A 56,627-nucleotide genomic window follows, 5' to 3' on the forward strand; every position below is an offset into this window, starting at 1 on the left:
TGCTCAAATTGTGGCGCTAAAGTGCAAAAGTCTTTGAGTACCCGTACCCATTCTTGTCCACATTGCGGTCACGTCGAGCAACGCGATGTCAATGCAGCCAAGGTAATTTTAAGTCGTGCAAACGCTAGGGGAGGGCATCCCCAAAGTAACGCTAGCGGAGTTGTAGCCTCTACCTCTGTTGGTCGTAAGACCTGCAAAGGCAAGCAACGACTGTGAAACTAGAATCCCCGCACCTTCAGGTCGGGGAGTGTCAATAAAGTTGTTGCTCATTACAACGGGTAGAGCGAGGTTGTGCAAATGGCGGTAATATGGATGGCACAACCGAGCGATGCTGAGGCTTTACTTACTCTAGCTAGCGAGTCAAACGCAGTCCACTCGCCTGTGGTGTAAAGAAAATAACGCAATTTTAACCGCCCCCTTAAAAACCCACCTCCGTGGGTTTTGTTTGTATAGACGCGGTTTCAACCGCTCGGTATTCCGATATGAACTGTATTGAATTATCTGGGGACAAAATCAGTTAGCATGAATCATCAATCTTGGTTGACACTACTAAAAAAACACCGGGCGATCGCAGTCATCCGTTCATCAGAAAAGGAACTTGCTTGGCAGATGGCATCATCGGTAGCAGCAGGCGGAATCCAGTTTATTGAAATTACTTGGAACACCCACAAAGCCGCTGAATTAATTGCCCAACTCCGCTCGGAATTTCCTACTTTTAGTATTGGCACCGGCACTTTATTAAACTTAGAACAGTTGCAGCAAGCAATAGACTGCGGCGCTCAATTTCTGTTTGCTCCGCACACCGATGTAGCTATGATTAAAACAGCAGTTGACGCCGGAGTGCCGATCGTCCCCGGTGCTTTTTCTCCCACGGAAATTGTGACCGCCTGGCAAGCAGGCGCTACCTGCGTTAAAGTCTTTCCGATATCGGCTTTGGGAGGCGCCGCCTACCTGAAAAGCCTGCAAGGCCCCCTGGGACACATTCCTTTAATTCCCACTGGCGGGGTGACGCTGGAAAATGCCAAAGTATTTATTGACGCCGGGGCGATCGCCGTTGGTTTAGCCGGAGACTTATTTCCTAAACACTTAGTCGAACATCGAGATTGGCGGGCGATCGTCCAAATTGCCCGGAATCTCGCCCAAAACTTAACAACTTGTTAAGCCCTGTTTCCAATCTCGAATCTAAAATCTAAAATTTAAAATAGTACCAGGTGTCAGGAATGAACAGCATTATGGAATCAACTTACTTTCGCCGCGCTGGAACTTTCTGTGTCGGCTGCGCCCTCACTTTTGCTGCATTCTGCGGCGGTTCAATTCCTGCAATCGCCAGCCAACAGCACAACATAATTGCCAATAAAATTATGCAGTTGCAGCAATCTAGCCAGCGCTGGATTGAAATTGATTTATCAAGACAAAGGTTAATAGCTTGGGAAGGAAATACAGCAGTTTACGCGGTGGTTATTTCCAGCGGCAAATCATCGACTCCCACCCGCACGGGAACCTTTGCCGTTCAAACCAAACACCGCGTTACTAGAATGACTGGGGATGACTACGACGTGCCCGACGTTCCCTATACAATGTATTACGACGGCGGCAATGCAATTCACGGCGCTTACTGGCACAATTTGTTTGGCAATGCAGTTACTCACGGCTGCACAAATGTAGCTGTCAATCACGCTAAATGGCTATTTGAATGGGCTTCGGTGGGCACACCCGTGGTGGTGCACAAATCTCAGGTTTAGGGCATGGGGCATGGGGAATTGGGCGGAGCGAAGCGGAGGGATGGGGCTTGGGCATAGTCGAACGCTATTCAATCTGTTAGAACCCCGACTTCTTAAAGAAGTTGGGGTTCTGGGTATTATGTTTTTTTACGTGATCTTACTTAACTGCTGCTTTCAAGCGCAAGCCCAATTGTACCAAACATCAGTAAAGTCTAAGTTGATAAGTTTTGATTGAGAAATAAAAAAGTTACATATGCCGTCGTCTCTCCACAGAATATGTACGGCATCCTCAACAGAGGAATCCATTTGAAATAAAAGAATATTTTGCTCTGTGTCACTATCAGGGTTATTACCCCATCTTGCGTCGCCTTGTATAAAATCGGGATAACCGCCTATTTTATGACCGAAGAAACGCGATATCTGTAAATACTGTTTCATGATGCGATCGTTATTGCTCAAAAATTCATACAAATCTTCTCCTAAACGTTGACTAAATTGGTAGTCATCAGTAGCAATCGGTGCATATTTTTTAGTAAATTGCAAGCTGTAATATCAAATCCGCTTACATCGGAATCATACAGTAGCGAAAGCGATAGTCTCGCTCGCTTTCGCTACTTATAGCGAGCGAGACGCTTGCACCGCAACTCGAACAATTATGTATGATTCCGATTCCAGCGGAAACGATATGACCTCTTCCTTTGATTAATGACTCACGGGACATCCTCCTCTCGTTAAGTTTGTTAAGAAATTATTGGTGTCAAAGAAATGTTCTACAGACTCAATCTTTAAATCCTCTGTGACTTTAGCAATGCTAAGACCAATAACTTCAATAGTTTCTCCTGTCCCTTGATGATCTTTGTAAGCTCCCCTAAAAACACCCCAGTGTCTCCACTTAAACACAACGCTAGGAGGCCCTGCAACGACTTCGACTAATTCCCAGTGAAAACCATCGGGAAAAGCTGTGTGAAAGAGGTTGTAGGAGGATTGAAAGCTTTCATCAGAGGCGCGGTAGTAGTCTGAGTTTTCTAGAAAGAGATTATAGGTTCCCTGATCTACAACTTCTTGGGCTGTGTATTCTTTTCCTCCATTAGTGCTCATACGGAATTTATCCGTAACTACAGAGATCCATTGTTGGGGATTGGTTTTGAAGGATGCTTCCATTTCAAATGTTCTCACCAGGTTATAGGCGATCGCATTCAAAGACCCTTCGGCATGGTTGTGTTTCCTTTCCTTTGCCATGAAAGCATTAGTGCGAGAATAGTCTGGACGATTCCCGTCCCGCCATTCTACTCCATCATCCTGCTTCAGAACTTCTTCTCTATCTTGCACCCATAGGGGTAAACCGGGAGCTGTACTCATACGTGTTAATCTCCTAGGATTTGGGTTAATGAAAATCTTGATACTACAATGAAAGACTGACGGTTCTGATTCAAGAGTATTTTAAATAAAAGTCTATGCCAAAAGTGGTAGCCGTGTCAATCCCCTACGCAGCCATAAACCTAAATATCTGCATAGGTTGTCGTCTCCAATATACATCTCCAAAAACTAACTAATTCCTAGGAAGAGCCGGGGAACAGATGTCCAGAGGAAGAGCCTGGCTTTCTGAGCCGGAAAATTCGAGGCTCTTCCTCCGGATCTGCGTTCCCCGGCTCTTCCTGGAAGTAAACCAGTAATTTCTTAGTCCCCCTCTGGTCGGACGAAAGTTTGACTCTATGCAGCGATTTCAAGCTCCGAATTATCAACCAAATTATCTAAAGTCTATCCTTAACTTAGCTGCACCACTGGTTTATCCTCTAACAAAGTTTCATTAGTCAACAAATCTTCAACAGTAATGCGCAAAAAGCGCTGTTCGTCAACGCGGAACAAAACTTTTATGCGATCGCTCCCCGGATACCCAGGCGGCCTCAATTGAGCGATGCTGCGTGCTCCGTCTTTGTCATTTAGTGGCTGTACCGATCTTTGACCCGCGAGTTGGCGAGTAATTAGCCTGTCGCCGTCAAAATATATCTCCGTGCCGCCAGTTTCCGCTCCCAATTCGCCGACAATTAATTCTATACTCGGCTGATTTTCTAAAGAAGCCCCCAAGACTAATTCTACCGGTTCGCTCATCGGATAAGACTGCCCGGATTTAATTAAACTGTGCCAACTGTGGCAATTTTCGCGGCGGTTCCAGTAGCGAATGCCGTAACTGTGATAGAGAAAATCTTTGATTTCTAGCCCTTGACTCAGTTGCAGAGCACCTTGGGCGATCGCCTCAAAGGGTTTGTCGCAGCGAATTTTTGCCTGCTCGAAATATTGCTGCACCCAACGCCCGACGGCGGGAATTTGGACAGTACCGCCAACTAGCAAAACTGCATCGATGTCGCCAATTTCTAAGCCTTGGCGCCGCCCTTGCTGCAATACTTGATTCATGCACTCGTCGAGGTTGTCAAAAAACTGATGTTCGGCGAGAATAGATTCAAAGCGAGAGCGATCTAATTCTAATTCGTAACTCTCAAAATTTTCGTCATCAAAATAAACCTCAACCGCCTGATTCACCAAAGACAACTGAATCTTTAACCGTTCTGCTAATCTCGTTGTTATCGGAGATTTTGCCAGCCCTTTTGTTTTGAAAAAATAGTCAACCAGCCAATTATCAATATCAGAACCGCCCAAATTTTGACCGGCTTTAGCCAAAACCCGCGCAACTTTTGTTTTTTGCCCTGAAGATTCAGCTAATAACTTTTCGCCCCACTTGAGAATAAAACCGAGGGGCTTTTTGTCGGAGGAAGCGTCCAAACGCACTACAGAAAGATCGAGAGTGCCGCCGCCGAAATCAATGACTAACAGAATTTCGCGATCGGCCAAACCGTAACCCAAAGCAGCCGCCGTAGGTTCGTCCAACATCCGCACCTGTTCTACTTGCAGAGATTGAGACACTTTCCCCAACCAATGGCGGTAAGCTTCAAAACTATCTACCGGCACAGTAAAAATCAAAGAATCGATCGGCAAAGGCAGTTCGCGAATTGAGTTCACAATTTGGCTCAAATACCACTCACCTACTCGTTCAAAAGTAATAAGTTGCCCGTCAAGTTCCGGCACAAAACCCTGAACTGAAGTGCCAATTCCCCGCTTAAAATTACGGAAAAACCGAGAATCTCCACTCAAATCCAGACCTCTGTCGCGGACTTGCTGACCGAGTAAGACTTTACTTTGAGCAGCGTCCTCAACGTAGAGTAAACTGGGAATTAGGGGCGGATTTTGAGCCGAGATTGCCGACACTCCCGGTAATTTCAAAGTTTCGGGCTGCTGGAGGACTTGATTCCAGCGAGCGACGACGGTGTTGCTAGTTCCAAAATCAATTGCGATCGTCATGTTTTCCGTTTTCAGGAGTTACTGTTTAATTAATTATCAAAGTTTGTGATTGATTCTCTAAGTTTCTGCCATTCTGGCATCCATGTCCAGACATCCTCTGATAATTCTATCCGTTGGAACACTCTTTCTAGGAACTCATTGATAGGGTCTTTCGGGTTAAATCCAAATTCCTGTAAATCATTCTTCATCACATACAGCAAATCTTTGCCTGCAAAGAAAGTCAAACAATTCTGAAACCGAGAGCCGCCGGGACAGTACAAAGGAAGTAAATTTTCAAACTTATCCACAACATTTTGTTCTTCAACAATCCTATCTCCTTTATCTTTTCTGACTATTTCTCTTATTTTATCTCGACATTGGTCTTTTCCCAGCTTCGATCGTTGAGGGAAGCGGTGCGTCTTGTCAACAGAGTCTCCCCAAGAGTTTTGAAAGCGGTAGCATGACAGAGCTGTTCTAGCTGCTGTATAGGCTGAAATAGTTTGTGCTGATTTTTGGAGTGCTAATTTGTAATCATCCATTGGCGGTGCTTTGCGACCTAGAGCGCGGCCGACAACTACGGGATCTATCAGGTAATTTTCTATTTCCTTCCTTTCCCAAAACCAGCCTATCTGCACGTTGTTTTGATCAAACCATTTTATCGGCTCGTTAGCAATACTAAAATCGCGACTATCAAAATCGCGATCGCGCAATCCAGCCAACTTAGGATTAATGGCGCGATCGCTAATAATTTTATCCTCCAAACCGTATTTGCTACCAATAGGTTTAATTAGACAAATACCTGGAACTAGCTGTTGGAGCAGTCGTATATCAAAACTCTTAGAATTCCCCTCACAGTACAGAACATTTAAAGACACAGCACTCCCCCAGGCAAACGGTAAGTTTCTGCTTCACCAATGATATCATTGACTGCTTCTGAATGAGTAGTCAATATCAACTGGCACGTAGGAGCAATTTTCGGAAGCTGACTTACTAAAAATTGCGCTATCGGTGGATGAAGATTCAGGTCAACCTCGTCAATCAGCACAATTGAGTACGCAACTTGTTGCCGGACAAACTCATACAAAATTGGGAAAACAGCTTGTTCTCCTGCTGACATTTCCACTATATCGTAAGTACGATTTCTGTATTTTAGCAAGAAGTAGACATCATCTTCCGTAGGTGAATCAATCCGGGGAATTTTTTCTAAACCCCAAAAAGAGCGATCGGGAAAAATTCTTGTATAAAGATTTTCCAATTGCGTTAAGTAATCTGTTTGATAAGTTTTGCCCGACTCCTGTCTTTGTCTCCATTCAATTAGATATTGACGCAGGCGACCTACACCCATTTCAAAGGAAACTCGACCTCCACCAAATGCTCCATCTCCAAATGGACGCGACCCAAATCCACTTCCTTCTAGATAGAGATTTGAGCCAAGATTTCGGAACTGATCGAACCAGAAGATGCCGGGAAGTTTGGAAAATAGAGAGCGAACAGATGGATCGGTTCTGAGCAATTTTTGGGCATAGTAGCGACCTTGAAATTGTGCTCTTTCTTCGGGTTTGGTTCCTGCCTTCCAGTATTCACCATTTAATATGAGTTGAACAGAAGTGCTATCACCAGCTTCAACAAATGGACGTTCGGAGCGAAATTCTGCTGGTTGTGCTGCGTACCACCTTTCTGCTACCTCGCGTGTTGCTTCAATTTCTTCGCGCTCAAACGAAACGTCTAATTGAATATGTGGAGTTCCCCATTTCGAGTAGCGAGCTGGTAGAAATCCCAGCCAATCAAATTCGGATACGTTCGGAATTTGTCTGGTTGCTAATGCTAGCGGCAGAGCGATTGCTTGTAGCAGCGTTGTTTTCCCCGTGCCGTTATCACCAAGTATCAGAAAGCGGTTTGTAACTTCATCGAGGGTTTGGTTCTTGAAAGAAACTTCAAGATTGTCAAATAGCTTAAAATTTTGAATAGAAATAGACTCTACTTTCATAGGATGCCGTCCGCAATTAAGTGGGTTGAAATTTAACTAACTATCGACAGATATCGCTTGCGGTAGAAGTTCCGTACAGTTGTAGCGGGACTGGGAATTAGTTGTGGATTTTACCCGAAGATGAGCAGCAATCCCGGTAATTTCAAAGTTTCTGGCTGCGGTCGGACTTGATTCCAGCGAGCGACGACGGTGTTGCTAGTTCCAAAATCAATTGCGATCGTCATTCAGCCAAAATACACAGCTACTAGGGATTAAATTATAATATGGTATTTGGAGCCGCAAATACCAACATAATATCATGACTCAATCCACTTTCTTTGAAACCGAGAACAAAGAGCCTGTACAGGGAATTACGGAAATTGCAGTATGCGGCTACAAGTCTATTTACGAAGAGTGCCAGATTGAAGTGCTCGCTGACAATTCTAGCCGGTGCCAACAGTCCAAATAGCAGAAAAACCCCTTGATTGGCTGCAAAATGGTGCTGAACCTGAAATAGAACGATCGCTCGGATTTCAGAAAGCACACAACAGAGTAGATTTAGAGTAATTCCGGGTTAGTACGATCGTCCGTGCGATCGCCATTTTACCAATTTTTCGTTGCCACAAAGGCGCGCCACTTTAATAAGCGGCACAAAACTCATACCCTTTTAGATTTTAGATTAAAGAATTGGGAATGACTGACTGCATAAGGGTTTGGATCGCGGGCCTACAGTTGCATTGTTTCTTGAAAGTAGTATATAACCTGTCCGCCGCCGCCAAACTTTTACCTTTGAGATCAATCCAATTTTCAAATGAAGCGTGAAAAATGCTGGACATGGGCGATCGCAAAACAGCACTATTGGCTCTAACACTGCTTGTCCCTGCAGCTAGTATTGGAATAATAGCAGGCTTGTATATTGCCCCGGGAAGCTGGGGACAAACACTGTCAGTATTGTGTCAAGTTTGGTTGCTGGTTTTTCCGATCGCCTGGTCTGTTTTTGTCGATCGCAAAAAGCTGCGTTTATCCCTGCCCAAGCGCCAAGAATTGCTGGCTGGAGCGATTTGGGGAATATTCATGTTTGGGATGATTCTAGGTATCTATCAGCTTTTCGGCCAGCACTGGATCGATCCTGTAGTTGCTCAACAAAAATCGCACCAATTAGGTATTAGCAGCCCTAATATTTACTTAATTGTTGAAGCATATTTTGTGCTAGTCAACTCATTAATCGAAGAATTTACTTGGCGGTGGTTTGTCTGCAACAAGTGCCAGATTCTCATACCCGGAACCAAAGCAATATTTCTGAGTTCGCTATTTTTCACCCTCCACCACATTCTTGTAATAGCAGCTTACAGCGACTGGCAGGCTGTGCTCTTAGGCTCCTTAGCTGTCTTCGCTGCCGGGATAATTTGGTCGCAGTCTTATCTGACTTACCGTTCGCTTTGGTCGAGTTATATCAGCCACGCGATCGCAGATTTAGCCCTAGCAACTATTGGTTGGCAAATCCTCTTTAACTAGCTGCTTTTTCAGCGGCTATCGCCGGGAATTCTCCCGTAAAAATTGACCCTTTTCCCAACTCGCTCTCCCGACTAATATCTCCCCCCATCATCCGACAAAATTTCTGGGCGATTGCCCGTCCCAAACCCGTACCGCCGTACCTGCGAGTAGTAGACACGTCCGCTTTTGCCGGCTAATAAGGTTTTGACTGGCGGATATTTGCTGAGGTTTATTAGTTGCTTTCCAGCCAGTAACTTTGGGTCGCGATGAGCGATTAATTGAGCTTTTTTGTCTACCCAAAAAGCGAAGCAGATTTTCCAGATGCGGACTTTTTCGAGCGAGCGATGTCGCTTAATAATATACTTCTAATAGCTATTCCTTGAATTTTTCCCATTGGCTCCGCAGATTTATCAGTTGAATTTAATTGATGTGTTTGAGGAAATTGTTGTTTAAAATTAGTTCCTAGTCCGAGAAGCTGCTTGGTTGTCAAATCGACGCTGCCACGCGCCGACAAGCGTGAATATTTTTTTTGAAATTGAGCAACGGCGTCGGCGTTTCCGTAAATTCCCGTAATTTCGTTTTTGTAATAGCCGAGTTGTTTTAGTTGCTGCTGTAATTCGCTGACTGAATTTCCTCGCTCGCCCAAACTTAAACTAGCAAATTCCCGAATGGGTTTTGAGAAAATAACTGGGGGTTTTCCAGTTAAGCGAGATATCAAAGCTTCGCGGGTAATTTCAGTGCCAGCAACTGCATTTTTAAACCAATAGCGATCGCTGCGGTTGATGCGATCGGGCGGCGTGCCGCGGCAGCGGGCGACAACGTACCCTTCTAAATTGTAAGCTTCTGCAAGGTATATGTGGCTGTAGCTGCGGTTGATGCTTTCCTAGCAGCGACAACTGTCAGGACAGTTACCAAAAAATCACAACCGCCGATCGGTGTTTAGATTTGTTGGAGCGATCGGGAAATAAACATTCTCAAAGTAAGAATTTCCTCTTTAATGCAATATAAAATTTTGCCAAAGGCGATGTCAATCTACTGAATATTGTTACCAATTATACTTTTGTCCACAGTAAAGGTTGGTTGCTTTTCGGTTGGCTGTACATCCCTGTCTGTATGATAGGCAACTGCTTTTAGGTAAAAGAGGAAGTGTTGTCTAGCTTGGTTTTGACCTCGAAAAAAGCTGCTTTTTGATGATGTATCTGTCTTCGGGATGAAGTTTCGCTCCTGAAAACTATTTCTATAGGAAGAGCTTGGCGATCGCATCAATCGTTATTATCCATTCAATGACAGCGAATTTGCTGCAGATCGATACTCGGGTGTGGCGAACAGTCGCTAGGTTGGATTCTATGTACACACCAGGAAAGCGGTAATTAATATTACCCACCCCTCTTTCCTTTCGGGATCTAACCTCAGCGCTGGTAGCAGCGCCGTAAGCGAGTCGGAATATTCAGCGGGACTTAAAAATGAAAATCACCTTTGTTCTTCCTACTCTGTCTCTGACTGGTGGAATACGAGTATTATGTATTTTCGCAGAACGTTTGAGAAAGCTAGGACACTCCGTGTTCGTCATCTCTCTACCCCACCCCCAACCGAGTATGCGCCAGCAAGTCAAGTCGCTGCTGCGGGGACGGGGTTGGATTTCCCCACCTGAAAACGAACCCTCATTTTTCGATAACTTAGGTGTAGAACACAAAATTACCGATCGCTACCGCCCGGTAGAGGACAAAGATGTACCTGACGCTGACGTAGTAGTTGCCACCTGGTGGGAAACCCCCGAGTGGGTAGCCAAACTCTCTCCTAGCAAAGGAGCAAAAGCTTATTTTTTCCAGGGCCACGAAGTTTTTGACTATCTACCTCAAGGTAGAGTAGAAGCAACCTGGATGCTGCCCATGCACAAAATTACGCTCTCTGAGTGGTTAGTTAACCTAGCTCGGGAAAAATACGGCGATAGCAAAGTTTCCTTAGCTCCTCCTACCGCGGACACCAAGCAATTTTACGCCTGTCCTCGCAACAAACAATCGGTTCCTACAGTTGGAATAATGTACTCGAAAATCTACTCGAAAGGAACCGACATCGCCCTCAAAGCTTTTTCCCTAGCTGCTGCAAAGATCCCCAACCTGCGTCTGGTTGCCTTCGGTACAGAGGTCCCATCCTCGGAATTGCCCCTACCGGCTAATACCGAGTATGTAATTCAACCCCACCAAGACAAAATCAAAGACTGTTACAGCAAATGCGATGCCTGGCTGCTGGCGAGCCGCTCAGAAGGCGATTGCTTGCCAATTATTGAAGCGATGGCGTGCCGCACTCCCGTCCTCAGTACCCCAGCAGGCGCTGCTCCTGAAATTTTGAGCGGCGGTAGTGGCATACTTGTAAGACCAGAAGATCCCGAAGAAATGGCAAAAGCCATAGAGTCTATCTGTCAGTTGCCAAATTCCAAGTGGCAAGCCCTGTCCGAAGCCGCCTATGCCAAAGTGAACAATTATACTTGGGAAGATGCCACGGCTTATTTTGAAGCTGCATTGAAAGTTGCTGTAGACAAATCTAAACAGCGCGACGTTAATATAGTTTCCTTTTCTCGCTACTATGACCCAGCAGCGGCAAACCAACAAATTGGGGTTGGATGCTAACGGCCGCCATTTCAAATTCTGCGCTAGCCGCTCGCTCAGGCGCGGGATTCTCAGGAGAAAGTCAATATCGTTTGGTGCGGTGATTCTGCCAAAACTAAAATCGCCCCTCTCCTGTTTTCTACCCAGGAGTCTCGAAGAGAATTCTGACCCCACCGACTAGCCAATAGTGGTTATAAAGCGATCGATCGAGCGATCGTCGGCCAAAATCTGAAAGCCAGTGCCACGGAGGTTTTCAGGATCGCACCCTTAGAGGTTAAACTTGTCTAGCCCTCAAACATCTCCCGATTGGTAATTGGGAAAAGTCCATGACGACAAAGTACGATCGGCTCGACTATCGAGTTACGAGCCTCCAGCATTCGCCCGTACCCTGCACGCAAGCAAAAAAAAGGCTCCTAAGTGCAAACTTGCTGTTATGGAGAAGTTTTATAAACCAGTCTCTATCTTCCGCATCTATTCATGAAAATTACTTTTGTCCTTCCTACCCTTAGTCTTACAGGTGGCATGAGGGTGTTATCTATCTACACAGAACTTCTCCAAAAGCGAGGACACAAAATATTTATCGTCTCTACGCCCCCGCGGCAACCGACTTTGATCCAACAATTGCGATCGCTCCTCAGAGGTAGGGGTTGGCAGTCCGCTCCAAAGAAAGAACAGTCTCACTTTGACAAGGTGGATGTCGAAAGCCGAGTTCTCGAAACCTATCGTCCCATTACCGACAAAGACATACCTGATGCCGATATTATCATGGCTACTTGGTGGGAAACTGCCGAGTGGGTGGCAAAACTCTCTCCGGGCAAAGGAACGAAAGTATATTTTCTCCAACACTACGAGGCTTTTGACTGCGTACCAAAAGGTCGAGTAGAGTCAACTTGGTGGCTGCCGATGCACAAAATCCCTGTCGCCTTGTTGCCCGCCGACATAGCTCGGAATCAATACGGCGATTTGTCTGTATCTCTCGTCCCTCCCACCGCGGACACCAAACAGTTTTACGACCCCCAGTCGCGAGCTCCGCAGCCGCGAGGCAAGCAATTAGTTCCCACAGTCGGGAGCTACTATACTACAACTCCTGGGAAAGGCTGCGATATTGCCCTGAAAGCTTTCTCTCTAGCTGCTGACAAAATTCCCAACCTTCGTTTAGTTGCCTTTGGTTCCGGCAATACTCCTCATCCCAATTTGCTGCCGGATGGCACTGAGTATAATAAGGCACCTACTCAATACCAACTAAAAGAATTTTACAGCAAATGCGATGCTTGGCTGTTTTTCAGCAGAGCCGAAGGCTTTGGCTTGCCAATTATCGAAGCGATGGCTTGGGCTTGCCAATTATCGGCACTCCTGCTGGTGGGAATCCCGAACTACTTGCTGGCGTGGGTGGCCGAATGGTCAAGCCAAAAGACCCAGAGGATATGGCAAAACCGATCGAGCAGATTTGTCAGTTGTCTGATGCCGAATGGCGGGCAATGTCCAAGACTGCTTTAAAGAAGGTGATAAATTATACTTGGGAGGAGGCACTAATCTCTTCGAGGCCCAACTGTACGCTGCTGTGGAACGTCAGGCACAATTAACGAACAAGGCGTAAAATTGAGGTTGATTTAAAAGATTGGGGTGGGGCGATCTTTTAAGCGAGAATTTTTCTCGGGCAAATTGAGTTGTCTTTCTACAATTTTACTGGAAAAAAAACTATGGTTGCATTAATCCCCGTTGCTCTGTTCGGCTTTATTCCAATCGTTTTTTACCTGTTTGTGAGGTTTCCGCCTCAGCGGGCGGTAATTATAAGTTTTCTTTTAGCGTGGCTGTTTTTGCCGCAAGCTACTTATCCCATCCCCATATTGCCACCGTTTAGCAAAATCTCGTCAGTTTGCTACTCCATTTTGCTGGCTACTCTTGTCTACGATATGGCGCGCTTCACCTATTTTAAGCCCGGTTGGCTGGACGTGCCAATGCTAATTTGGTGTTTGTGTCCAATTGTTACACAAGTTAGTAATGGCGGCAGCCCAATTTCTCCGACTTTCAACCAAATCATTAGTTGGGGTCTGCCTTATTTGGTAGGACGCTTGTATGTAGGTAGTTTAGACGGGCTGCGACAATTGGCGATCGGGATTTTGGCAGGTGGGTTGGCCTACATTCCTTTTATTTTAATTGAATCGGCTAAGGGCCCAATTCTGCACCAAATGGTTTACGGCGTCAGTGCCTTTGAGAACTGGAGTCAAGCATTGCGTGCGGGGGGGTGGAGACCGGTAGTATTTATGCAGCACGGTTTGATGGTGGGCGTGTGGATGATGACAGCCACCTTAATCGCAGTTTGGTTCTGGCAAACTGGGACGCTCAAAAAGTTTCAGGGTCGCAACATCAAGACTTTAGCAATTATATTAATAATCATTTTTGTCCTGTGCCGTTCTACTGGCGCCTACAGTTTATTTGTATTCGCGTTGATCGTATTATTCTCTGCCAAGTGGTTTCGCACTTCTTTGCCGCTGCTATTCATAATTGGATATATAGTGTTTTATCTGTACATAGCTGCAGCGGGTCAATTCTCGAGTAAAGAGGTGATGGGGGTCATCACTCCAATATTTGGCGAAGAGCGAGCCAGCTCTCTGAAGTATAGATTTGACATGGAAGAGATACTGGGGGAAAAAGCGCGGCAAAAATTTCTTTTAGGCTGGGGGGATTCCGGCGGAAACCGCGTATACAACCAGGAAGGTCGAGATATCTCGGTCACCGACAGCTTATGGATTATTGCATTTGGCACCTACGGTACAGTCGGTTTAGTTAGTTTATTTTCTTCTTTGTTACTTCCTGTTATCGCCTTTTCCGTGTTCAAGTATCCCGCCAGAACCTGGTCTAATCCCAAAGTAGCGCCCGCGGCCGCCCTGGGAGTAGCCTTAACTATGTACGTGTTTGACTGTGTTTTGAACGCTATGACTAACCCGATTTTTGCGCTGATTGCTGGAGGAATATCCAGTCTGGTCTTAAAAGCTCCAGAAAGTCTTAAAACCAAGAAAACCAGTTCGCCACCAAGAAGACAGTCGCTGGTTCACCAAAAATCATCCTGATTTTCAGTCAGCCGATCGCGGCTTCGCTCAAAGCTTGAAAATATATTGGCTTCGCTGGATAAAACAACTAAAAAATCTACCATTTTTGCATTAAATCAAGTTCGGAAGTTGGCATATATCTGTCAATCGACTCAAATTAATGTGAAAAATAATTTTTGACAACATTAATTGGTAATGCTTCAACTATTACCAGGGAGGGATTTTTTATTAAAACTGTGTGGCGATTTGTCAACCCAAATGGGCTTGCTACACTTTTGGCTAAAACGAGCTGATCGTTTTAGCCAACCTTTAAAAATCCTGACTGGACAGGTATGGTGTACCAGGATATACTTAGAAAGGTATATTCACTTAAACGCCCAAGCAGAGAAAACACGAGGCTGTATTGTGGGTTATAATAGTTTGAGTTGTAGTTTACAATAAACCAGGAAGGGAGTAATACATGAAAACAGTTAATTTATTGAATGTCTCGATAGATAACTTGTCAATAACAGAGTTGTTTGAAAAACTCGACTGCGAAGGCGGTGTCGTATTTACGCCAAATGTAGACCACTTGATTAAGTTGCAGTATGACCGCGACTTCTATGAAGCTTACAATAAATCTAATTATAGAGTCTGTGACAGTCAAATATTGATGTATGCCTCACGATTTTTGGGTACTCCTATCAAAGAAAAGATTTCAGGTTCGGACTTGTTTCCTGCATTTTATATGTATCACAAAGATAACGATAAAATCAAAATATTTTTGCTAGGAGCTGCTGAAGGTATTGCTAGGAAAGCCCAGGAAAAAATTAACCAAAAAGTTGGTAGAGAAATAGTGGTTGGAGCACATTCTCCTTCTTTTGGCTTTGAAAACAATGAGGAAGAGTGTGAAAAAATAATTGACGCGATCAATAAATCAGGAGCTACAGTTCTGGCCATAGGGGCGGGCTCCCCCAAGCAAGAGAAGTGGCTGGTTGAATACAAGAGCAAATTAACACACGTCAAAATTTTCTTAGGAATAGGTGCAACCATTGATTTTGAAGCTGGTTGCAAAGTAAGATGTCCCAAATGGATGAGCGAAGTCGGCATAGAATGGGCGTACCGACTGTTAAATGAACCGAGAAGGTTGTGGAAAAGATATTTGATAGAAGGTCTGCCTTTTTTCCGATTAATCTTAGAACAAAAATTAGGGCTTTATAAGATGCCTTTCGCCAGCAAACCCCGACCGATCCTAAAAACTAGAGCGACCAATCTCTAGCGTAAATTAAGCTGACTATGAGAGAAAGTGCGTTTGACTTCAAGGTAAGGCTGATGCAACCTGTGGATAGTCCGATCGCACTCGATCTCAAAATTATTCATTTTTGCTTTCCAGTCCAGGTAAAATCGGAAAGAACCTTTTGTGGAAATTCCTAATTAGGAATGCAACCGATGAATCTACCTTCTTTCTTGTGGTTGTGGAAAATAGCGGCTTGGTCAATGGGTGTTTCCCTGTTAGCTTACCTCTTGCTAGCCGTTACTGGAACGTGGATGTTTGGCGCCCGCAGTACCAAACAACCGCGCCCAAAATGGCTGCGTCCTTTCCATGTGGCGACTGGTGCGGGGATGGCGACTTTGGTAATTTTACTGCTGGGAATTGGTGTAGTCGGTACGCTGGGATACTACGGCAATTTGGGTCACTCGGCTCATTTACCGGCGGGGTTAGCTGTTGTTGCTTTGGTGTTGGTTTCTGTTGGAAGCGGGCTGCAAATTGGCCCTAAACATCCTTGGGCGCGTCCCCTCCACATCGGCACTAATTTAGCTTTGTTTGGGGGATTTGTGACTGTCTTGCTCACGGGATGGACTATTGTACAAAAGTATTTGCCGAAAGTTTAAAAATTATGTATTAGGTTTAGTTTGACGCGCGAATTATAGGGGTAAGGTGCTCCCGGCGCACCCTACATAATTAGGTTTAGTTTGACCCTCGAATTATAGGGGTAAGGTACTCCGTGCGCATCCTATATAATTAGGTTCAGAAGCAGTATTATATATTAGCTGTGAAACCTAAAATATGTTGAGCGGTAATCTGCGGCTTTTCTAAGTGGGGAACGTGCCCGCAATCGGGGATCCAAATTAGTTGGGAATTGGGTATCGCCCTTGCAAACTTTTCCGCATCCGCCGTCCCCAAAATCCGGTCTTGTTTTCCCCACAAAATCAGCGTCTGTTGCTGAATTTGCGACAAATTTTCCCCAAATCCTCCGTAACCGCCGCTTTTTGTAAACGCAATTAAAGCTTGATTCCAGTTGGGCATTTCCAGGTGCAAAGCGGCGCAAATTTGAGCATCGCTGGAGGCTAGTTTTCCATCGAAATAAGCATTGACGCTAATTCGCTGGCGAATTTTGGGATTGCGTAAAAATGAAGTTGCCAGATATCCTAAAGGAGGAATTAAAAATTTTCCCTTATTAGAACTGATGGCAAAACCTGCGCTATCTATTAACACTAATTGTTTCACAGCTTCGGGATAATTGAGAGTGAAATCAATTGCTGCTGCACCTCCCATTGATGCGCCAACTAAGATTACAGGCTGCGAAATTAGCGTTTTCCAAAAATAGTAAAGGTGACTTTCAATTGCCCTCGCGCTGAATGGCAAACCTGCGGATCTTTCTGTAAACCCAAAACCCAACAAATCAACCGCCCAAGTTTCATTTTCGGCGGCCAGCAGTGGCAATAGGCGGCGGAATTCAAACACGGAACTGTCGAAGCCGTGAATTAGCAAAATCGGCGTGTTTCCGCTGCCTTGGCGCACGTAGGTTGTGACAATGGGTTCAGAATTTAGGGGAGTTGTAATTGCCTCCTGTTGAATGCTTTGGGCTAAGGCAATTGAGGTAGATTCTGTGAGTTGTGCTATCGATTTTGGCAGAAAACTTGCTGACATAATTCTTGATAAATTGTTAATCCGTAGGGGCGTGCCCCTGTGCTCGCCCTAACATTTAAGTATATATGCTTGCTCGATCGCTATTTTAGGAGTTGGGACGAGGGATCCCTTAAAATTCGATCGATACTTAGTATCCCTCTGCCCAGGCTAAGGCTGAGTTTGTTAACTCGATGTTAAAATATTTTATAATTGTTGCCAATAATTCATTTTTAATCTACTCTTACCTTCCTCTGCGTCAAGAGCGCCTCTGCGGTTAATTCCAAAAAATTAATTGACAAATCCCATAAAATTAGCATACCATTTACTCACACATCTGAATATATGTTAAATATTTTTTACAATTATTCTCAAATCTCAAAAAGATACTAGGGACAGGGGGAACTGGGCCAAAACTGTAGAAGCAGGTCTGCAAAACTTGCCCGGAACTACCGAAATTAATCTAGTATTTGCCACAGAAAGTTTCGGTAGAAATTGAACAAGGAATAGCAATCGCGACCTAAAATTAAAAATTAAAATTTGCTTGGCTGCTGTGTACAGATAGCCAAAAATTTAGTATTTTTTCGCCGAATTGTTCGGGAGAGAAGTGGTGAAAGAAATGCCTACAGTTTTGACATTCCCCAAGCCGCGATCCTTTTTTAAGAAATTTCGACCAGCGGCGCATCACAATAAGAAATACAAAAAAATACGTTTTTCTGCTGCATATCAACAAAGGTACTTCTCCACATTCATCGCGGGAATTACTCATCCTAAATAAAGAGTGAGGATAAGGAGAACAGGCTAAGTCATGCTCAAAATATGATATAAATCTTTGATTTATATAGCGGTTCTCAAAAAAGTGAGGTATGCCCTATGCCCTATGCCCACGGAGGCCTATGCCCTATGCCCATGAGTACCTCATATGAGAGCTCGAAAGGCTATACTTTGATTTTACAATTCCAGCATATCGCCAACCATTTGATTCAAAACTTGTTCGCGAGTCCAGGGAAAAGCTGAAAGATGCGTATAGTAATTTGTTTGCCAATTAATAGCAGATGGCAAACTGGCAGCTAAAAGTCCCAAAGAACTTACTTTGTGAGGATAGTGGCCCGCATACATTAAACCAGCTAATCCGCTGGTACTGTAGGCAATCAAACACTGTCTGCAGTATTGATAATCAGACATTCGTATTCGGCAAAATCATCATTTTCAACGCTGCCTATCTCGTGCAAGGTGACGATATCGCCGCCAAATTCATCCCGAATCCTTTCAGCTACAGACTCAGTTTTCCCAGTTGCTGTTCCGTAGAAAAGAACAATTGCTTTTGACCTTTTTACTCCGAAGATGAAACTTGACAGTGTTTGAGATTTATTCTTTTTGAGTCAGGATTTGGCATTTCCTGCCTGCAATTGAGACAAAAACAGTAGACACGGTTGTGGCAAACCTGATAAATTAGGGAGTCAAGGCAGCAAGGACACTGTTTTTTCATGGGGTTAAAGTTGAAAATTCATCAACCAAGCTGATTCGCTCATATCGGGGTCGGCTTCGCAGTCAATTAGTAACAGATTCAGGGTCGTTTGTACTTTTAGACTGCGCGGGATGCCGGCGGGTACAAACACAAATACTCCCGGTTTTAAAGTGACTGTTCGCGAGCACACCGTGAGAGTTCCCACTCCTTCTAAGACGGCGAGGGTTACATCTTTGGAGTTATCGAGGTCAGGTATTTCAGAATTTTTACCCAAACTCATCAGTTTTTGGCTTTCGGCGGGTTGTCCGTCGCTGATTCGGGCTGACGCGGAAACTATTGCTGCTGTCACGGTGATTGACCTCCAGGTACTATTAACTTCGGGGAGTTATTGCAATTAATATTCAATAAGCTACCTGCCATTAAGATAAATTGTCAAGAGTTAAAGATTAAGATTTGTTACCAGAAGCTGTCTAGCTACGTTTTATCTCAGCGCCAGCAGCCCGAGATTGAGACGGCGCGGTAGTTGTGGGCGCTCAAAGTGCGAAGCGCAAGGGCGTCGCTTTAAAAATATTTGCTAATAATTTGCAATTAGTTCGGAAAATTACGTTTCTAGTGCGATCGCAAATATACAGTCTTGGACCCACGGGTGGTCATCACCTTGGTTTTTTCACAGCAATACTTTCGTTGCGTCCACAGAAACGGTAAAAAATTAAGGTCATGAGGCTCGATCCAGGACTGATCTACTAGCAATTCTCAATTCCCACCAATACAGCATTAGACACAGCCTTACGGTGTCTGATGCCGAATAGCTGTATTGCACTCAATAGAGTATAGAGTAAGGCGCTTGCTAGCTGCACTTTACAAAATGCAATAGAGGCGAGTTTTAGCCGGATTTGTCGATCGCAAAAATCCGTCTCAAACTCGCCCCTAATGACAACAGTTAACAATCAACAATCAACAATAAACAATTAACCGACTAATTCTTCGCCCCTACGCCAATATACATAATGGACGTATCCTCATTAATTTTAATTTTAAACAAGCCAGACTTTTTGTAATTAACATAGTTAGCTATATTAGAGATTAGCACTTGAGAAACTTGTTGTAAACTTTCCCCCGAAGGAAATAGCTGCTTTCCACTTGTAAAATTCCCCCAAAAACCGTGCATCTGGGCTAAAATAGCGCCCATTTCTCCAAACATATCAAAACCTTTAATTTCAATATTGCCGAAACCCGTACCGCGCATTACCACAGACAGTTCATCCGGGGTAACAAACTTTTCCCAATCGTGAACGCCCCGCTTAATTTCCTGCAATGTATTTTCCATCAGTCCAATCATCACAATTTGCGAGGAAAAAGTTCGGTTGATTGTATCAAAAAAGAACAGTCCCCCAGGCTTGAGAATCCTGTGAACCTCAGACACAACTTTTTTGTAATCGGCAACGTGTTCCAAAACATCCAGGCAGATTACAACATCAAAGGTATTGTCGTCGTAGGGCATATTTTCGGCCAAACCTTGCCTGTAGTCAATCTCAAAACCGCTGGTAACTGCGTGATTTTGAGCGGCTACAATACATTTGTCCGATCGATCTATTCCAGAAACAATAGCGCCTCTCTCAGCCATAAACTCGCAAGAAAAGCCGCCGCCGCACCCGACATCTAAGGCTTTCAGCCCTTGCCAATTAGTCGCGTGTCTGTCGAAAAACTCAAATCTGGGTTTGTTTAGATGGTATAAGGCATAAATTTTAGCATTTTCGTCCCACCAATTATCGGCATTTTCCTCAAAAAATTCTAAATCATTTTTTACTTCAGTTTTCTGCACGATTTTCTCAGTCCTGATTAGTGGGAAATATAGAGGGCGATCGCACTTTTGCCTAATTTTATACGAATGACGCCAACAAACCCGGTTTATGTGAAAAATCCGAGGTTTCGTGACGAGTTCGCAGGCAGACACCGGGTTTCTGAATCCGCGCGCATAAGTTCTATTTTCTCGTTAGTTGTGAATCGCCACAGTTTTTTATTATAATATCTCTGGCATAAATTTCAACCAGATGGATCGCGTTTCTATTATCATCCCAGCCGTCAACGAAGCGACTTGTCTGGAACGCACCCTCCGCCAACTCAGCATTCTCAATCCTCCCGCTTGGGAAGTGTTGGTGGTAGACGGCGGCAGTCAAGACTCCACAGCGGCGATCGCACTTTCGGCCGGCATCCGCGTTATTTCTAGCAGTACAGCCGGACGTTCCGTGCAAATGAACTTAGGTGCCCTTGTCGCCACCGGCGAAATTCTGTGCTTTCTCCACGCCGATACTTTAGTTCCCGACGACATTGTAGCAGTTATCCAGAAAACATTGTCCGATACCGAAATTTCCGGCGGCGGGTTTATCTCCCTGATGGCTGGTTCGCAGCAAACAAGATGGGGTTTTTCCCTCCACAATTACCTGAAAACTTATTACGCGCCGCTGTTATTTCGACCTCATTTATTTTTCAAAGGATTGCGCCTGCTGTTTGGCGACCAAGTTATTTTTTGCCGCCGTACAGATTTTTGGGAATGCGCCGGTTTCGATGCCGCGCTGCCAATTATGGAGGAAGCGGATTTGTGTTTGAAGTTAGTGCGACGGGGGAGACTTAAGTTAGTCAATCGGGTAGTGGAAAGTAGCGATCGGCGAGTGGCAAATTGGGGCGAATTTAAAGCAATTGCGATCTATCTTTCGATTGGTTTTTTGTGGGGATTTGGCGTTTCTCCCCGCTATCTCAAGCAGTTTTATGAAGACATCCGCTAAAACACAAAATCCGATTAAATTCCCAGACAATACTGGCTGTAATTTTTGGGCATAACTTTCTGCAACAGGTAAATAATCGCCCAACAAACCAACAAATTGCCTGTCAGTAAAAAGCCGAGCTTCAGCAGCGGATGTACGGGGCAAATAAACTTATAAAACGCTCACAACACCTATTTCACTAATGTCGAATCCAGGAGATATATAGGGAATGAATAAGCAGCCAATATTTTGACTAACTCAGATACTCTACTGGGAAGTGCCATACTTTTAGAAAATGCGAGGGAGGAAGAAAGACTATAAAGACTATTCCGAAAAAAAATCTACCTAAATTAGGTAGACTTTTAGAAAGGTTTCCGCAATGAGTTAAAGGTTGGCTAACCGTTGGTGTTATGGATGTGCGAGGCAGAAACACTATCCAACCGATCGCGCCCGTTGCGGATCACGCGCAGCATATCGCTGAGCTTCTGCTCGATATTATCGAGCACTTGGTCGGCATAATCGTCGGCTCCGTTTTGAATTTCCTCGCATTCAGCCATCGCCCTCACTCTCATCTCTTCCAATTCCTCTTGAGCCTGGTAGCGAATTTGTTCGACCTCCGCCAGCGTCGCCTGCTGAATTGCCTCGCAGTCAAGCAAAACTTGCTGTCGCAACTGATCTGCTTCTATCTTCGCCTGCTGAAGCAGGCCCATATCGTTTAAAAGTTCTGCCGCTCGCTGTTCTGCTGCTTCTATCACTTCCTGAGCGTAAAGTTCCGCCTCTTGAAGCAAGTCGTCCTTGTGCCGGAGGATCGTCTCGGCTTCCTGAAAGGCGATCGGCAAATTTAGCCTCACCAAGTCTAACTGATCGAGCAACTGTTCTTCATCCACCAGAGTGCGTCTGGTCATAGGAATTCGCGGGCTGTCGAGAACAATTTCCTCAAGCCGGTTCAATTCCCGCTGGATGTCTACTCCTGCGGTTCGGGTGGGGTCTCCGAAGGCGGCTGTGTTCTGAGGTGATTCGTTCTCAGTGCGGAGGCCGGTACTGTCGGGTTCGATGCGAGTTGGTTCCTGCTGGCGTAACATTTGTAAATATCTAGGGCGACGTGTTTCGGAACAAGATGATCTACGGAGCCACCAAACTTGGCTATTTCTTTAACTACACTACTACTTAAAAAGCTGTACTCGTTAGAAGTTGCCAAAAAAACTGTTTCAATTTCACCCAGAAGGGTTTTATTGGTGTGGGCCATCTGGAGTTCCATTTCAAAATCTGTTAATACCCGGAGCCCCCGCAGCAGCACTTTGGCTTGTCGAATCTTAGCATAGTTTACTGTCAAACCCTCAAAACTGTCTACTTCTACGTTTGGCAAGTGTTGGGTAGAGCGCTGGATCTGCTCGATCCGTTCCTCTACGGTGAAGAGAGGGGTTTTGCTGGGGTTTCTGACTACCGTAACAATTACCCGATCGAACAGTTTAGATCCCCGCTCGATAATATCTGCGTGACCGAAGGTAATGGGGTCAAAGCTGCCTGGATAGATTGCAATCACGAGTTTGGCTCAACCGAGTGGGGGGGAGTGGGGGAGTGTCCTTGTGGGGGAATGGGAGAGTGGGATAGTGCGGCAGTGGGAGAGTGTCCGAGTGGCAAAGCCGGAGATGTGGAAAATCTTCCTTCTTCCTTCTTCCTTCTTCCTTCTTCCTTCTTCCTTCTTCCTTCTTCCTTCTTCCTTCTACCTTCTACTTTTTCATGGAATGAGCTTTGTAGAAAGTTTCGAGGCTTTGCTTGTCGCCCACAAACCGCCAGTGCCAAGGCTCGTAACTGACGCCTTGGCGATTGTTTTTGGGGAAGGACATTTCAAAGCTGAAGGCGACGGCGTTGGCTTCTAACCACTTGAATGCTTGGGTATTTTCAAAACTGGGACTGAGGTTGTTTTCCGGGGCGCTGCCGTCGCCGATGTCGATCGCGTAACCGGTATGGTGTTCGCTGTAACCTGGAGGGGCGCTGACTTCGGCTCGTTTGCTGGCGTTTTGCCTGCGTTCGGCTTTCACGTCAAAAAATACGTGCTGTTGGTCTTGCAGGGAGCGAAAGCCGGATATGGGAGCGAAATAGATGCCTGATGCCGCTGCGGCGTTAGCCATTTCCTGATATTTTGCTGCTGCCCAGGTGCGGAGTTTGACGCTACCGTCGGGGGTGACGCTTACCAAGTCTTTGGCTGGTGCTTCTGGGTACGGCAAGTGTCCCAGCAGGTTTTCTGGGGTGGCGGCGGCGGTGCCGGCTTTTGAGTTGGTAGCTGGACTCGCGGCCGCTCCTGAGGGCGATCTTACCGATGCTGGGTTTTGTTGAGTTTGCTCTGCCTGACTGGTGGCTGGGAACAAGTTAAAGTTGAGGTGCAGCCAGATGCTGACCCCACAGGCTAATGCGGCCAACCCTAGCAGTTTCCAAATCAGCCCTTTTTTCTTGGACTGACTCGGCCGTGCTTCTAGGTATGGGTGGTCTCGCACTGCTTCTGGAATTTCGTCGGCGACAAGCTCCGAGGCTTGCGGGGGTTTTCTTGACAGACTAGCGTTATCCAAGCCAGCTCCACTCCTGCACTTCAATAAGGCTCAACGTTAAAAATTGTAAACCGATATGGGCGATCGAACAGCTACAATTGCCGCTGAGAATATATCATCTCTTTCTGAGGAAGCCCCGTCCCATCCGCCAACTCTGGCATCTTTTGCGATCGCGATCGTCGCACAGTAGATCGTCCATGCGAGGTCGCACTGGTTGGCGCTGGTGGCGCTGGTTTATTTTAAGTGTAATTTGTTACTGTTGGACCAAATCCCACAATTGTGCGATCGACACATCAAAGGTCGGCGCCAATTTTAGCAGAGCACCGATGTCAGCCATTGCGATACCGGGCGATCGGGCACAACTTTTAACTGTATTGTAGGAGACCCCGGAGCGATCGGCTACTTCCTTTAGCGATCGGGCTTCGAGCGCCGTTAAGGTCTAATTAGTAGCTTAAAGCTCGATCTCCCAAAATCAAACATTACCAACTTCCGCCAACTCAGCACCACCAACAGAATCTTCCTCTTCCCCTTTATCCCCTTCATCAACCGCAACTTTTAACTTCAATCCCAGATTTTTCAGCCAACTTGCCAAAGCATAAATTGTCGCACTTCCTTCTCCCGACAACAAAACATCTAATTTTTCCAGATGCAATGAGGCATCCTCCGCAGACATATTTGGTTCCCCAAGAGCCTCAAATACATTGCTAAGTGCGAGTTCCAGCAAACCAGGTTCAGGCTTTTCATCTTCCAAATGCGCTGTTAGATAAGCCGCAGCGTGCATTTTATCCTTGAGGGCTTCAATCAGATAATCCTGATAACTATCGCTTGTTGGCATTTTGGCGTTCTCCATATTCTTTCCAATACTCATACGCTTTGCGGATATCTTGTTCTTGAGTGCTTTTATCTCCACCGCAAAGGAGAAGCACTATTGTTGACCCAACTTGCCCGAAGTACACGCGATACCCAGGCCCCAAGTCAATTTTCAATTCACAGACTCCTTCCCCAACAGACTTGCTGTTTCCTAAATTCCCCAAGCGAACTCTGTCAAGCCTTTGCTCAATTTTAACTACCGCATTCAAATCCCGCAGGGAACTAAGCCACTCTGCAAAAGGATTTTTACCGTCTGGGGTAATATAACGCCTAATTTCCCTCGGTTGTACTTCCATAAAGCCGATCGTAGCTGCTAGCTGATTGTACGGGCGATCGCCCCTTCTCAAACATTACCAACTTCCGCCAACTCAGCACCACCAACAGAATCTTCCTCTTCCCCTTTATCCCCTTCATCAACCGCAACAGTTAACTTCAATCCCAGAGCATTCAGCCAACTTGCCAAAGCATAAATTGTCGCACTTCCTTCTCCCGACAACAAAACATCTAATTTTTCCAAATGCAATGAGGCATCTTCAGCAGACATATTTGGTTCGCCCAGAGCCTCAAATACATCTCGAAGTGCTTTTCGCATGATTCCTAATTCCAAATCTCCTTCTTCCTCCTCAAAAATCTCTGTGAGATAGCCAGCAGAATATGCCGGATCTTTGAGATTTGAAATTTTATAGGGGTGATAAGGTAAGCTCTTAGGCATTGTCATTGTCTTAACTCCTGTAATCTGTCCAGTATGTTTTAGCCTTGCGGATATCTTGCTCTTGAGTGCTTTTATCCCCGCCTATCAACAAAAGTACAATTGTTTCTTCTACTTGTCCAAAATAGACCCGATAGCCGGGGCCGTAATTTATCCTCAACTCATAGACACCTTCTCCGACTGCCCGATAATCTCCTAAATTTCCAGTCCCAACTCGATCGAGTCGCCGGTCAATCTTAAATTTTGCCTTGAGATCCCGCAGGGAGTCTAACCACTCCGAGAACGGAACTTTGCCGTCTGACGTGCTGTAACGCTGAATATCTCTGGGTTGTACTTCCATAAAGCCGATCGTACTTGCACCCTCATCTTAATACCGGCGATCGCCCCGTATCCAACCTTCTTCACCTGGGCCAACTCAAGATCGCCGATCGAAAGGAACTCTGCCGTCAGGGGTAGTGTAACGTTACATTTCTCTCGGTTGCGCTTCCATAATCTTGATTTTAGCGACGATCGCACTCCAATCTGGCAGCCGCCCGATCGCCCCTTGACTCGATGCGCTACAATTATTAAGAAATCTTTAGTTAGATCCGTTTAACGTTCCAGACGCATTATGAGTCTTCCCATTCGCAACGTCGCCATCATTGCTCACGTCGATCACGGCAAAACCACCCTTGTGGACGCTCTCCTCAGACAGTCCGGGATCTTCCGCGAAGGGGAAGAAATCCCAGATTGCGTCATGGACTCCAACGACATCGAGCGCGAGCGCGGCATTACCATCCTTTCCAAAAACACCGCCGTCAGGTACGGAGAAACCCTGATCAACATCGTCGATACCCCCGGACACGCGGACTTTGGCGGCGAAGTCGAACGAGTTCTCGGGATGGTTGACGGCTGTCTGCTGATCGTAGACGCCAACGAAGGCCCGATGCCGCAAACCCGGTTCGTGCTCAAAAAAGCCCTAGAAAAAGGACTGCGCCCCATCGTCTTTGTGAATAAGATCGATCGCGAGCGAGCCGACCCCCACAAAGCCGTCGATAAAGTTTTGGATCTGTTCCTCGAGCTAGGTGCGGACGACGATCAGTGCGAATTTCCCTATCTCTTCGGTTCCGGCTTAAGCGGTTACGCCAAAAAACACCTCGAAGACGAAGGGGTAGATATGAAGCCCCTCTTTGAAGAAATCCTAGACCACGTACCGCCCCCCGTAGGCGACCCCAACAAACCGCTGCAACTGCAAGTAACCACCTTAGATTACTCAGAATACGTTGGTCGCATCGTCATCGGCCGCATCCACAACGGCACGATTAGAATCGGTCAACAAGCAGTCTTAATCACAGAAAGCGGCGCGCTTGTCAAATCAAAAATTACCAAATTGATGGGCTTTGAAGGCCTGAAGCGGATTGATATCCCAGAATCTTCTGCTGGTAATCTTGTCGCCGTTGCTGGTTTTGCTGATGCGTATATTGGCGAGACAATTACCTGCCCCAACGACCCGCAAGCGCTGCCTTTAATCAAAGTAGACGAACCAACTTTGCAGATGACTTTCTCTGTGAACGATTCGCCGTTCTGCGGTCAAGAAGGAAGTTTGGTAACATCGCGACAAATTCGCGATCGGCTAATGCGAGAACTCCAAACCAACGTCGCCTTGCGCGTCGAAGAAACCGAATCTCCCGACAAATTCCTCGTATCCGGCCGTGGCGAACTCCACCTCGGAATCCTGATCGAAAATATGCGTCGCGAAGGATACGAATTTCAAGTATCCCAGCCCCAAGTAATCTTCCGCGAAGTCGGCGGTCGTCCCTGCGAACCCTTTGAATGTTTGGTATTAGACGTACCGGAAGAAGCAGTCGGTGGCTGCATCGAACGCCTCGGTCAGCGGAAAGCAGAAATGCAAGATATGCACGTCAGCAGCACCGGCCGCACACAAGTAGAATTTTCAGTTCCCGCCCGCGGCTTGATCGGGTTCCGAGGCGAGTTTATGCGCTTGACTCGCGGCGCTGGAATTATGAACCACAGCTTCCTCGATTATCGCCCCCTGGGCGGAGAAATTGTCGCCCGTCGCAACGGAGTATTGATTTCCTTTGAAGAAGGAATTGCGACCCAGTATTCACTGAAAAATGCTGAAGACCGCGGCGTATTTTTCATTACCCCCGGAACCAAGGTTTACAGAGGGATGATTATCGGAGAAAACAACCGAGATGAAGACATGGAGCTGAATATTTGCAAGTCGAAGCAGTTGACAAACCACCGCGCATCTGGCGGTGAAGAATTGGCGCAATTGCAAGCGCCGATAGACATGAGTTTGGAGCGCGCTTTGGAGTACATCGGTCAGGATGAATTGGTGGAAGTAACACCGAAATCAATTCGCTTGCGGAAGGTTTCTAAGAAGTTGGTCAAACGCTAAAACAACTTGAGGGCTGGCAATTTTGCCAGCCCTTAGTGTCAACTTCAAACTGTATTTAAAGGCAATATTAATAATGGTAAATAACCGAGTAATTATGATAACCCTCTAAATTTGATAAGCAATTAAGCAGATGGCACCATGAAAACCACCGTTGAACTTAACTAAGAATTGGTTAAAGAAGCCTTTGGCTTAACCAATTTCAAGACATAAAAATAAATAATTGGCTTTGCTTTGCAAGTACAAAGTCTTGTGGGAGAACGGATGTATTTCTAATCGACCCTTAAATTGCTTATTATCCTAACGTTTATCAATAAAAATTATGCTGAAGAGAATTTATGTAAATAATTTTAGATGCCTGGTCAATTTTGAATTGACAGTAGATAGCTTAAATCTCTTTCTGGGTTCAAATGGATCGGGCAAAACTACCGTTTTCGAGGTTTTAAGAAAACTACAGAAATTTATTTTAGGCGATCAAGCTTTCCAGCGAGAGTATAGGGTATCAGATTTGTTTGCAAGCAAGGATTTAACAAGATGGCAAAAATCAAACATTCAAAAATTTGAATTAGATATTGAAGGAAATGGTGGCATTTATAAATATACCCTAGAGATCGAACATCAAAGAGACTATGCACCTCCTAGAATGCGACTAGAAAGCTTAACTTTTGACGGACAACCTCTGTTTAATTTCTGGGTTGATCCAGAGGATATAGGTATAACTGCAGGCCAAGCTAGGTTGTATAATGACGATCCCGATCGCGAAGGTGCTTTCTTGCCGTTCTTTGATTGGTCGCGTTCTGGCATTGGTTTGATTTACGAGAGGCCTGACAATCTAAAGCTTACATGGTTCAAAAAACGGATTTCTAACTTTTTTATTGTACAGATCAATCCTTATATAATGGAATCAGAAAGCCTTAAGGAGGAAAGTTCACCTAACTGGGATATGTCAAATTATGCAGCTTGGTACAGCTATTTATCTCAAGAATCTCAAGGTAAAATATTTAAGTTAACGCTGGAATTACAAAAGATTATTCAAGGATTTGATTCATTTCAAAATCATAAATCCGGTGATGTTAGGATTTTGTCAGCATCTTTTACCCGTCCCAGCAAAGCTGCTTATAGGCTTAATGAATTATCACACGGTCAAAAAGCTTTAATTGCTCTATACACCTTAATATATTGTTCTCCTGATGATAATTTTACTTTGTGTATTGATGAACCAGAAAATTTCCTGGCTTTACCGGAAATAAAACCTTGGTGGGGTAGGGTGATGGACTATTGTCTGGAAAATCAAGCACAAGCAATGTTAATTTCTCATCACCCCTCATTAATTAATTACTTAGCAAGCAATTCAGGTTATTGGTTTGAACGAGAAGATAATCAAGCTGTCCGCGTGCGGCGAATTACTGATACTGAAGAAGAAGGTTTATCAGTTGCTAAGCTTATAGAACTTGGATGGATTTATGACGAGTAGAGATGATTTACCAGAAGTAACTATTCTCTGTGAAGATATTGACCAAGAGCGATTTATCAGAGAATATCTGATCTGCCGGGGCTTGGAAGATCGCAAAATTAAAGACTTTGGCAATCCTAAAGGGAGAGAAATTAAGAATAACAATGCTTCGATAGTCAAGTATTATCCAGATATTATTAAAAGTTATAGAAAACGTAAGTACAGAAATATTGCTGTAGTGGTAATGATTGATGCTGATGAAGATAGCTTGGACGATCGAATGCGTTCTTTAAATATAGCATTAGACGAAACAGCAGGTAATTTAAACAGAGATCCGCGACTGCGTGACGAGAAAGTTGCTATTTTTGTGCCCGCCCGAAATATTGAAACGTGGTTTTATTACATCAATAACAATATGGAAGGACAAGAATGTAATGAAAATACTGATTATAAAGATAAAAAAATGAGTGCAGAAGAGAGGATTGAACTAGCTAAAAAAGCGGCAAAAAAATTGGCTACAGAAATATGTCCTCAGGGAGTCGATCGCATTACTTTGCCTTCTCTCCGTTATGCGTGTACGGAGTTGCAACGGTTACAGTTTTAAAAAATGAGTTAGTTGATGTGACATAATGTTCTGTTAGATCCCCGATTTCTTAAAGCCATCGAAGAGCTGGGTTTTCTGTTTTCTTAAGTTGTTCTACTTAGTTAATGATATATAGCAATTCTAAATGAGTCGTAAATTTTTTACCCCACCCCAGCCCTCCCCTTACCAAGGGGAGGGAGTAAGAAATTCACAAATGATTTAGGATTGCTATATCATTTTTATATATCAATTGGCACATCGTGACCCTAGTGGGCGATCGCAGGCTGAACAAAGTCACACAATATGTTTTAATTTATATTTGAGCAAAACCTAAACAAAAGCAGCCATGAGTCCTAAATCAATAGCCGTAATCAACTTCAAAGGCGGTGTCGGAAAGACCACCGTCACTTGGAGTCTGGGAAATATTATATCCCAAGGAACCGACTTAGAAGTCTTGATGTTAGACTTAGATCCGCAAATGTCCCTCACAGAGGCGATCGGACTTAACGAAAATACGGGTCATTTAGATGACAAGTTTGGTAAGTGGTACGAACAATCTCTTAAGCACAGACTTACAATTTACGACGCTTTAGAAGTATTTAAAAAAGCCGGACATAATTTTAAATTTCCCGTTGGTTTCGACACCATTTATCAGATTGACGAACAGTTGCATTTTGTCCCTTCAGTTGAAGAATTGTATTGGTTGGATATCGATGGATTTGAGGGAAAAAGTGTTAAAGACTTCATCCGCAGATTTATTGGGAAAATCGCTAACTCTGCCAATCTCCCCAAATACGACTTAATGCTTTTTGACTGTTCACCTTCCTTCAGTCTCCTCACCTACAGCGTACTCTCTTGTTGCGACTTAATATTGATTCCCGTCAATCCCGATTATTTTGGTTCTAGGGGATTGAGTTTAGTTTTAAACTCGCTCCAGAAACGGATTGAGCCTTATCCGTTTCCCAAGATTGCAGTGTTTATGAATAAAGCTAAAATCTATGGAGGATTGCTGACAAATGAAGTTCAGTTTTACATGAGAGAAGTAAAGAGACTTTGTGCAGAGATATCAAAAGACAATAACATAGAAGTTAGATTTTTAGAATCGACGATTCGGGAAAGCGTCGGGCTAAAACGGGCGATTAATGAGGGAGAACTGCCGCGAGAATTAGTTAGAGAATTTGAAAAACTATGGCGCGAGTGTGAGGAGTATCTGAAATGAGTAAAAAAGAAATTTTTGCTGATTCCGAACAAGAAAGCGGGGGGTTAGTTGAGCAAATTGGCGAACTTAAGGAAATCTTGCGGGAGGTTTCTAGAAAATTAACCCGGCTTGAAACTCAAGTCAAGCGGGGAGTGCTTTCTGCTGGGTCAAAAACTTCGGATATTCCCATGGGTGCTGATGTAAATAAACCTGTTAATTTATCGGCTGCCAATGTTCTAGAAGTTTATGAAGAACTGCGTTTACAAGCTAAGAATGGTAATGAAGAAGAGGTGAGGAAACAATTGTTGGCAATGAGTGCAACTGACTTGAACTTGATGTGTTGCGAGTTAGGGATGCCGCCCAGCAGCAAGAATCCCTCCCGAAAAAAAATGTTCGAGCTAATTATTGGCAGAATTAAACAGAGTTTGAGGCTGTCGAGACATATCGACAGACAAACACTTTAAAAATTAGCAAATGCATCGATAAAATGCGTTTAACTTGGATTTCCCCCTGGGATATGGAACAGGCAAGATGCCCGTTCCACAAAAGCCTGTTCCACAAGAGTTTAAGTGGAGTGTGGGGTGGGCCGAAGATCCCGCCCCTGAAAAGCTTGTTGCAAATTATGCAACTTTTCAGCTTCAATAAATTATGGCGGATCGGGGCGATCGCCCTATTATCACTAACACTCTTAATCAGCTTGTTTTTGAACCTTCAGGGCCCCGGAACACCCCCAACCCAAAAACCAAGGATACTAGCGTTTACCGCCCTCCAGATGCGTGGTAGCAAGGCGAGAAACAATTTATTTGCGGTCAATGCTAGCAGTGCCGCCCACCCCGAACTTTCACCAAACATAGATGTTAGCCCTACCCTAGTTTGGTCGCCCAACGGCCAGCGGCTGGCTTTCGTTAGCGGAGATACCGACATTTATACAGTCAATACAAGTGGTTTAATGTGCTATTTATAGCGGTAAGGTGCGCACTGCAAACCTACATATAGAGGTTATGCGTAAGTCCTGATATAGAGGTTCTGCGTCCAAGACTCTCAATCAGTAAAGTGCGCAGTGCAAATCTTCAATATAGAGGTTCTGCGCCCGAGACTGTCAAATTGGGGCAGATGCAATAATTTTTTTCTCCTTTAATTGCTGGTGAACTTGCAAATCATTTGACTCAAGTTCCTGGTGTTTTTCATCCTGCACCTGTTTGTCAATTGTGGGCAACTTTAAAATCGCCCCAGCTAAAACCCAATAATACACGGACACTGGATCTACATCCAGCGGATAGTATTGAGTATTGAGCGTAATAAATCCAACGAACACCCAAAAACTAGCTCCGTAACTCCGCAAACTTTTGTCTTTCACAGAACGGTAAGCTCTAAAAGTTAGAAAAGCCAAGTGTAAAAGCATGATTTGAAAAGCAATCATTCCCGGATAACCGAGTTCGTAGATCAACTTAGGTTGGAAAGTTTCAATTAGCTGCGTGGTACCAAATATCCGCGTTGAATTAGTCGCTCGTCCCACACCTCTACCGAGAGGTCTGTCAATGATAAAATTGTTGCTCTGCTCGAACTGATTAAAGAGAAACTGCTGGGGTGGTGCAGCATTCCAGCGGCTAACAACACTCTCCCAGCGCTGCTCGATAATTCCCGGGTTAATTGCTGCACCGACAAACAGCAGAATCGCCAGTCCTGCAGCGATGGGAATAAATCGTTTTAAATTAACTAATTGACCGGTGAGAACTAGCAGGATGGCCGTAGCAACGGGAACCATAACTAAAGCAGCTCTTTGACCGGAAATAACTGCATTGGCAAATACTAATGCCATGCCAAATAAACCGATCACTCGCCACCAGAATGAAGGGTCGCAAAAGGCAGAGGCAAAGGTTACAAAAGCATTAGAAATTAAAAACCACGCCCACTGCCAAGGCGCTACAAAAGTTCCCGGCAAGCGGATAAACTTGACTTCTGGACTGAACACCAAAGAACCGCCGACCAAACATCTAGCTTGCAGCGTTGCTTTATATAATTCTTCTCCGATCATTCCTCGGGTGCCCGCACACTTTCCACTTTGCAGCAACAGGTACTGAATCAAACCGAGAAGGCAGCAAACGATCGCCAAAACGACGTGCATTCGACTAAAAAATACTAAATCCTTCTTAGTGCGGAGCAGATAATAGGTACAAGCGATCAGCGGTATGTAACCTATCAATACTTTTAAGCCGAGAATTCCTTGCAGAATTGGTTTGTCGCCGTTCATAGGGTTGAGCTGCATCTCCCCGTTGACAAAAATTAAAGTCAGCATTGCCATCATCAACAGGATGCTGAAGGTAGAAAGCATTTGTTTGGGAATGAACAGGGGCAACTGTTTCTTTTTGCAGCTTTGGATTAGGGCGATGAGAGCTGGTATGTAGAAAGCATCTTTGGCTACTTGAAATGCAGCATTCCCGCCGCCAATTGCGTAAGTAATTGTACCGCTAAAAGGCAGGTAAATTAGAAAAGCCCACAAAGCTTGACGGGGGTATTTGTAGGAAAGCAGCAAGATGGCTCCGGCAGCCCCTCCTGCAACAGCAATCTTAGGGCTGGCTACGAACAACAGGGGGATGCTGAGAGCAACGCTGACTAAGCAGCTTATGCCGATCGCCTGCCGCAATTCATTGCGCTTTTGTGAAGTTTTGCGTTTTTGTGCTGCTACTTCTTTTTTGCTTAGCGCTGTTGTTTTTTGGCTGTGCTTGTGTTTTGATTTCTTGGCTTTGCGCTTGGTTTTCAACATATATAGCCTTTCGAGCTCTCATATGAGGTACTCATGGGCATAGGCCTCCGTGGGCATAGGGCATAAGCCTCCGTGGGCATAGGGCATACCTCACCACGCGATCGAACCGCTATAGCAGAAGGAAGTTCGGCAACGGATTCGCTTTCTGAGGATGTAATAAATGTAACGGATGTAACGGAGGTCAGTCAGAAGGTTTTAGTGATATGGGAGAGAAGGAAGAAGCAATCGACCGCTTATGTTTCAGCAATTAAGAACCTCCTCACCGTCAGGGCGGTTGCGATAACTTTTAGAAGGTACTTATGTATGAGGATGAAGGCACTTTGATGTCGAAGGCACTTATGTAGAAGGTAGAAGGCAGAATGAATAGAAGAAAAAATATTTCTGTAGATGTGATTACTTATTCTTAAAGTCGAGAGCGACCAAAAATGTCGGTCGAGATTATGGGTGTGACGCGGGCACAACTTATACCATTTTAGATTTTAGATTAAAGAATTGAAGAATGGGGAATGACCAATGAAGCTGGTGGTTTAGATCGCGGGCCTACAGTTGCATTGTGTTTGGGAACTGGGACTACCTTCGTCACCTGGTAGAATATAACTGCTGCATCTATAATGTACAAACCTCAAAAAAATAATTTTAATCGAGCGGTGAACGTGAAAATGAAATTAAAAAAATTTGTATCGATCGGCATTGCCCTACTTTTAGGAGCAAGCGCGAGCATATTATCTAGCAGCAGTACAGCATTAGGGGCCCAAAAAATTGTCCTCACATTTGGCCCGATCAGACAAGCCATCAATATCAGCGACTTAGAAGACTTTGCTAAAGACGGCACGACGACGCCAACCCTCCAACAAATTATCCGGTTCTCCAAAATGGACGCGCAAATACTGCGGGGGTTGATGGGTTTAGAAATCGGTTTAAAGCCGGCTAATCTGGCCAGGGTAGTGTACAGCACCCCGGGAGAAAAAATCACTGACGAAATCGGTCAAGCAATTCGGACTCAGCGCCGCACAGAAAGCGGCAAAGCGCTGCGGGCGGCGGTGATCCTGGCAGCCGGGGACGACGGTAAGGTATCGCTGCTGGAAATCCTGAAAAAGTATCCTCTGGCCGAGGTTTACGTAGATGTTGCTAGTATTAGTGGCACTGTTGGGAAACTTCAAAGTTTAGCCGGAACTCTGCAAAGCCTGCTTCAAGATGTGATGCGATCGACAACTGGCACAACTGAAACAACTCGCCCCGAAAGTCCGATCGAACCTCCGCGCAGCGTTGGGCCAACAACTGCGCCTCCAGCGCGCCGCCGGGCCGAACCCGCACCCTTGCCAGCACCAGCACCGCAGCCTGAGGGGCCGGTCAGAGGGCTGTGGTAAGGATATCGTAAATGTGTCGGGCGGGCGGGTTTAGCCTGCTGTTGTGGGATTCTGCAGACAATTTTGTGACAAAACCCGCCCCCGCCCTACCCCTATCCCAACCCCGAAGAGGGTTAGGACTATTGTGAAAACTCCCAAAGCAATCAATTTTTCTTTAGCAATTTTTTGAGCAACTTAGGAACCTCCGAAGGTCGAGCCGCCACAGGTATGTCCGCCTCTTCAAAGGCAGCCATTTTGTTTGGGGTCGTAACTCCAAAGGCTTTCTGGGCAGCAGCCCGAGAACTGATCAGGATGCCGGCATGGCCCAAAGACGGCCCCTTGGGAGCGTAGCGGCCGGCCAGATAAGCAACTACGGGTTTGTCTATCGCCTCGGCGATGTAAGAAGCAGCAGCTTGTTCGCTCCACCCGCCAACTTCACCCACCAAAACCATCGCTTCGGTACTGTCGTCTTCGTCCAAAATTTGCAGCCACTGCATAAAAGAAGAACCGACAATGGCGTCGCAGCCAATACAAACCGCCATCGACTGTCCCAACCCCGCCTCAGTCAGTTCTAGGGCAACTTCGTAAGTCAAAGTGCTGCTGCGGCTGATCACCCCCACCGGGCCGGGAGTGTAGAATTCCTTGGGGTGAGTTCCCAGCAGCAATTTGTCGGGCACAATAATCCCCGGACTGTTGGGCCCGATTACCAAAGTTTCGGTGGCCTCTGCTTTTCTGACTAAGCGCACCATATCCAGAGGAGGTACTCCCCCAGTGACGATCGCGATTTGCCGAATTCCTCCGGCGATGGCTTCTAGAGCCGCATCCAGCACCGAGTAAGCGTCTACAAAAATTACCGCAGTGTCAACGTGACCCACTGCCGCCACTGCTTGTTCTACCAAATCAAAAACCGGAATTCCCTCCACTTCCAGCCCCCCCCGACCGGGACTGACACCGGCGACTACATTCGTGCCGTATGCTTTCATCATCAGGGCGGAGCGGGTTGACGCGGGAGATTCTGTAATGCCCTGTACTAGGACTTTGCTTTCAGGAGTTAAATTCATTTTTTCCCACTTGACACTCGATCTTTAAAAAGCAGAAGGCCTTCGTCTGTGCATAACTCTTGTCTTTTGCCTCACGACTGCAGCGGACGCTACTTGGCGGAGGATACAGAGGTGGCCGCAGCCTCATCCAAAGTGCTTGCTAGCTGCACCGGCCACTGTCCCAAACGCTTTTTAACAGCATCAGCATCGATCTCTACCAGGCGCAGCACAACTTGGATGTGGCGGTTAGCGCGAGCTTTCCGTTCCAAATACCCCGCTACTGCGGCAATGATTTCCTCGCTCTTGGAGGCGCTGCCCAAAATATTTACAAGTATCACCTTAACGTTTTTATCCTGAGCCACTAACTCCAGACCCAACTCCGCGCAATCGCGCAGCGCATTTGCTGCATCGTAGCGGTCTAGGGAACCCATATTCACAAAATTAGCTGGTTTTCCTCCTTGGTGGGTTACAGCATCCAGAGTTGCCATTGTTAGGCCCACTCCGTTGCACAAAATCCCGATATTCCCGTCTAGTCCGATTAATTGCAGGGATTCGGAATTCGAGATTGGGGATTGAGATTTGGGGTCAAACTCTGGCTGTGGCGAGTGCTGCAGCTTCGAGTTGGAATTAAGGCGATCGCCTGGGGCCTGGGGACTTCTCCTTTCCCGTGCCAACCCGCCCAAGAGCCTCTTCTCCGAGAGTGCTGCCAAATCTGGATGCCGCCCCAAGGCATCGTCGTTGGCGGTGACTTTACCGTCTAAAGCCATTACCTCTCCCCTTGGACTGATGCCGAGAGGATTGATTTCTACTAAATCTAAATCTTTTTCGACAAACAGCCGGTACATTTTCTCGACAATGGTGCTCACGGATTGAATCAAGTCTCCCTGCAATCCCATTTTCAGCGTGAGACGCCTCGCGTAGAATGGCGAAAATTCCTGGTCTACGGCAACTTGCTGCATTTGCTCGATCGACCCTTCGACATCCATACCTCCTTGTCTCGATCCCAGAAGCACCGGGCGTCGCGCTACGGGGTCTAGGAGTACCGCTAAGTACAATTCTTGGTCGGCGTTGTACTTTGCTTCTGCCAGCAGGACTTGGGGATATTCATCCTCGATCGGCAAATTAAAAATTGTTTGGGCGGCAGCTACTGCATCGATCGTATTTTCCACAAACTTGATACCGCCCGCCCGGCCCCGTCCCCCAGCCCGCACTTGCGATTTTAGTACAACCGGGTAGGGAATTTTCAGTCCTTTGAGGTCGGCGAGATTGTCAATCCGCTGCGACGGCAAAATCGGAATTGCCATCTGGCGAAATAAAGATTTAGCTTGGTACTCTAACAAATCCATTATCAATTACGGGTGACGGGTAGTTGGCAACAAGCAATTCGTCCTAATTGGCAATTCATAATTAATAGATAGTAATTGGTTTTTTGTCAAGTTAAAAGTTAAAAATTCTCGCTTTTATAGCAGAAGGAAGAAGGAAGAAGGAAGAAGGAAGAAGGAAGAAGCAATAAAATCAATCGTTTCAGCCATTAACAACGTCTTAACCGCCTTGGTAACTGCTATATCTTTGAATTTTCGACTTTTGTATTGCCGATTACTTATTGGCTATTACCGCTCGCCGATTACCTATTAGCTGAGCTGTTTCAAAGTGTTTTTTTCTCGGAATTGCCAAATTTTACTCTTAGGCTCTGGCGGGGACATAGTTGGCGAGCGTTGGTGTTTTTTTTTCTCCGAAAATCTTCGGACTTTGGGCAATACTGTGCCGAGATATTTCTGCTAATTGTTTACTTGATGCTACTATCGGCGCCTTTATGGACGGTTTTGACCCATTTGAGCCGTTTGGGCCGTACTGCAATCCGAGCCGTCACAGTCCCTACCAGCAGCCAGTGGAACATATAAACAGTACCCCGCAGCGTTTGCAGCAAGGTGGTACAAACTCTTTTAACGTCAAATTTGGTCTCTTTGCGAGTGCGGCGCAAACCGACAAACATTCCCACCACTGACAAAGTAAGGGTCATAAAAGTTAGGGGACTGGCGATCGGCATCCGGCGCAGCACAATTGACATCAAAAAGTCGGGTAGCGCTACTGTGGGCAAGAAATATTGAGATACCCAAAATCCAAATAAATCCCAAGTTTTCCCAGTTCCCATGCGGTTCCGCAAAATTAGCCGCCAGTAGTCAAGATAACGCTGATAGCCACCTTCTGCCCAGCGATTGCGCTGATGCCACAGGGCGCGAGCGTTAGTGACTCCTTCTTCTGACACGGCTGGGAAAGCTAGAAATTCAATGTCCCATCGGTCTAGGTGCAGCCTCACGGTCAAATCCAGGTCGTCGGTAATCGTTTCCTCGTTCCAGCCGCCGCAGCGTTCCAAGGCGTTGCGACGCATGAATTGGCCGTTACCGCGCAATTCTCCAATGCCGCCGATCGCAATCCGCTGCTGCTGGAAAAAACTGTCGAGAGCCATTTCTGCTTCTTGGCCGCGAGTCCAAAAATTTACCGAAGCATTGGCGATCGCTTTTCTGACTTGCACAGCGCCTACCTTTTCTCCATCGAACACTGGCAGCACCCGGCGCAGCAAATCCGGCGTTACCGTCGCGTCGGCGTCAAATATTCCCACAAATTCCCCGCGAGTCAGCGGTAACACTTGATTCAGGGCTCCCGACTTGCCGCCGCTGGCATTTGCTCCCCTGCGAAATACTTTGAGCTGGGGGTACTGTTTGGTTAGCTGTTCCAATACTAGCGGCGTGCCGTCGCTGCTGTGATCGTCGATCGCCCAAACTTCGTAGCGGTCGATCGGATAGTCTACATTGCAGATTGATTCTACGAATCGGGCAATCACCGCTTCCTCATTTTTCGCCGCCACCAGCAGCGACACGTAGGGCCAATCCTCTCGACTGTCATCGGCAAGAGGCTGCAGTGCGGGCTTGGGCGAAGCAAACAAAACTCGAAATGCTTGCATCCACAGCAGTCCCGTCAACCCCCACACTACCCACGCACCCCAAGAAATCAAGTGCAGGGCGATCGTGCCGCCCCAAATCGCCGTCAGCACGGCGGCGGCTTTTCCCCGCCGTCCCCGGTACAGATTTGGAGCAAAAGAGGGACATCCCGGCACAGACACCGCAACCGGGAGATGAGCTTTTGTTTCCGCGTCAAACACCCTGTCGCCAAGGTCTGGTATGGCAAATACTGTGCCGACCTTCGAGTTCGAGGTCAAACTCTTGAGCTCTTCTTGAGCTAAATCAGAGATGTCCAAGTTAAGCTCGCTGCGAGCGTCGTTTTCTGGCCAAGAACTCTCCTGCATAGGTTACTTGATTCAACCACCAATAGTTTTTGATTTTAGAGATAAGTATTTACTGTACCAGTTTCTGGCCTTTTGTCGAAAGCAGACGGGAGGACAATCCGTGGGCTTGCTGCTTCGGAGACTTGGGTAAACTGGCATTGCATAGATTCTTTGGCATGACTTTTGCTTGCGATCGACCTGGAATATCTGCTAGTTTTTTCAGGGGATCTCAACTATCTGTTAGTAATAATTGTCTGAAGTAGAAATATGTCTCTTCCTCAACTCAAGCCAGCCGACGACAAAGAAGTGAAAGTCTACGCCCCTTTCTGTCCAGAGCCCAGGCGCAAGTTTTTGCCGCACGCTATTGGCCTCTACAAGCTCAAAAGCTTGGAGGGGGCAAGAAAAATTGACGGTGGCGAGGACGTGCCGTTTGTCGCTAGTTGGAATATCTCGTCGCTGCCGATCGACTTAACCCGCTGTCGGGTGTTGTTTGACGGCAATGCTGAACTCAGCTACGAAGTGACTATGCAAAGCTCTGAGTTTGTCACTTGCTTAATTGAGGTACTCGTGAGTTTTCAGCGGACTCGTACCGTCGATTTTTCTAAAACGTTTTACCGCAAGCTGATGCGCATGGATGAATAACTTTCACCGCAGCCGCGCTGCCGAAATTCTGCAATTGACGATCGAGCAATTTAATCCGGGGCTCCCGGATTGATTCGCGGAGCGAGAAAAAAGCTCCGAATCCCGATCGCCAGCCCCCGGATTTATCAGTGGGGTCGCTTTCTTCAATCTAAAATCTAAAATCTAAAATCTAAAATCGATTGACGGGCGCTATAACTGGCGCACCAATAGTGTAACGCCACGGGGGCGGCGACATTACATGATTGGTGCGCCAGTCAATTGTTATCAGCGCAATCGTAACTGAGTTGTTGCATTATTCTCAAAAATCTCTTTGGGCGATCGCACTTCTTCCCACCGCTTTCGGCAAATCTACAGCAGATGGAGCGAGCGGGATACAGATTTCGCGTAGGGACTCAGGCTTGGTCTGAGTCCCTACCTGTATTTCATCCAATTGACAATTGCTGTATTTGTTGTGGAACAAGCAAGGAAAGCCTATGAAAGGACATTGGTGCTGTGCTGCAAGCGATCGCGCCGTCCGATTTCGTTAAACTTTTGCGGCTCGGTAGCTGAGAGGAAAACGCAGTATGCCCGGCTAACGAAACTCTATCATCTACAGCCCTCTATCTCCGATCGGGCTGGCATCGCAATCAGCCTTTGGGCGGCCGAAATGCCAGCCCGCGCCACCATAAAATTTATGTGTTTAGAAGCTATAATCCAGCTCCTAAATAGTTGAGAAATCGCAGTTATTCATATCCTTTGTAACGCGGATTTTCGCCCTAATAATATTAATCATTAATAATCCTATACTCTCTTCAAACTTGGCGAAAATAATGAAAATATAAACCGTGTTTTATCCCTACGCAATACCTGTATTTTACCAATCTTAAATAGCCATATATTCCTATAATTAGGCTGTTTCAGCGATAATAATATCCCCTTTACTGGTTTTTTTATTTTATACCGCTCGGTAGCAATGTCTAATTTACGCAATTAATTAAAGTTACCACAACCTTTAAATAAAAAACGGTTATTCAGGGAATTACACTCTATGAATAGTTGTCTAAACCAGCGGTAAAAAAATATATGAAAAAACCGATTAAAAAAAAGATATGTGAAAAAAATGCTAAGGAATAGGGTTGCCAACAGGTGAATAAAAGTTTCACTCAAAAAATCGAGCGGCGCAAAAGCGACAAAATCGAGTATAATAGTATTGCCAAATTGAGGATCGGTTCAGAAACACTGTAGAAAAAACAAAATTTATTGAAATAGACAGGTGTAAATTGAGGATTGAAGGCGTACCAAAATTGACTAAATATTTGCTGATCGGTTCCACAAAAGCTTACAGCGGCAAGTCTGCCATCGCCCTAGGGATGGCGCTCGGACTCCGGGGAAAAGGACTCGCCGTCGCCTACGGCAAACCTCTGGGAACCAGTTTCAGCTCAGAGGGAGCTGGAACCGAAGACGAAGATGTGCGGTTCGCGGTAGAGACGCTGAAGCTCGCAGAAAACCAGATACCGTCAACACTGCTGTATTTGGACGAAGAGACGGTTCACAAGCGTTTGCGGGGAGAAGACAAGACAGATTACCGCCAGTCTTTAGCGCAATATTTGCAAGCTAAGAGCCCAGACTTGGTGCTGTTAGAAGGCCCAGCTAATTTGGAGGAAGGCAGTCTGTTTGATTTGTCTTTGGCTCAAGTCGCTGAGGCAATAGATGCCTCTGTGCTGTTGGTAGCCCGCCCGATCGATCTGTATGTAGACGATTTGCTGTCGGCTAAGTGGCGTTTGGGTTCGCGGTTGCTGGGCGTGGTACTCAACGACGTTCCCTCGGACAAACTCGAATCGGTAACGGCGACTGTGCGGCCTTTTCTGGAGGCTGCGGGTATTCCAGTTTTGGGAATGCTGCCGAGAAGCGCTTTGCTGCGCAGTGTCAGCGTCAAAGAATTGGTGCACCAATTGAAAGCTGATGTGCTCTGCCGTAAAGACCGTTTGGACTTGATGGTGGAAACCTTGACAATTGGCGCAATGAATGTGAGTTCTGCTTTGAAGTATTTCCGCAAAGCGAGAAATATGGCGGTGGTGACGGGGGGCGATCGCACGGACATTCAGCTAGCGGCTCTGGAAAGCTCTACTCAGTGCTTAATTTTGACAGGCCACTTGCCTCCTTCTCCCCTGGTGATCGGCAGGGCAGAAGAAATGGAAATTCCAGTTTTGTCTGTTGATTTGGATACCTTAACCACGGTGGAAATTATCGACAGCACCTTTGGCAACGTGCGCCTCCACGAACCGATCAAGGTGGAATGCGTTACTCAGCTAATGGCAGAACATTTTGACCTTGAGGGTCTGATGGCATCCTTGGGCCTGGGCGATCGAGTCCATTAATTCGGCAGCCGGATCGGAAGATATTCGGCAGCCGGATCCGAGGGAAGAAGGTATTCGGCAGCGGGCATTCGGCAGAGAGAATTTTTTGTTTAAATAAAAAAAGTCCAAAATTCTTAAATTCTCAATTTTTCTTGAATTCTACCTTGAGCTCCGGCTGCCGAATGCCTTCAGACATTCTGCCTTCAGGCGAACTCAAATCTCCCCATCCTCTCGTCAAATCTCGTAAATCAGCAATTCTTAACTTCTTTTTGGCGGCAATGGCTAGTGAGTCTGCTAAAATCCACAACGTAGTTTTATTTAATTTAATAAATTCTTTGAGTCAATCAATTGAGCTACCCAGAGTAGATGATTTTTTACAAGAACTTGCGGCGATCCAGCAAACCAGCTCCAAGCGGATTGCTCTTTTGGGTTCTCGCCACGTTCCTATTACCCACCAGCAGCTAATTGAGATGCTGAGCTACGCCATAGTTCTGGGAGGCAATCAGCTCATCACTTCTGGCGCTACAGGCACCAATTCAGCCGCAATTCGGGGGGCAATGCGAGCAGATCCTAATCTGCTGACAGTGATTTTGCCGCAAAGCATGAGCCGCCAGCCCCGGGAGTCTCGCGACCAGCTCGAACAAGTGATACATTTGGTAGAAAATCCCAAAAATGACAGTTTGTCTCTCCCGGAAGCAAGCGCCATGTGCAATCAGGAGATTATTTCTCGCTGCCAGCAACTGATCTGTTTTGCTTTTCACGAAAGCCACACTTTGCTGAAAACTTGCCAGGATGCGGAGGAACAGCGCAAGGTGGTTACTCTGTTCTATTTTGATTGAAATGCGAGGCGGATGATGCTGTTGGGATTGCCTGTGTCGGTTATTCTGCTTGATGCTATTGCTGCTGCTGCTGCGCTGGTTTATGCACCGTTTTTGGTGGTTGCCATCGCCCGCTTGCAGCTAGGCTACGACCAAGCAGCCCCCCGCGCTATGTTTGAGAGGTTGCCTGCTTACGCTCAGCGGGCAACTTGGGCTCACCAAAATTCCTTTGAGACGTTTATGCTGTTTTCAGCGGCGGCTTTGATGGCTTTTGTGACGGGGGTAGATTCGGAGGTGGCGGGTTGGGCTGCGATCGCTTTTACGATCGCCCGGTTGTTGTATTCGGTTTTCTATATTCTGAATGTGCCCCTGGCGCGATCGCTCATGTTTGCGATTAGTTCTTCTTGCACTGTTTCTTTATTCTATTTCAGTTTGATGACTGTTAATAGCTAATTGTCAGTAGTTATTGGTTATTGGTAATTGGTTATTGGTTATTAGTTATTGGTTATTTGTTAATGCCGAATGCCCTGCGCGGGCCAATTACCAATTACCAATGCCCAATGCCCAATGCCCAATGCCCAATGCCCTGTTTGCCCTGTTTGGCCAATGCCCTGCGCGGGCCAATGCCCAATTCCCAATTCCCTATTACCCATTACCAATTACTAATTTTTTATGGCTGCTAGTTATTCATTTGATATTGTCAGCGATTTCGATCGGCAAGAATTAGTTAACGCTGTTGACCAAACAGTGCGGGAAATTCAAAGCCGCTACGACTTGAAAGATACCAAAACTACCGTGGAATTGGGCGCAGAATCCATTACTGTCAATACGGACAGCGAATTTACTCTCGATGCGATTCACACTGTTTTGCAAACTAAAGCCGCCAAGCGGAATTTATCTTTGAAAATTTTTGATTACGGTAAAGTTGAACCTGCTAGCGGCAGTCGGGTGCGTCAAGAAATTAAACTTAAAAAAGGGATCAGTCAGGAAATCGCGAAACAGATTACTAAATTGATTCGCGATGAATTTAAGAAGATTCAAGGTTCGATTCAAGGAGATGCAGTGCGGGTGTCTGCTAAGGATAAGGATGATTTGCAGTTGGTGATTCAACGCTTGAAGCAAGAAGAGTATCCCGTGGCTTTGCAGTTTACCAATTACAGGTAAAATTTTGAAAGCTAAGTATTGGATTCCCGGTTGTGCGATCGCCTCTTTGAGTGCGATAGAACTTGCCTTGCGCTTGCTCGGATTCGGAAATCCTGCCTTGCTGCAAACTGATGCGAATGCTGGTTATGTATTTGCACCAAATCAAGTTGTATATCGCTTTGGCAATAGACTTGAGTACAATCAATTTTCTCAGCGTTCTGAACAAATCGATTCAGCAAAGCCTGAAGGTACTCTCAGAATTTTGATGATAGGAGATTCGGTTCTCAACGGTAATAATACTACGGATCAGAAAGAAACTATTCCAGAATTGTTTGAAGCGCGTTTGTTGGGCATAAAAAAGCAAGTTGAGGTGCTGAATGCTTCTGCCGGTTCTTGGGGAATTGGCAATCAATTGGGATATATTCGCAAGTTTGGCACTTTTGAAAGCGATGCTGTGATTTTGCAAATTGGTACTCAGGATTTGCTACAACCTCCAAGCAGCATCCCGGGGGTGCGGAATCACCCGCGGATGCTGAATCGCAAACCGTTATTGGCAATTCAAGAAGTGTTTGAAAAACACGTTATGCCCCTATTGTCAAGTGTTTTTGTATCGAATTCTCCGGCGGCGGGAGTGCCGGTGTCGGAATCACAACGGTTTATGGAAAATATGCAGCGATTTGAGCAAATAGTTGCTTTGGTGCGAGCTAAGAATATTCCCTTGTTTGTGTTGTATACTTGCGATCGAGCGGATTTACTGCCCGTACCGAATCAGCCGAAGTTTAAATCCGAGTTTGTCGATCGGCTAAAAGCTTTAAAAATTCCTGTCATAGACACTCATGCAGGCTGGTCAAAATTGCCGAAAACGAGGGTAGAAAGTTATTTTCGGGATGGCGTACACCCCACAGCCCCAGCTTATGAATCAATAGCAGATTTAGTGTTTCAACAGTTGTGTATACAGAAAAAATTGGTGGCCTGTGGCGGGAAGGAATAAGCTGCTTTATAGGCGAAGGAACAAGGAAGACGTAATTCCTGGCAACTGACAACTGACAACTGATTGGTGTTAAATATCTAAACCGATGACTGCTAAATCGGGAGGATGTTCGACAACAAACTGGTAATATAACTCTTGCTTTGCTTGCGGTGGCAGAGACATTATCCATTCTAGCAGCCCCATTTCACCTGCTACTATCTTCGGATTAGTAAGAGTCAACCGCACTTTAATTTGTTCATTGCGGCTTACTGGCAATTGCTCTTGTAGTGTCAGGTTTACCTGCACCTGATGCAAGTTTGTCACATTTAAGCGATAAGCGTAACTCATGCGCCGCTGCTGGCCGATCAGTTTTTTATCTACTTGTCTTTCCACTAATTCCCGCTCTATTTTTAACCGTTCATCAATTCCTAAATTAACTTTATATTCTTGCCCGGGGGAAACATTTTCTAAATGCACAGTACCGACAAAAGTATTGTCGCGAAAGATATTTGCTTTACCGGGAAGCAGAGTTGCGCCTGTCAGCGGATTCACAACAACTGCTTGCAAATAGGCAAAACTGACTAATCGCGGAACGGCTATATATTCAGGTTGAAACGGATAATTTTCGCTGAAAACAGTGACTTTGTGCGGCGTGCCGTCGCTGGGAATGTTGGTATTTCCCCCTACTTGAAATGAGACGGTGCCGCCTTCTTTCGATACTGTTGCTGTCGCGGTTTGAGCTGCTATGGATTCGGGTGCGGCAGCAGCATCACTAAGAGCCATCATTGCAAATGCCCTCTCTGGTGCCGCTGCCCTGTCTGGTTCCGCAGTCTTTGGGCTTCGTGTTCTCATAAATTCTGGGGTTTGAGCAGATTTTGGGTGAACAGTATCGATAAACCAGGGTTCTAGTTTTGGGGGCAAAGTTCCCATTCCGGGTTTTGCTGTAGATAAAGTCAGCGCTACTCCCGTCCAATCTTCGCCTGTATTTTGATTTACTTCGGCTAGGTAATTGAGATTAATTTGGTTGTTGGTAGTGTTGACTCGCAAGTCGTAAAGGGGAATCCAACGGGCTCGCATGACTACATAGGAAACTTCTAGTTCAAAATTGCCGCTGCCGCTGGGTTCTATGGCAACAATGATGTTAAAGCTTTGCTGGGAATGGGGAGTTTGTACTTGCCCCAACTGCTGGTTCAAAGCTTTTATTTGCTTGTCTATTTCGCGCTGCTGTCTTTCGTATAGGGCGATCGCACTTACGTATTTTTTATAATTACTCCCTAAAAAGTTGACCAATTCCCCGGTTTCGTTCAAACCAATCTGCTGTTTAGCGATGCTGCTAGCAAAGGAACCGACACTTTTTTCGCTCAAATTTTCGATAAATTTGAGTTGAATTTTACGCGAGGCGATTTGAACGTCAATGGCGCGTTTTTGGGTTTCTAATTCTTGGATTTGTTGGGTTAATTCGGCAGTACGATCGCCCACTGCTTCGCTGCTAAACACTGTTTCGGTTCGCACTCCCAAAAGTCGCACTGCAACTATACCCGCACCCGTGGCCCTGACTGACTCTGTGTCGAGGGTTGCGGGGAGAGAGGCGATCGCCAATTCTCGCTCGTTTCCCGTCAAGGCCACCGTGCCGCGGCGCGTCACCAAAGCCCGATCGGTGTAAACTGTAACTTCACAAATGCGAGTATCGAGTGTTTTAATGCTATCTAAATTAGGCATTTCTGAGTCAGTCACAGCCAGTTTCTCCTATGCAATCAGCGTTTTAATCGCCCTTTTAATTACCCTGCAAGCGATCGAGCAATTTCAAAAGTAGTTTATTGCTCAATTTTCCCGATCGCCCATTCCTCTAGAAAATTCCTCAAGCGCATCTAAAGGGGAAGCAAACAAAATGCAGCGTTTGACCAAAGACAAGTCTAACTCCGGCAGTATTTCACTGCTAGCAATGCGATCGTAACCTTCCTCTGGCAGATGGTAAAGCTCTAGAGTGCCATCTTCCCAACAATTTCTAACACTCCACCGCAGTAAAATAATCCCACCCCCGGAACCTCTTCAAAGCCTGTTTGAATTGCCTTGAATTGATGCCATGTCAAACCGCGCCAAGTAAAACGTTGTTCGACTGCGGGAGAAGTGGTTGGATTGTCTACAGTTTGAAGCATGATTGTTTTATTGATGTTCAAAATGATAGCGCGGGGGTGGGCGGGTTTACGAGAGCGTTAGTTTTAGGCATTGATAGTTGGTAAAACCCGCCCCTACGGTTAATTTTAGCTCAGCGGTTCGATTCCGGCCAAGTCCAAAATTTGAGGAATCAAATCTTCTCGCTTCACAGCCATCAGGTGAACTCCTTGACAAATCTGCCGCGCTAGCTTGACTTGTTCTGCCGCAATTTTTATGCCTTCCTGCAAGGGTTCTGGAGCTTTTGCCAAACGATCGATCGTCTCTTGCGGTATGTGGACTCCCGGCACATATTTTTTAATAAATTCAGCATTTTTTGCTGATTTAAACAGAAAGATTCCTGCTAAAATTGGCTTGTTGCAGCCAGCAGCAATCTGTTGCATAAACTTATCAAAAACTTCAAAATCTGTAATTAATTGACTCTGAAAAAACTGTGCTCCCGCCTCAACTTTTTTCTCAAATCGACTTTGCAAACCAGACCAACTGGGGGATTGCGGATCGACGGCAGCACCGACAAATAAATCGGTAACTCCGTCTGTTAAAGCTTTGTCATTCCAGTCTTTGCCGCAGTTCATTTTTTGAATGGCTTGCAACAGCCGCACTGATTCAAAATCGAATACACTTTTTGCTTTAGGATGATCGCCCGCTTTGACTGGATCGCCTGTAAGTGCCAAGATATTATGAATGCCTAAAGCGTGGGCTCCCATGAGATCGGCTTGCAGGCTAATTTGATTGCGATCGCGACAAGCAACTTGACAAATGGGTTCAATTCCGTGCTGCAATAAAATCGCCGAAACTGCTAGGGGGCACATTCCCAAAACTGCCCGACTCCCGTCTGTGATATTAATTGCGTGAACTCTGTTTTTGAGGCGTTGGGCCATTTGAACTGTGTGAGTTATATCGCCGCCTTTTGGCGGGGCAACTTCGGCGGTAATTATAAATTCTCCGGGGGTGGTGCAGGCGGTGCGAAAACGGTTCATAGTTATTTCAAGGAAGAAGGCACGACACTGATTTTGACACGGATACACGGATTAATTATCGAGGGTTCCTTCTGATGTTGAAGGAAGAAATTCCTTCGACTTACTTCCCGGGGACTACGCGGGCGGCTGCGCTGTGCACGAGTCGCGAGGGGGTAAAAAGAAGGAATAAGGAAGACTACTTAGGCAGAGAATAACCGAAAGCGGTTTTAACTTTATTTAGAGTTTGGTTGGCAATAGTTTCTGCCTGTTCCTTTCCGATCCGCAGTACACCCTCTAAATATCCAGGCTCGTCCATTATTTGCTTGTATTTATCCTGAATTGGTTTGAGGGCATTAATTGTCGTCTCTGTTAGCAAGGGTTTAAATTCTCCCCAACCCATGTTTTCACACTCGGTTGCTACTTCTTCCTTAGATTTGCCGGAAAGCAGGAGATAAAGTGTCAGCAAATTTCTAGCTTCGGGGCGGTCGGGGTCGTCAAAAGTCAAACCCCGCACGGTATCTGTTTTGCAGCGCTTGATTTTTTTGGCGATGGTATCTGGCGAATCCAATAAATTAATTCGACTTTGTTCGGAAGGGTCAGATTTCGACATTTTGCGCGTGCCGTCAGTCAGACTCATCACCCTCGCACCGTCAGTCCTAATTAACGGTTCTGGAAGTTTCAATACTGGCTTTTCGGGTGTGCCGAATAGGTGATTTAATCTGATGACAATATCGCGGGTGAGTTCCAAATGCTGTTTTTGGTCTTCTCCCACTGGCACTTTGTCGGCATCGTAAAGCAAAATGTCTGCTGCCATCAACACGGGATAATTTAGCAAGCCTGCGTTGACATTTTCGCCTTGTTTAACTGCTTTTTCTTTAAACTGAATCATATCTTCGAGCCAGTTAATCGGCGTAATACAGTTGAGCAGCCATGCTAGTTCTGTGTGCGCCGAGACGTGGGATTGCACGAAAATAGTAGAATATTCTAAGTCGATGCCGCAAGCTAAATAGAGTGCGGCGATCGTGTAAGTGTCGGAGGCTAGAGTTGCTGGATTGTGCGGTGCGGTAATTGCGTGCAAATCGACTACGCAGAAGTAATTTTCGTACTGACTTTGACCTTCTACCCAATTGCGAATTGCACCGAGATAATTGCCGAGGTGAAGATTGCCGGTTGGCTGAACTCCTGAAAGAACGCGCTGTTTGCCCATGACGAAAGAATAGAATTGAACTCACATTTCTATATTGACACGTTATTTCAATTTCAGAGCCTCTTCGTTAAAATTTACAAAAAATTCGGGTAATTCGGGAATCTCTATCGCTTCGGCGCAGGGACGATTCTGCCAAATAACGGCTCTTTTTACTTGGAATACTGGTATACTGATTGGAAATTTGAGATGGGAGATTTGAGATTGGCAATTGCAGTTACCGCCTTGATGACCAAGAATTTCAAAGGTGGTACCCGCCACGTGATTTATCCGTGGAATCAATCCCAAATTGAAAATCGAAAATCCTCAAGCCCCCACATTTATCCGTGGGGTCAATCTAAAATCTAAAATCTAAAATCTAAAATCGATTGACTGGCGCGGTTTAAACCCCGTATTATCAAACAAAGTCCGCCTTCGCGGACTTAAGATAATTAATCAGAAAGACTGAGATTTCTACCCAATTTCAGCGGGTTGCAAAATCTCATTAACAGGCTTTCCTCGGTTTAATTCAACCCATTTAGACTCAACGGGTTCATAAGCGCAATAACATACCGCGATGCACAGGTTTGTGTCGCTCGAAGAGAACTGGTGGATACTCTTAACAATCCAGTTTCCATCTCGACCGTGGGTGATTCCGTTGCCGGGATCTTCGAGGTTTGCATACTCTCGCACGCGATCGCCGATTTGAGGCAATTTCCCCGAAAAGTCCCACTCTGTTGCCAAAATATCGGTCAAGCCACCGACGGGCAGTAGCTTGCGTTCTTCCCAGCCATGGGCCCAGAGTGATTCAGCTTTAAAGACTATCCAAGTTTCATTCATCGTCGGTATCTCCAAAACGACTGTCCTCAAAAGAGGTTTGTTCGCCATAAAACACGCAATTGACCTTGAGAATGCGATCGTTTGTTTGTTCCATACGCTTCAACCTCCATCTGTACTTGCGCCCCATATCCCGGCACTTCTCCGGGTCAGTAGCGCTGTGTATGTTTTCTGGTTCTGACGGTTCTGGTTCTACTAGGTTTGTGACTGTTTTAAATACTAGACACCTGTCGATCTATTTGCTAGTGCCTCCTTTTTCCGCTCGATCTTGCTGGGTGAGCGGGTTTTGGTTTGCGTGACTGTTCCGCTTTCCTTGAACTGCGGCTGTCACAATTCGCTCTACAAGATTGCTCATAGTGCGTCCTTCCTCCTTAGCCCATACCGTTAAGTCGTCTCTAATATCCTCATCCAAAACGAAATTAATTCTAGGTCGCCTGTACTTCCCCATTGGTTGCGAGTTGGTTAGTGGTTAGTTACCAGCTTATGACGTTACATTAACTTTTGGATTTGTGGATTAAGATAGTTGACAGTGGCATCTACTACAATCTACACTATACCTACGATCGCCAAATGTCAAACAAAGAACAAATATAAATTGACATACTCCCCCGGCTCTTATCACGGGGGATTCTAAGCTCAGACAGCGATTGCAGGCATAGCCTGTCTAACATCGCCTAACTTAACGGTTGATGCCAAGAAAAACCAGCAAGTTATTCTTAGCTGCATTCTCGTCTCTGTCGTTCACGTTCTGACAGGACGGACATCGCCATTCTCTCGTATTCAAATCCAACTTTTTTAGGAGGTGTCCACAATGATTGCAAGTCTTAGAGGATGGATACCACTGATCGACGAAGATCACCTGCTTATTTTTTTTCTTGGCAACCCATTCGAGAATTTGGAGAAATTCGCCGAATGCAAGGTCTGAGATTTTACGTCCCCAAAGTCGTTGCATTCCTTTTAGATTCAACGTCTCAAAGCACAGCATATCGAACTTATCAGTTAGTTCGTGAGCCAATTTCCAGAACCAATCAGAGCGACGATTCACTACATCAGGAGTGCTTGCGAACTAGATTGAGTCTTGCTCTTGGACGGTTGGCTGACCCTTTCCGTTTTTTGGAATGCTGACGATTTGCTTTCTTAATAGCGTTGAGGGACTGTTTCAGAAATTGCGGTGATTCGATTTTCGTTCCATCTGAGCAGGTGAGAAACGTTTTTAAGCCGAAATCTTGCGCCAGCGATTCTACTCGTCTCGACTTTGGTTTCAGGTTCTTCAACGCTGTCAACGACCACAACCATAAATAGCTCTCCTAATGTCGTGCGTTTAATGGTTAACGTCTTGACCGTCCCCTCTATCTCTCTGGAATTCCAATACTGATAAACGCGATTCCCAATCTTAATTCGATTGCCGCCTAAGAATTTGTAGCCAGCTTGCTTGAGAGTGAACGATTTGTATCTGCGAACTTTCTTGAATCCGGGCGGTCTAACTCCTTTCTGGTGATGCTTAAAAAACAGTTGGTAGGCGATCGAGATGCGTTGGCAGATATCCTGCACTGCTTGAGAGCCGACCGTTTGCCAGAACGCTTTACGCTTTCTCAGTTTGGCAATATGCGATTGAAGTTTTGCACAATTCAAATGCTTTCCCCACATCCGGTAGTACCGTTTATGGAGTGCAATGCAATGGTTGTAGATCACCCCGGCAGCATTGATACTTCGCTTGAGGTGTCTATTCCGCTTGCTTTGATATAGCTTAAAATTCAATGTTTTCATGCTATTATTGTAGATCGTCTAGATATACTTTGCCATAAAAAAGAGCGTATTTTTTAGGCTGACTGATGAAGAGTTTGAGAAGCTAGAATCTTATTGCGAATCACCCGGCAGATCGAAATCAGATGCTCTCGCGGGAGCTTATTAGAAGCCTTAAGATCAAGAAAAAGCCGTCAAGCGAAGGACGAGGCTTTAGACCCTATTTTTAGGTAAGGTGCGTCAGTCGGTAAAATCCAAATTTTTCAGACTAACCTCAAGACTGACGCACTATACAGGCTAATGCCCAATGACTGTTGACTCATTACCAATCTGTCAGCAACCTTGCTTTGCGCAAAACAAATGTCAGAACAGTTTCTTGCCCGGTAATAATATCGGCTCTGCCCTCCATTCCCGATTGAATGGAATACTGGCGGGGGACGTTGGCTTGGGGGGTTGCGAAGAATTGGCCGCTGGCGGATTTGAGTTTTGTTAAATAAGTTTGTTGGGGCTTAATTGCTACTTCGTAATAAGCTGTACGTAAATTATTAGTGGGATTTTGAGTGGCGATCGCATCTGGGGCGATTTCGCTGACGGTTCCTTTTAATGTGCCGTAATCGGGGAAAGGCAAAGCCGAAATCCTGATCTGTACGGGTTGGCCGATTTGGATGCGAGCGATGTCTTGGGATGTCACTTTGGCTTTGACTACCAGGGGTACGTCGCTGGGGACGATTTGGGCGATCGCGCTGCCGGCTTGTACGGTTTGACCAGTATTTCGTACTTCCAATCTCAGAATTGTACCATCAGCGGGCGCGCGGATCACGCTATTTTCGAGTTTTAACTCAATTTGATTTACCTCTTTTTTAGCTTGAATCAATTGTTGTTGAATGGACGATCGCTTGACGAGCAAAACCCGCCGACTTCGGCCGAGTCTTTCGGCGACATCCGGCTGCGATGTGGCGAATTTTACTAAAGCCGATTCGATTAATTCCTGTTGGGCGGAACTTTCACTTGGGATGCCTTTAAATTGGGCGCTGGCCAAAATTTGATTTTCTAAGTCCCCCAGTTGCTGGTTGATTTGCTGTGCTGCTGTTTGAGACTGATTAATTATTTCTTGTAACTGCTTTTTTTGAGCGTCCAAACGCGAAGCGTCTACAACTGCGATCGCATCTCCTTCTTTTACTGTCTGATTCTCGCTGACAGCAATGCTTTCGACGGTTCCTTCGGTGGCTGCTTCCACGACGCGCACTTCTCCTGCGGGACGGACGATCGCGTCTGCTTTGACTGTAGCGCTGTATTTGGTGACGCTAGCGAGGGCGATCGCCCCGCCAAAGGTGGCCACCATCAAAATGCCCCCCAAAGTCGTCCAGCGGCTGACAGGGGGCAAAAACTGGTCGTTATCAAAAATTTCAGCGGGTGTGGGTTCGGGAGTGAGAGACATGGCGGCAAGGGGGAGAGGGGAATAGTTTTGAGTTTTGAGTTTTGAGTTGGGGGAGAGGGACCGATCGAGCGCTTATTTCTTTTGTCACGTTTATTATCAGCTTTCCGGAAACCAAGAATATGTTTAGAAGTCTCAATCAAAATTCACAGGGTAAATGTAAAAATCCGTACAGCTTTGCCGTTACCACCCGCAAACTTCCCGAAACATCAACAGGAGTGAAGCCAGCGGGCAACACTTATGAAAATATGGCGTTTCAGCAAAGAGTTTTGGCGCTGTTACCGGGTTTTTCAATGCGTAGGTAGTAAGTAAGTAAGTACATAGGTATTAATAGGAGTTCTTCATGCCAAAAAATCAACAACCTTCACTCTTCACCGAACTAACCGATCGAGAGTCTGCTACTGTCAGCGGTGGCAGCATTAGCAGCGGTGTCAGCGGCGCTTACAGCAACAGCGAAACCCAGAACAGCAGCCGCGATGGGGCCACTATGCTGTTTTTCCTGCCGCAGCCGAGCCAGCTTTATCTCTACGATCCGAGCCGCAATCGCCCTTACAAAACCCTAGTGGTTTAGATCGCTGAGTCAGGTTGTGCGATCGGGTAAATTTTGAACATTTATCCGTAATATTCCGGAGATGGCACAGCACTACCCGAAGTAGTTGTCAGTATTTAAACGAGGTTCTAGAAATTAAATAATATTTCTAGTTTCCCTGCAATTTTATTAACTTAAACGGAGTCAAATCATGAAAGAAACACAGGACGATTCACTGTTTGCTGAACTCACCCCTGAAGAATCAGCTAGCGTCAACGGCGGTCACTATACCTATCGAAACTGTTACCGTCCGACGCGTCACGTCGTGTACCGCCGGAATTGCAACGGCTCCTTCAGAGTTGTGTACCGCTACTGGTAAAGTGTAGTGCTGTCAATTGGGCTCGATCTATTGATGTGAATTAATAAAGCACCCATAAGTTTATGGGTGCTTTGTTCTGATTGGCTACTCGGTGAGGGGTAATGTTCATTAGGCTCTACTCATTATTCATTTTGCCAAATGTTAAAGAACATTCCTTTGATCAGAAAAATTCCTTTCTTCGGACAAGTAAGCAGGTTGATGAAATATCAGGTTTCCAGCAGAGCGAAGAAGATTGCGGCGCGGCTTGTCTGGCTTCGATCGCCCAATTTTACGGACAGAATTTTACAATTAGCTGCTTGCGAGAATTGGTCGGTACGGGCCTGCAAGGGACGACTTTACTGGGCTTGAAACAAGTTCGTAATATTCCGGAGATGGCACAGCACTACCCGAAGTAGTTGTCAGTATTTAAACGAGGTTCTAGAAATTAAATAATATTTCTAGTTTCCCTGCAATTTTATTAACTTAAACGGAGTCAAATCATGAAAGAAACACAGGACGATTCACTGTTTGCTGAACTCACCCCTGAAGAATCAGCTAGCGTCAACGGCGGTCACTATACCTATCGAAACTGTTACCGTCCGACGCGTCACGTCGTGTACCGCCGGAATTGCGACGGCTCCTTTAGAGTAGTCTACCGCTACTGGTAAAGTGTAGTGCTGTCAATTGGGCTCGATCTGTTGATGTGAATTAATAAAGCACCCATAAGTTTATGGGTGCTTTGTTCTGATTGGCTGCTCGGTGAGAGGTAATGTTCATTAGGCTCTACTCATTATTCATTTTGCCAAATGTTAAAGAACATTCCTTTTATCCGAGAAATGCCTTTCTTCGGACAAGTAAACAGGTTGAGGAAATATCAGGTTGTGCTCCAGCAGAGCGAAGAAGATTGCGGCGCGGCTTGTCTGGCTTCGATTGCCAAATTTTACGGACAGAATTTTACAATTAGCCGTTTGCGAGAATTTGTCGGTACTGGCCAGCAAGGGACGACTTTACTGGGCTTGAAACAAGGCGGTGAGGCGATCGGCTTTAATGCTCGCTCCGTGCGAGCCGCGGCTGCTATTTTAGACCAAATTGAGGAAGCGCCTTTACCGGCCATTATTCACTGGAACGGCTATCACTGGGTTGTTTTGTACGGAAAGCAGGGCAACAAATATGCGATCGGCGATCCAGCCGTCGGTATGCGCTATGTTTCTAAAGCAGAATTAGCAGCAGCTTGGACAGATTGGCTGTGCTTGCTAGTAGAACCCGATGCGGAGCGGTTTTTTGCGGCAGCCGAGGGTCAACCGCCCGCCAATTCCTTAGAAAAATGGATGCGCCGGATTGGGATTTACCGCCAGATTTTAATAGAAGCATTTTTGCTGAATGTGGTGTTGGGTTTGCTGTCGATTGCTTCGCCTTTTCTAGTTCAACTGCTCACCGACGACATCCTGGTGCGGGGCGACACACAACTCCTGGCAAGTGTGGCGATCGCAGTTATAGTTACGAACCTTTTTAGCAGCAGTTTAGGATTAGTACAGTCAAACTTAATTGCTCAGTTTTCCCAGCGTTTAGAGTTGGGATTAGTCATGGAATTCGCGCGCAAATTCCTGCGACTGCCTTTGAGTTTTTACGAAACCAGACGCAGCGGCGAAATTATCAGTAGATTACAAGATATCCAAGAAATCAATAAATTAGTTTCTCAAGTCGCTATCAGCTTGCCCAGTCAATTTTTTATAGCTGTAGTTTCTTTTGTTTTTATGCTCTTCTACAGCAAGGAACTGACGCTGGCAGCTACAGTTATAGCTCTGTTAATGACAGCCTCTACAGTGGTCTTTCTGCCCGCATTGCAGCACAAAACGCGCAGTTTATTGGTGCTGGAAGCAGAAACTCAAGGCGTTTTAGTAGAAACTTTTAAAGGCGCGCTGACTGTCAAAAGTACCAGCAGCGGCCAGCAACTTTGGGAAGAATTTCAAAGCCGCTTCGGCCGCTTAGCAAAGCTGACTTTCCGCACTACGCAAATTGGCATTC

62 protein-coding genes and 1 pseudogene (1 of these 63 running past the window's edge) are annotated in these 56,627 nt (G+C 45.8%); 30 read left to right on the forward strand and 33 right to left on the reverse strand.

Annotation, left to right across the window (positions count from 1 at the left end; all coding sequences use genetic code 11):
• From QUB61_RS12975 to QUB61_RS12985, 3 genes are all read left to right on the forward strand, one after another.
• A partial coding sequence (locus QUB61_RS12975) for a zinc ribbon domain-containing protein (RefSeq protein ID WP_333189982.1) occupies positions 1–216 on the forward strand: 216 nt, incomplete at its 5' end.
• A 306-nt stretch (positions 217–522) separates the two neighbouring features.
• A complete protein-coding gene (locus QUB61_RS12980) occupies positions 523–1,161 on the forward strand; it encodes a bifunctional 4-hydroxy-2-oxoglutarate aldolase/2-dehydro-3-deoxy-phosphogluconate aldolase (protein WP_333129027.1) in 639 nt (212 codons plus the stop codon).
• 59 nt (positions 1,162–1,220) lie between these two features.
• Positions 1,221–1,742, forward strand: a complete 522-nt coding sequence (locus QUB61_RS12985) for a L,D-transpeptidase (RefSeq protein WP_333129025.1) — start codon at positions 1,221–1,223, stop codon at positions 1,740–1,742.
• Positions 1,743–1,895: 153 nt separating this feature from the next.
• On the opposite strand, the gene QUB61_RS12990 is transcribed toward QUB61_RS12985, so the two are convergent.
• The 5 genes from QUB61_RS12990 to QUB61_RS13010 form a co-directional block, all read right to left on the reverse strand.
• Complete coding sequence (locus QUB61_RS12990) at positions 1,896–2,264, reverse strand: DUF1963 domain-containing protein (RefSeq protein ID WP_333129023.1); 369 nt, start codon at positions 2,262–2,264, stop codon at positions 1,896–1,898.
• 159 nt (positions 2,265–2,423) lie between these two features.
• Positions 2,424–3,080, reverse strand: coding sequence for a SnoaL-like polyketide cyclase (locus QUB61_RS12995; RefSeq protein WP_333129020.1), 657 nt, complete (start codon positions 3,078–3,080; stop codon positions 2,424–2,426).
• Positions 3,081–3,485: 405 nt separating this feature from the next.
• Positions 3,486–5,075, reverse strand: a complete 1,590-nt coding sequence (locus QUB61_RS13000) for an Hsp70 family protein (RefSeq protein ID WP_333129018.1) — start codon at positions 5,073–5,075, stop codon at positions 3,486–3,488.
• Between the two features lie 29 nt (positions 5,076–5,104).
• Positions 5,105–5,929, reverse strand: coding sequence for a hypothetical protein (locus QUB61_RS13005; RefSeq protein WP_333129016.1), 825 nt, complete (start codon positions 5,927–5,929; stop codon positions 5,105–5,107).
• Positions 5,920–7,041 (reverse strand): AAA family ATPase, encoded by a 1,122-nt coding sequence (locus QUB61_RS13010; protein WP_333129013.1) that lies wholly within the window; start codon positions 7,039–7,041, stop codon positions 5,920–5,922. Before QUB61_RS13010 ends, QUB61_RS13005 begins: the two co-directional genes overlap by 10 nt.
• Positions 7,042–7,845: 804 nt before the next feature.
• Between QUB61_RS13010 and QUB61_RS13015 the strand changes: the two genes are divergently transcribed.
• Positions 7,846–8,535 carry a CPBP family intramembrane glutamic endopeptidase gene (locus QUB61_RS13015; RefSeq protein ID WP_333129011.1) on the forward strand — a complete coding sequence of 230 codons (690 nt, stop codon included), beginning with the start codon at positions 7,846–7,848 and terminating at the stop codon, positions 8,533–8,535.
• Here the strand turns inward: QUB61_RS13015 and QUB61_RS13020 are convergent.
• Positions 8,528–8,692 (reverse strand): ATP-binding protein, encoded by a 165-nt coding sequence (locus tag QUB61_RS13020; RefSeq protein WP_333129009.1) that lies wholly within the window; start codon positions 8,690–8,692, stop codon positions 8,528–8,530. The genes QUB61_RS13015 and QUB61_RS13020 overlap by 8 nt on opposite strands.
• A 114-nt stretch (positions 8,693–8,806) precedes the next feature.
• Positions 8,807–9,232 (reverse strand): peptidoglycan-binding domain-containing protein, encoded by a 426-nt coding sequence (locus QUB61_RS13025; RefSeq protein WP_333129007.1) that lies wholly within the window; start codon positions 9,230–9,232, stop codon positions 8,807–8,809.
• Positions 9,233–9,977: 745 nt separating this feature from the next.
• On the opposite strand from QUB61_RS13025, the gene QUB61_RS13030 reads away from it, so the two are divergent.
• The 5 genes from QUB61_RS13030 (at position 9,978) to QUB61_RS13050 (ending at position 16,042) form a co-directional block, all read left to right on the forward strand.
• Positions 9,978–11,141 (forward strand): glycosyltransferase family 4 protein, encoded by a 1,164-nt coding sequence (locus QUB61_RS13030; protein WP_333129004.1) that lies wholly within the window; start codon positions 9,978–9,980, stop codon positions 11,139–11,141.
• A 456-nt stretch (positions 11,142–11,597) separates the two neighbouring features.
• Positions 11,598–12,617 (forward strand): glycosyltransferase family 4 protein, encoded by a 1,020-nt coding sequence (locus QUB61_RS39875; RefSeq protein ID WP_445300236.1) that lies wholly within the window; start codon positions 11,598–11,600, stop codon positions 12,615–12,617.
• Positions 12,618–12,820: 203 nt separating this feature from the next.
• On the forward strand, positions 12,821–14,191 hold the full coding sequence (locus QUB61_RS13040; RefSeq protein ID WP_333128999.1) for an O-antigen ligase domain-containing protein: 1,371 nt from the start codon (positions 12,821–12,823) through the stop codon (positions 14,189–14,191).
• Between the two features lie 439 nt (positions 14,192–14,630).
• The gene (locus QUB61_RS13045; RefSeq protein WP_333128997.1) at positions 14,631–15,428 is read left to right on the forward strand and encodes a WecB/TagA/CpsF family glycosyltransferase; all 798 of its coding nucleotides are present in this window, start codon (positions 14,631–14,633) and stop codon (positions 15,426–15,428) included.
• A gap of 170 nt (positions 15,429–15,598) precedes the next feature.
• Entirely contained in the window at positions 15,599–16,042 is a 444-nt protein-coding gene (locus QUB61_RS13050) for a DUF4079 domain-containing protein (protein WP_333128994.1), read from the forward strand.
• A 148-nt stretch (positions 16,043–16,190) separates the two neighbouring features.
• On the opposite strand, the gene QUB61_RS13055 is transcribed toward QUB61_RS13050, so the two are convergent.
• From QUB61_RS13055 to ubiG, 5 genes are all read right to left on the reverse strand, one after another.
• Positions 16,191–17,081: an alpha/beta hydrolase gene (locus QUB61_RS13055; RefSeq protein ID WP_333128992.1), complete on the reverse strand. Its 891-nt coding sequence runs from the start codon at positions 17,079–17,081 to the stop codon at positions 16,191–16,193.
• A gap of 927 nt (positions 17,082–18,008) precedes the next feature.
• Positions 18,009–18,242, reverse strand: a complete 234-nt coding sequence (locus tag QUB61_RS13060) for a hypothetical protein (protein ID WP_333128990.1) — start codon at positions 18,240–18,242, stop codon at positions 18,009–18,011.
• Positions 18,209–18,415, reverse strand: a complete 207-nt coding sequence (locus tag QUB61_RS13065) for a flavodoxin domain-containing protein (RefSeq protein ID WP_333189989.1) — start codon at positions 18,413–18,415, stop codon at positions 18,209–18,211. Before QUB61_RS13065 ends, QUB61_RS13060 begins: the two co-directional genes overlap by 34 nt.
• A gap of 135 nt (positions 18,416–18,550) precedes the next feature.
• Positions 18,551–18,874: a cupin domain-containing protein gene (locus QUB61_RS13070; RefSeq protein WP_333128988.1), complete on the reverse strand. Its 324-nt coding sequence runs from the start codon at positions 18,872–18,874 to the stop codon at positions 18,551–18,553.
• Positions 18,875–19,501: 627 nt separating this feature from the next.
• Positions 19,502–20,347, reverse strand: coding sequence for a bifunctional 2-polyprenyl-6-hydroxyphenol methylase/3-demethylubiquinol 3-O-methyltransferase UbiG (gene ubiG / locus QUB61_RS13075; protein WP_333128985.1), 846 nt, complete (start codon positions 20,345–20,347; stop codon positions 19,502–19,504).
• Between the two features lie 229 nt (positions 20,348–20,576).
• Between ubiG and QUB61_RS13080 the strand changes: the two genes are divergently transcribed.
• Positions 20,577–21,308 (forward strand): TIGR04283 family arsenosugar biosynthesis glycosyltransferase, encoded by a 732-nt coding sequence (locus QUB61_RS13080; protein ID WP_333128984.1) that lies wholly within the window; start codon positions 20,577–20,579, stop codon positions 21,306–21,308.
• 374 nt (positions 21,309–21,682) lie between these two features.
• Here the strand turns inward: QUB61_RS13080 and QUB61_RS13085 are convergent, their stop codons facing one another.
• The 8 genes from QUB61_RS13085 to QUB61_RS13120 all read right to left on the reverse strand — a co-directional run bounded on the left by QUB61_RS13085 (position 21,683) and on the right by QUB61_RS13120 (position 25,752).
• Positions 21,683–22,369 (reverse strand): DivIVA domain-containing protein, encoded by a 687-nt coding sequence (locus tag QUB61_RS13085; RefSeq protein WP_333128982.1) that lies wholly within the window; start codon positions 22,367–22,369, stop codon positions 21,683–21,685.
• Entirely contained in the window at positions 22,252–22,830 is a 579-nt protein-coding gene (gene coaD / locus QUB61_RS13090; RefSeq protein WP_333128980.1) for a pantetheine-phosphate adenylyltransferase, read from the reverse strand. Before coaD ends, QUB61_RS13085 begins: the two co-directional genes overlap by 118 nt.
• Positions 22,827–23,090, reverse strand: coding sequence for a hypothetical protein (locus QUB61_RS13095; protein ID WP_333189984.1), 264 nt, complete (start codon positions 23,088–23,090; stop codon positions 22,827–22,829). Before QUB61_RS13095 ends, coaD begins: the two co-directional genes overlap by 4 nt.
• Complete coding sequence (locus QUB61_RS13100; RefSeq protein WP_333128976.1) at positions 23,018–23,854, reverse strand: M15 family metallopeptidase; 837 nt, start codon at positions 23,852–23,854, stop codon at positions 23,018–23,020. Before QUB61_RS13100 ends, QUB61_RS13095 begins: the two co-directional genes overlap by 73 nt.
• Positions 23,855–24,305: 451 nt before the next feature.
• Positions 24,306–24,668 carry a transcriptional regulator gene (locus QUB61_RS13105; protein ID WP_333128974.1) on the reverse strand — a complete coding sequence of 121 codons (363 nt, stop codon included), beginning with the start codon at positions 24,666–24,668 and terminating at the stop codon, positions 24,306–24,308.
• Positions 24,652–24,999, reverse strand: a complete 348-nt coding sequence (locus tag QUB61_RS13110) for a type II toxin-antitoxin system RelE/ParE family toxin (RefSeq protein ID WP_333129036.1) — start codon at positions 24,997–24,999, stop codon at positions 24,652–24,654. Before QUB61_RS13110 ends, QUB61_RS13105 begins: the two co-directional genes overlap by 17 nt.
• A gap of 47 nt (positions 25,000–25,046) precedes the next feature.
• Positions 25,047–25,415, reverse strand: a complete 369-nt coding sequence (locus QUB61_RS13115; protein WP_333128970.1) for a transcriptional regulator — start codon at positions 25,413–25,415, stop codon at positions 25,047–25,049.
• Between the two features lie 10 nt (positions 25,416–25,425).
• Complete coding sequence (locus QUB61_RS13120) at positions 25,426–25,752, reverse strand: type II toxin-antitoxin system RelE/ParE family toxin (protein WP_333128967.1); 327 nt, start codon at positions 25,750–25,752, stop codon at positions 25,426–25,428.
• A 270-nt stretch (positions 25,753–26,022) separates the two neighbouring features.
• Between QUB61_RS13120 and typA the strand changes: the two genes are divergently transcribed.
• The 6 genes from typA (at position 26,023) to QUB61_RS13150 (ending at position 32,008) form a co-directional block, all read left to right on the forward strand.
• A complete protein-coding gene (gene typA / locus QUB61_RS13125; RefSeq protein ID WP_333128964.1) occupies positions 26,023–27,813 on the forward strand; it encodes a translational GTPase TypA in 1,791 nt (596 codons plus the stop codon).
• A gap of 319 nt (positions 27,814–28,132) precedes the next feature.
• On the forward strand, positions 28,133–29,284 hold the full coding sequence (locus QUB61_RS13130; protein WP_333128961.1) for an AAA family ATPase: 1,152 nt from the start codon (positions 28,133–28,135) through the stop codon (positions 29,282–29,284).
• Positions 29,274–29,867, forward strand: coding sequence for a hypothetical protein (locus QUB61_RS13135; protein WP_333128958.1), 594 nt, complete (start codon positions 29,274–29,276; stop codon positions 29,865–29,867). The genes QUB61_RS13130 and QUB61_RS13135 overlap by 11 nt, the downstream gene beginning before the upstream one ends.
• 325 nt (positions 29,868–30,192) lie before the next feature.
• Positions 30,193–31,065: a ParA family protein gene (locus QUB61_RS13140; RefSeq protein ID WP_333128956.1), complete on the forward strand. Its 873-nt coding sequence runs from the start codon at positions 30,193–30,195 to the stop codon at positions 31,063–31,065.
• Positions 31,062–31,508, forward strand: coding sequence for a hypothetical protein (locus QUB61_RS13145; RefSeq protein ID WP_333128954.1), 447 nt, complete (start codon positions 31,062–31,064; stop codon positions 31,506–31,508). The genes QUB61_RS13140 and QUB61_RS13145 overlap by 4 nt, the downstream gene beginning before the upstream one ends.
• Positions 31,509–31,531: 23 nt before the next feature.
• Positions 31,532–32,008, forward strand: coding sequence for a hypothetical protein (locus tag QUB61_RS13150; RefSeq protein ID WP_333128952.1), 477 nt, complete (start codon positions 31,532–31,534; stop codon positions 32,006–32,008).
• Positions 32,009–32,143: 135 nt separating this feature from the next.
• Here QUB61_RS13150 and hpsL read toward each other — a convergent pair whose 3' ends face one another.
• A complete protein-coding gene (gene hpsL / locus QUB61_RS13155) occupies positions 32,144–33,808 on the reverse strand; it encodes a hormogonium polysaccharide biosynthesis protein HpsL (protein WP_333128950.1) in 1,665 nt (554 codons plus the stop codon).
• 659 nt (positions 33,809–34,467) lie between these two features.
• Here hpsL and QUB61_RS13160 point away from each other — a divergent pair.
• Positions 34,468–35,175 carry an alpha/beta hydrolase gene (locus QUB61_RS13160; protein WP_333128948.1) on the forward strand — a complete coding sequence of 236 codons (708 nt, stop codon included), beginning with the start codon at positions 34,468–34,470 and terminating at the stop codon, positions 35,173–35,175.
• Positions 35,176–35,318: 143 nt separating this feature from the next.
• Here QUB61_RS13160 and QUB61_RS13165 read toward each other — a convergent pair whose 3' ends face one another.
• The 3 genes from QUB61_RS13165 to QUB61_RS13175 form a co-directional block, all read right to left on the reverse strand.
• The gene (locus tag QUB61_RS13165) at positions 35,319–36,215 is read right to left on the reverse strand and encodes a CoA-binding protein (RefSeq protein ID WP_333128946.1); all 897 of its coding nucleotides are present in this window, start codon (positions 36,213–36,215) and stop codon (positions 35,319–35,321) included.
• A gap of 89 nt (positions 36,216–36,304) precedes the next feature.
• On the reverse strand, positions 36,305–37,540 hold the full coding sequence (locus QUB61_RS13170; RefSeq protein WP_333128944.1) for a succinate--CoA ligase subunit beta: 1,236 nt from the start codon (positions 37,538–37,540) through the stop codon (positions 36,305–36,307).
• Between the two features lie 440 nt (positions 37,541–37,980).
• On the reverse strand, positions 37,981–39,498 hold the full coding sequence (locus tag QUB61_RS13175) for a glycosyltransferase family 2 protein (protein WP_333128941.1): 1,518 nt from the start codon (positions 39,496–39,498) through the stop codon (positions 37,981–37,983).
• A 246-nt stretch (positions 39,499–39,744) separates the two neighbouring features.
• On the opposite strand from QUB61_RS13175, the gene ebsA reads away from it, so the two are divergent.
• From ebsA to QUB61_RS13205, 6 genes are all read left to right on the forward strand, one after another.
• Positions 39,745–40,119 carry a type IV pilus biogenesis protein EbsA gene (gene ebsA, locus QUB61_RS13180; RefSeq protein WP_333128938.1) on the forward strand — a complete coding sequence of 125 codons (375 nt, stop codon included), beginning with the start codon at positions 39,745–39,747 and terminating at the stop codon, positions 40,117–40,119.
• Between the two features lie 1,259 nt (positions 40,120–41,378).
• Positions 41,379–42,476: a phosphotransacetylase family protein gene (locus QUB61_RS13185; protein WP_333128934.1), complete on the forward strand. Its 1,098-nt coding sequence runs from the start codon at positions 41,379–41,381 to the stop codon at positions 42,474–42,476.
• A gap of 314 nt (positions 42,477–42,790) precedes the next feature.
• Positions 42,791–43,294, forward strand: a complete 504-nt coding sequence (locus tag QUB61_RS13190; RefSeq protein ID WP_039887610.1) for a hypothetical protein — start codon at positions 42,791–42,793, stop codon at positions 43,292–43,294.
• 15 nt (positions 43,295–43,309) lie between these two features.
• The gene (locus QUB61_RS13195) at positions 43,310–43,726 is read left to right on the forward strand and encodes an MAPEG family protein (protein ID WP_333129034.1); all 417 of its coding nucleotides are present in this window, start codon (positions 43,310–43,312) and stop codon (positions 43,724–43,726) included.
• A 219-nt stretch (positions 43,727–43,945) separates the two neighbouring features.
• Complete coding sequence (locus QUB61_RS13200) at positions 43,946–44,437, forward strand: YajQ family cyclic di-GMP-binding protein (RefSeq protein WP_333128931.1); 492 nt, start codon at positions 43,946–43,948, stop codon at positions 44,435–44,437.
• A 4-nt stretch (positions 44,438–44,441) separates the two neighbouring features.
• The gene (locus QUB61_RS13205) at positions 44,442–45,407 is read left to right on the forward strand and encodes an SGNH/GDSL hydrolase family protein (RefSeq protein ID WP_333128929.1); all 966 of its coding nucleotides are present in this window, start codon (positions 44,442–44,444) and stop codon (positions 45,405–45,407) included.
• Positions 45,408–45,476: 69 nt separating this feature from the next.
• On the opposite strand, the gene QUB61_RS13210 is transcribed toward QUB61_RS13205, so the two are convergent.
• From QUB61_RS13210 to QUB61_RS13245, 8 genes are all read right to left on the reverse strand, one after another.
• A complete protein-coding gene (locus QUB61_RS13210; protein ID WP_333128926.1) occupies positions 45,477–47,120 on the reverse strand; it encodes a mucoidy inhibitor MuiA family protein in 1,644 nt (547 codons plus the stop codon).
• Between the two features lie 245 nt (positions 47,121–47,365).
• Complete coding sequence (locus QUB61_RS13215; protein ID WP_333128924.1) at positions 47,366–47,542, reverse strand: hypothetical protein; 177 nt, start codon at positions 47,540–47,542, stop codon at positions 47,366–47,368.
• Between the two features lie 105 nt (positions 47,543–47,647).
• On the reverse strand, positions 47,648–48,538 hold the full coding sequence (locus QUB61_RS13220) for a methylenetetrahydrofolate reductase (RefSeq protein WP_333128921.1): 891 nt from the start codon (positions 48,536–48,538) through the stop codon (positions 47,648–47,650).
• Between the two features lie 175 nt (positions 48,539–48,713).
• The gene (gene trpS, locus QUB61_RS13225; RefSeq protein WP_333128919.1) at positions 48,714–49,724 is read right to left on the reverse strand and encodes a tryptophan--tRNA ligase; all 1,011 of its coding nucleotides are present in this window, start codon (positions 49,722–49,724) and stop codon (positions 48,714–48,716) included.
• A gap of 450 nt (positions 49,725–50,174) precedes the next feature.
• Positions 50,175–50,540 carry a hypothetical protein gene (locus tag QUB61_RS13230; protein WP_333128917.1) on the reverse strand — a complete coding sequence of 122 codons (366 nt, stop codon included), beginning with the start codon at positions 50,538–50,540 and terminating at the stop codon, positions 50,175–50,177.
• Between the two features lie 232 nt (positions 50,541–50,772).
• Positions 50,773–50,985: a ribbon-helix-helix domain-containing protein gene (locus tag QUB61_RS13235; protein WP_333128915.1), complete on the reverse strand. Its 213-nt coding sequence runs from the start codon at positions 50,983–50,985 to the stop codon at positions 50,773–50,775.
• A 231-nt stretch (positions 50,986–51,216) separates the two neighbouring features.
• Complete coding sequence (locus tag QUB61_RS13240) at positions 51,217–51,582, reverse strand: transposase (protein ID WP_333128913.1); 366 nt, start codon at positions 51,580–51,582, stop codon at positions 51,217–51,219.
• A gap of 4 nt (positions 51,583–51,586) precedes the next feature.
• On the reverse strand, positions 51,587–51,829 hold the full coding sequence (locus tag QUB61_RS13245) for a transposase (RefSeq protein WP_333189986.1): 243 nt from the start codon (positions 51,827–51,829) through the stop codon (positions 51,587–51,589).
• 202 nt (positions 51,830–52,031) lie between these two features.
• Between QUB61_RS13245 and QUB61_RS13250 the strand changes: the two genes are divergently transcribed.
• Positions 52,032–52,283, forward strand: a complete 252-nt coding sequence (locus tag QUB61_RS13250; protein WP_333128911.1) for a hypothetical protein — start codon at positions 52,032–52,034, stop codon at positions 52,281–52,283.
• Between the two features lie 319 nt (positions 52,284–52,602).
• On the opposite strand, the gene QUB61_RS13255 is transcribed toward QUB61_RS13250, so the two are convergent.
• Positions 52,603–53,718 carry an HlyD family efflux transporter periplasmic adaptor subunit gene (locus tag QUB61_RS13255; RefSeq protein WP_333128909.1) on the reverse strand — a complete coding sequence of 372 codons (1,116 nt, stop codon included), beginning with the start codon at positions 53,716–53,718 and terminating at the stop codon, positions 52,603–52,605.
• A gap of 119 nt (positions 53,719–53,837) precedes the next feature.
• On the opposite strand from QUB61_RS13255, the gene QUB61_RS13260 reads away from it, so the two are divergent.
• The 6 genes and pseudogenes from QUB61_RS13260 to QUB61_RS13285 all read left to right on the forward strand — a co-directional run.
• On the forward strand, positions 53,838–54,020 hold the full coding sequence (locus QUB61_RS13260) for a hypothetical protein (protein WP_333128907.1): 183 nt from the start codon (positions 53,838–53,840) through the stop codon (positions 54,018–54,020).
• A 38-nt stretch (positions 54,021–54,058) separates the two neighbouring features.
• Positions 54,059–54,286 carry a secretion protein HlyD gene (locus QUB61_RS13265; RefSeq protein ID WP_333128905.1) on the forward strand — a complete coding sequence of 76 codons (228 nt, stop codon included), beginning with the start codon at positions 54,059–54,061 and terminating at the stop codon, positions 54,284–54,286.
• 169 nt (positions 54,287–54,455) lie between these two features.
• On the forward strand, positions 54,456–54,623 hold the full coding sequence (locus QUB61_RS13270; protein ID WP_333128903.1) for a hypothetical protein: 168 nt from the start codon (positions 54,456–54,458) through the stop codon (positions 54,621–54,623).
• Positions 54,624–54,761: 138 nt separating this feature from the next.
• Positions 54,762–54,976: pseudogene (locus tag QUB61_RS13275) on the forward strand (cysteine peptidase family C39 domain-containing protein); the annotation flags it as partial.
• A 126-nt stretch (positions 54,977–55,102) separates the two neighbouring features.
• The gene (locus QUB61_RS13280) at positions 55,103–55,270 is read left to right on the forward strand and encodes a hypothetical protein (RefSeq protein WP_333189987.1); all 168 of its coding nucleotides are present in this window, start codon (positions 55,103–55,105) and stop codon (positions 55,268–55,270) included.
• A 138-nt stretch (positions 55,271–55,408) separates the two neighbouring features.
• Positions 55,409–56,627: the 5' portion of a peptidase domain-containing ABC transporter gene (locus tag QUB61_RS13285; protein ID WP_333128897.1), read on the forward strand. 992 nt of this gene lie beyond the right edge of the window; only the first 1,219 of its 2,211 coding nucleotides appear in the window; its start codon is at positions 55,409–55,411; its stop codon lies off the right edge, out of view.

It is taken from the genome of Microcoleus sp. C2D2 (assembly GCF_036702495.1).
Classification (GTDB): domain Bacteria; phylum Cyanobacteriota; class Cyanobacteriia; order Cyanobacteriales; family Microcoleaceae; genus Microcoleus.

Bases quoted from the DNA above. Each gene is read 5' to 3' on its own strand.
- QUB61_RS13130 (WP_333128961.1), top strand. From the start codon at position 28,133: ATGCTGAAGAGAATTTATGTAAATAATTTTAGATGCCTGGTCAATTTT.
- QUB61_RS13255 (WP_333128909.1), bottom strand. From the start codon at position 53,718: ATGTCTCTCACTCCCGAACCCACACCCGCTGAAATTTTTGATAACGAC.
- QUB61_RS13260 (WP_333128907.1), top strand. From the start codon at position 53,838: ATGTTTAGAAGTCTCAATCAAAATTCACAGGGTAAATGTAAAAATCCG.
- QUB61_RS13200 (WP_333128931.1), top strand. From the start codon at position 43,946: ATGGCTGCTAGTTATTCATTTGATATTGTCAGCGATTTCGATCGGCAA.
- QUB61_RS13105 (WP_333128974.1), bottom strand. From the start codon at position 24,668: ATGCCAACAAGCGATAGTTATCAGGATTATCTGATTGAAGCCCTCAAG.
- QUB61_RS13140 (WP_333128956.1), top strand. From the start codon at position 30,193: ATGAGTCCTAAATCAATAGCCGTAATCAACTTCAAAGGCGGTGTCGGA.
- QUB61_RS13235 (WP_333128915.1), bottom strand. From the start codon at position 50,985: ATGGGGAAGTACAGGCGACCTAGAATTAATTTCGTTTTGGATGAGGAT.
- QUB61_RS13085 (WP_333128982.1), bottom strand. From the start codon at position 22,369: ATGTTACGCCAGCAGGAACCAACTCGCATCGAACCCGACAGTACCGGC.
- QUB61_RS13040 (WP_333128999.1), top strand. From the start codon at position 12,821: ATGGTTGCATTAATCCCCGTTGCTCTGTTCGGCTTTATTCCAATCGTT.
- QUB61_RS13000 (WP_333129018.1), bottom strand. From the start codon at position 5,075: ATGACGATCGCAATTGATTTTGGAACTAGCAACACCGTCGTCGCTCGC.
- QUB61_RS13265 (WP_333128905.1), top strand. From the start codon at position 54,059: ATGCCAAAAAATCAACAACCTTCACTCTTCACCGAACTAACCGATCGA.
- QUB61_RS12995 (WP_333129020.1), bottom strand. From the start codon at position 3,080: ATGAGTACAGCTCCCGGTTTACCCCTATGGGTGCAAGATAGAGAAGAA.
- QUB61_RS13270 (WP_333128903.1), top strand. From the start codon at position 54,456: ATGAAAGAAACACAGGACGATTCACTGTTTGCTGAACTCACCCCTGAA.
- trpS (WP_333128919.1), bottom strand. From the start codon at position 49,724: ATGGGCAAACAGCGCGTTCTTTCAGGAGTTCAGCCAACCGGCAATCTT.
- QUB61_RS12980 (WP_333129027.1), top strand. From the start codon at position 523: ATGAATCATCAATCTTGGTTGACACTACTAAAAAAACACCGGGCGATC.
- QUB61_RS13010 (WP_333129013.1), bottom strand. From the start codon at position 7,041: ATGAAAGTAGAGTCTATTTCTATTCAAAATTTTAAGCTATTTGACAAT.
- hpsL (WP_333128950.1), bottom strand. From the start codon at position 33,808: ATGTTGAAAACCAAGCGCAAAGCCAAGAAATCAAAACACAAGCACAGC.
- QUB61_RS12985 (WP_333129025.1), top strand. From the start codon at position 1,221: ATGAACAGCATTATGGAATCAACTTACTTTCGCCGCGCTGGAACTTTC.
- QUB61_RS13215 (WP_333128924.1), bottom strand. From the start codon at position 47,542: ATGCTTCAAACTGTAGACAATCCAACCACTTCTCCCGCAGTCGAACAA.
- QUB61_RS13175 (WP_333128941.1), bottom strand. From the start codon at position 39,498: ATGCAGGAGAGTTCTTGGCCAGAAAACGACGCTCGCAGCGAGCTTAAC.
- QUB61_RS13150 (WP_333128952.1), top strand. From the start codon at position 31,532: ATGCGTTTAACTTGGATTTCCCCCTGGGATATGGAACAGGCAAGATGC.
- QUB61_RS13110 (WP_333129036.1), bottom strand. From the start codon at position 24,999: ATGGAAGTACAACCGAGGGAAATTAGGCGTTATATTACCCCAGACGGT.
- QUB61_RS13135 (WP_333128958.1), top strand. From the start codon at position 29,274: ATGACGAGTAGAGATGATTTACCAGAAGTAACTATTCTCTGTGAAGAT.
- QUB61_RS13220 (WP_333128921.1), bottom strand. From the start codon at position 48,538: ATGAACCGTTTTCGCACCGCCTGCACCACCCCCGGAGAATTTATAATT.
- QUB61_RS13050 (WP_333128994.1), top strand. From the start codon at position 15,599: ATGAATCTACCTTCTTTCTTGTGGTTGTGGAAAATAGCGGCTTGGTCA.
- QUB61_RS13145 (WP_333128954.1), top strand. From the start codon at position 31,062: ATGAGTAAAAAAGAAATTTTTGCTGATTCCGAACAAGAAAGCGGGGGG.
- QUB61_RS13195 (WP_333129034.1), top strand. From the start codon at position 43,310: ATGCTGTTGGGATTGCCTGTGTCGGTTATTCTGCTTGATGCTATTGCT.
- QUB61_RS13120 (WP_333128967.1), bottom strand. From the start codon at position 25,752: ATGGAAGTACAACCCAGAGATATTCAGCGTTACAGCACGTCAGACGGC.
- QUB61_RS13080 (WP_333128984.1), top strand. From the start codon at position 20,577: ATGGATCGCGTTTCTATTATCATCCCAGCCGTCAACGAAGCGACTTGT.
- QUB61_RS13230 (WP_333128917.1), bottom strand. From the start codon at position 50,540: ATGAATGAAACTTGGATAGTCTTTAAAGCTGAATCACTCTGGGCCCAT.
- QUB61_RS13015 (WP_333129011.1), top strand. From the start codon at position 7,846: ATGCTGGACATGGGCGATCGCAAAACAGCACTATTGGCTCTAACACTG.
- QUB61_RS13045 (WP_333128997.1), top strand. From the start codon at position 14,631: ATGAAAACAGTTAATTTATTGAATGTCTCGATAGATAACTTGTCAATA.
- QUB61_RS39875 (WP_445300236.1), top strand. From the start codon at position 11,598: ATGAAAATTACTTTTGTCCTTCCTACCCTTAGTCTTACAGGTGGCATG.
- typA (WP_333128964.1), top strand. From the start codon at position 26,023: ATGAGTCTTCCCATTCGCAACGTCGCCATCATTGCTCACGTCGATCAC.
- QUB61_RS13055 (WP_333128992.1), bottom strand. From the start codon at position 17,081: ATGTCAGCAAGTTTTCTGCCAAAATCGATAGCACAACTCACAGAATCT.
- QUB61_RS13280 (WP_333189987.1), top strand. From the start codon at position 55,103: ATGAAAGAAACACAGGACGATTCACTGTTTGCTGAACTCACCCCTGAA.
- QUB61_RS13115 (WP_333128970.1), bottom strand. From the start codon at position 25,415: ATGCCTAAGAGCTTACCTTATCACCCCTATAAAATTTCAAATCTCAAA.
- QUB61_RS13030 (WP_333129004.1), top strand. From the start codon at position 9,978: ATGAAAATCACCTTTGTTCTTCCTACTCTGTCTCTGACTGGTGGAATA.
- QUB61_RS13160 (WP_333128948.1), top strand. From the start codon at position 34,468: ATGAAATTAAAAAAATTTGTATCGATCGGCATTGCCCTACTTTTAGGA.
- QUB61_RS13060 (WP_333128990.1), bottom strand. From the start codon at position 18,242: ATGTCTGATTATCAATACTGCAGACAGTGTTTGATTGCCTACAGTACC.
- ebsA (WP_333128938.1), top strand. From the start codon at position 39,745: ATGTCTCTTCCTCAACTCAAGCCAGCCGACGACAAAGAAGTGAAAGTC.
- QUB61_RS13170 (WP_333128944.1), bottom strand. From the start codon at position 37,540: ATGGATTTGTTAGAGTACCAAGCTAAATCTTTATTTCGCCAGATGGCA.
- QUB61_RS13165 (WP_333128946.1), bottom strand. From the start codon at position 36,215: ATGAATTTAACTCCTGAAAGCAAAGTCCTAGTACAGGGCATTACAGAA.